Annotated in this window: 66 protein-coding genes and 1 pseudogene (1 of these 67 cut by a window edge); 24 read left to right on the top strand and 43 right to left on the bottom strand. The window is 42.7% G+C overall.

What is annotated here, in order from left to right:
* From rpsM to ACU0NF_RS01995, 25 genes and pseudogenes are all read right to left on the bottom strand, one after another.
* Window positions 1-233, bottom strand: the 5' portion of a protein-coding gene (rpsM, locus tag ACU0NF_RS02115; protein ID WP_053579520.1) for a 30S ribosomal protein S13. The gene continues 124 nt to the left of window position 1, outside the view; only the first 233 of its 357 coding nucleotides appear in the window; it begins with the start codon at window positions 231-233; the stop codon falls past the left edge of the window.
* A 106-nt stretch (window positions 234-339) separates the two neighbouring features.
* Window positions 340-456, bottom strand: coding sequence for a 50S ribosomal protein L36 (rpmJ, locus tag ACU0NF_RS02110; protein WP_000867907.1), 117 nt, complete (start codon window positions 454-456; stop codon window positions 340-342).
* 19 nt (window positions 457-475) lie between these two features.
* On the bottom strand, window positions 476-1795 hold the full coding sequence (secY, locus tag ACU0NF_RS02105; RefSeq protein ID WP_370982945.1) for a preprotein translocase subunit SecY: 1320 nt from the start codon (window positions 1793-1795) through the stop codon (window positions 476-478).
* A 45-nt stretch (window positions 1796-1840) separates the two neighbouring features.
* Window positions 1841-2281 (bottom strand): 50S ribosomal protein L15, encoded by a 441-nt coding sequence (gene rplO / locus ACU0NF_RS02100; RefSeq protein WP_067726631.1) that lies wholly within the window; start codon window positions 2279-2281, stop codon window positions 1841-1843.
* Window positions 2282-2284: 3 nt separating this feature from the next.
* Window positions 2285-2461, bottom strand: coding sequence for a 50S ribosomal protein L30 (gene rpmD, locus ACU0NF_RS02095; RefSeq protein ID WP_067726633.1), 177 nt, complete (start codon window positions 2459-2461; stop codon window positions 2285-2287).
* Window positions 2462-2467: 6 nt separating this feature from the next.
* A complete protein-coding gene (gene rpsE / locus ACU0NF_RS02090) occupies window positions 2468-2965 on the bottom strand; it encodes a 30S ribosomal protein S5 (RefSeq protein WP_067726635.1) in 498 nt (165 codons plus the stop codon).
* Window positions 2966-2967: 2 nt separating this feature from the next.
* The gene (rplR, locus tag ACU0NF_RS02085; RefSeq protein ID WP_004281497.1) at window positions 2968-3318 is read right to left on the bottom strand and encodes a 50S ribosomal protein L18; all 351 of its coding nucleotides are present in this window, start codon (window positions 3316-3318) and stop codon (window positions 2968-2970) included.
* A gap of 14 nt (window positions 3319-3332) precedes the next feature.
* Window positions 3333-3866 carry a 50S ribosomal protein L6 gene (gene rplF / locus ACU0NF_RS02080; RefSeq protein WP_067868556.1) on the bottom strand — a complete coding sequence of 178 codons (534 nt, stop codon included), beginning with the start codon at window positions 3864-3866 and terminating at the stop codon, window positions 3333-3335.
* A 13-nt stretch (window positions 3867-3879) separates the two neighbouring features.
* Window positions 3880-4275 carry a 30S ribosomal protein S8 gene (gene rpsH / locus ACU0NF_RS02075; RefSeq protein ID WP_131319108.1) on the bottom strand — a complete coding sequence of 132 codons (396 nt, stop codon included), beginning with the start codon at window positions 4273-4275 and terminating at the stop codon, window positions 3880-3882.
* 12 nt (window positions 4276-4287) lie between these two features.
* Window positions 4288-4593, bottom strand: coding sequence for a 30S ribosomal protein S14 (gene rpsN / locus ACU0NF_RS02070; RefSeq protein WP_131269172.1), 306 nt, complete (start codon window positions 4591-4593; stop codon window positions 4288-4290).
* 9 nt (window positions 4594-4602) lie between these two features.
* Entirely contained in the window at window positions 4603-5139 is a 537-nt protein-coding gene (rplE, locus tag ACU0NF_RS02065) for a 50S ribosomal protein L5 (RefSeq protein WP_067726643.1), read from the bottom strand.
* A gap of 16 nt (window positions 5140-5155) precedes the next feature.
* Window positions 5156-5476: a 50S ribosomal protein L24 gene (gene rplX / locus ACU0NF_RS02060; protein WP_131383307.1), complete on the bottom strand. Its 321-nt coding sequence runs from the start codon at window positions 5474-5476 to the stop codon at window positions 5156-5158.
* Between the two features lie 9 nt (window positions 5477-5485).
* A complete protein-coding gene (gene rplN / locus ACU0NF_RS02055) occupies window positions 5486-5854 on the bottom strand; it encodes a 50S ribosomal protein L14 (protein WP_004650480.1) in 369 nt (122 codons plus the stop codon).
* Between the two features lie 92 nt (window positions 5855-5946).
* Window positions 5947-6204, bottom strand: coding sequence for a 30S ribosomal protein S17 (gene rpsQ, locus ACU0NF_RS02050; RefSeq protein WP_131269173.1), 258 nt, complete (start codon window positions 6202-6204; stop codon window positions 5947-5949).
* A complete protein-coding gene (gene rpmC / locus ACU0NF_RS02045) occupies window positions 6201-6398 on the bottom strand; it encodes a 50S ribosomal protein L29 (protein ID WP_005012982.1) in 198 nt (65 codons plus the stop codon). Before rpmC ends, rpsQ begins: the two co-directional genes overlap by 4 nt.
* Entirely contained in the window at window positions 6398-6811 is a 414-nt protein-coding gene (gene rplP, locus ACU0NF_RS02040; RefSeq protein WP_067726649.1) for a 50S ribosomal protein L16, read from the bottom strand. Before rplP ends, rpmC begins: the two co-directional genes overlap by 1 nt.
* Window positions 6751-7567: pseudogene (gene rpsC, locus ACU0NF_RS02035) on the bottom strand (30S ribosomal protein S3). The gene rplP and the pseudogene rpsC overlap by 61 nt, the downstream one beginning before the upstream one ends.
* Window position 7568: 1 nt before the next feature.
* Window positions 7569-7898: a 50S ribosomal protein L22 gene (rplV, locus tag ACU0NF_RS02030; protein WP_131383309.1), complete on the bottom strand. Its 330-nt coding sequence runs from the start codon at window positions 7896-7898 to the stop codon at window positions 7569-7571.
* Between the two features lie 9 nt (window positions 7899-7907).
* A complete protein-coding gene (gene rpsS, locus ACU0NF_RS02025; RefSeq protein WP_004281508.1) occupies window positions 7908-8183 on the bottom strand; it encodes a 30S ribosomal protein S19 in 276 nt (91 codons plus the stop codon).
* A gap of 19 nt (window positions 8184-8202) precedes the next feature.
* Complete coding sequence (gene rplB / locus ACU0NF_RS02020) at window positions 8203-9027, bottom strand: 50S ribosomal protein L2 (RefSeq protein ID WP_131291429.1); 825 nt, start codon at window positions 9025-9027, stop codon at window positions 8203-8205.
* Window positions 9028-9038: 11 nt separating this feature from the next.
* The gene (gene rplW / locus ACU0NF_RS02015) at window positions 9039-9359 is read right to left on the bottom strand and encodes a 50S ribosomal protein L23 (protein ID WP_131383310.1); all 321 of its coding nucleotides are present in this window, start codon (window positions 9357-9359) and stop codon (window positions 9039-9041) included.
* Complete coding sequence (rplD, locus tag ACU0NF_RS02010; protein WP_131291433.1) at window positions 9356-9958, bottom strand: 50S ribosomal protein L4; 603 nt, start codon at window positions 9956-9958, stop codon at window positions 9356-9358. Before rplD ends, rplW begins: the two co-directional genes overlap by 4 nt.
* A gap of 11 nt (window positions 9959-9969) precedes the next feature.
* Window positions 9970-10608 (bottom strand): 50S ribosomal protein L3, encoded by a 639-nt coding sequence (rplC, locus tag ACU0NF_RS02005; protein ID WP_131383311.1) that lies wholly within the window; start codon window positions 10606-10608, stop codon window positions 9970-9972.
* 60 nt (window positions 10609-10668) lie between these two features.
* A complete protein-coding gene (rpsJ, locus tag ACU0NF_RS02000; protein ID WP_000070912.1) occupies window positions 10669-10980 on the bottom strand; it encodes a 30S ribosomal protein S10 in 312 nt (103 codons plus the stop codon).
* Window positions 10981-11239: 259 nt separating this feature from the next.
* Complete coding sequence (locus tag ACU0NF_RS01995) at window positions 11240-11977, bottom strand: type 1 glutamine amidotransferase (protein ID WP_445659974.1); 738 nt, start codon at window positions 11975-11977, stop codon at window positions 11240-11242.
* 158 nt (window positions 11978-12135) lie between these two features.
* On the opposite strand from ACU0NF_RS01995, the gene ACU0NF_RS01990 reads away from it, so the two are divergent.
* The 7 genes from ACU0NF_RS01990 to ACU0NF_RS01960 all read left to right on the top strand — a co-directional run bounded on the left by ACU0NF_RS01990 (window position 12136) and on the right by ACU0NF_RS01960 (window position 19005).
* The gene (locus ACU0NF_RS01990) at window positions 12136-13338 is read left to right on the top strand and encodes a PLP-dependent transferase (RefSeq protein WP_445659973.1); all 1203 of its coding nucleotides are present in this window, start codon (window positions 12136-12138) and stop codon (window positions 13336-13338) included.
* A gap of 33 nt (window positions 13339-13371) precedes the next feature.
* A complete protein-coding gene (locus ACU0NF_RS01985; RefSeq protein ID WP_131383314.1) occupies window positions 13372-14955 on the top strand; it encodes a helicase HerA-like domain-containing protein in 1584 nt (527 codons plus the stop codon).
* Window positions 14956-15119: 164 nt separating this feature from the next.
* Window positions 15120-15884, top strand: coding sequence for a globin domain-containing protein (locus tag ACU0NF_RS01980; protein WP_445659972.1), 765 nt, complete (start codon window positions 15120-15122; stop codon window positions 15882-15884).
* 99 nt (window positions 15885-15983) lie between these two features.
* On the top strand, window positions 15984-16427 hold the full coding sequence (locus ACU0NF_RS01975) for an RrF2 family transcriptional regulator (protein ID WP_445659971.1): 444 nt from the start codon (window positions 15984-15986) through the stop codon (window positions 16425-16427).
* A gap of 101 nt (window positions 16428-16528) precedes the next feature.
* Window positions 16529-17392, top strand: a complete 864-nt coding sequence (yihA, locus tag ACU0NF_RS01970) for a ribosome biogenesis GTP-binding protein YihA/YsxC (RefSeq protein ID WP_445659970.1) — start codon at window positions 16529-16531, stop codon at window positions 17390-17392.
* Window positions 17393-17547: 155 nt separating this feature from the next.
* Window positions 17548-18492: a metal-dependent hydrolase gene (locus ACU0NF_RS01965; RefSeq protein WP_445659969.1), complete on the top strand. Its 945-nt coding sequence runs from the start codon at window positions 17548-17550 to the stop codon at window positions 18490-18492.
* Between the two features lie 93 nt (window positions 18493-18585).
* Entirely contained in the window at window positions 18586-19005 is a 420-nt protein-coding gene (locus ACU0NF_RS01960; RefSeq protein ID WP_370982897.1) for a VOC family protein, read from the top strand.
* Here ACU0NF_RS01960 and ACU0NF_RS01955 read toward each other — a convergent pair.
* Both ACU0NF_RS01955 and ACU0NF_RS01950 read right to left on the bottom strand, forming a co-directional pair.
* Window positions 19002-20240, bottom strand: a complete 1239-nt coding sequence (locus ACU0NF_RS01955) for a dicarboxylate/amino acid:cation symporter (protein ID WP_445659968.1) — start codon at window positions 20238-20240, stop codon at window positions 19002-19004. The genes ACU0NF_RS01960 and ACU0NF_RS01955 overlap by 4 nt on opposite strands.
* A 379-nt stretch (window positions 20241-20619) precedes the next feature.
* Window positions 20620-21492, bottom strand: a complete 873-nt coding sequence (locus tag ACU0NF_RS01950; RefSeq protein ID WP_131269184.1) for an acyl-CoA thioesterase — start codon at window positions 21490-21492, stop codon at window positions 20620-20622.
* Window positions 21493-21784: 292 nt separating this feature from the next.
* Here ACU0NF_RS01950 and plsB point away from each other — a divergent pair, with 292 nt between their 5' ends.
* Window positions 21785-24361, top strand: a complete 2577-nt coding sequence (gene plsB / locus ACU0NF_RS01945; protein ID WP_445659967.1) for a glycerol-3-phosphate 1-O-acyltransferase PlsB — start codon at window positions 21785-21787, stop codon at window positions 24359-24361.
* Between the two features lie 154 nt (window positions 24362-24515).
* Here plsB and ACU0NF_RS01940 read toward each other — a convergent pair whose 3' ends face one another.
* On the bottom strand, window positions 24516-25325 hold the full coding sequence (locus tag ACU0NF_RS01940) for an NAD-dependent epimerase/dehydratase family protein (RefSeq protein ID WP_445659966.1): 810 nt from the start codon (window positions 25323-25325) through the stop codon (window positions 24516-24518).
* Window positions 25326-25360: 35 nt separating this feature from the next.
* On the opposite strand from ACU0NF_RS01940, the gene recG reads away from it, so the two are divergent.
* Together recG and ACU0NF_RS01930 are read left to right on the top strand one after the other, a co-directional pair.
* A complete protein-coding gene (gene recG, locus ACU0NF_RS01935; protein ID WP_445659965.1) occupies window positions 25361-27406 on the top strand; it encodes an ATP-dependent DNA helicase RecG in 2046 nt (681 codons plus the stop codon).
* 151 nt (window positions 27407-27557) lie between these two features.
* Entirely contained in the window at window positions 27558-28190 is a 633-nt protein-coding gene (locus ACU0NF_RS01930) for a ComF family protein (RefSeq protein WP_445659964.1), read from the top strand.
* 78 nt (window positions 28191-28268) lie between these two features.
* On the opposite strand, the gene ACU0NF_RS01925 is transcribed toward ACU0NF_RS01930, so the two are convergent.
* Both ACU0NF_RS01925 and ACU0NF_RS01920 read right to left on the bottom strand, forming a co-directional pair.
* On the bottom strand, window positions 28269-28676 hold the full coding sequence (locus ACU0NF_RS01925) for an NUDIX hydrolase (RefSeq protein ID WP_370982890.1): 408 nt from the start codon (window positions 28674-28676) through the stop codon (window positions 28269-28271).
* Between the two features lie 2 nt (window positions 28677-28678).
* Window positions 28679-29272, bottom strand: coding sequence for an LOG family protein (locus tag ACU0NF_RS01920; RefSeq protein WP_445659963.1), 594 nt, complete (start codon window positions 29270-29272; stop codon window positions 28679-28681).
* A gap of 149 nt (window positions 29273-29421) precedes the next feature.
* Here ACU0NF_RS01920 and ACU0NF_RS01915 point away from each other — a divergent pair, with 149 nt between their 5' ends.
* Entirely contained in the window at window positions 29422-30435 is a 1014-nt protein-coding gene (locus ACU0NF_RS01915; RefSeq protein WP_445659962.1) for a CorA family divalent cation transporter, read from the top strand.
* A gap of 114 nt (window positions 30436-30549) precedes the next feature.
* On the opposite strand, the gene ACU0NF_RS01910 is transcribed toward ACU0NF_RS01915, so the two are convergent.
* The 8 genes from ACU0NF_RS01910 to dxs all read right to left on the bottom strand — a co-directional run bounded on the left by ACU0NF_RS01910 (window position 30550) and on the right by dxs (window position 39427).
* Window positions 30550-30840 carry an STAS domain-containing protein gene (locus ACU0NF_RS01910; protein WP_445659961.1) on the bottom strand — a complete coding sequence of 97 codons (291 nt, stop codon included), beginning with the start codon at window positions 30838-30840 and terminating at the stop codon, window positions 30550-30552.
* Between the two features lie 15 nt (window positions 30841-30855).
* Entirely contained in the window at window positions 30856-31488 is a 633-nt protein-coding gene (locus ACU0NF_RS01905) for an MlaC/ttg2D family ABC transporter substrate-binding protein (RefSeq protein ID WP_445659960.1), read from the bottom strand.
* A gap of 17 nt (window positions 31489-31505) precedes the next feature.
* Window positions 31506-32174, bottom strand: coding sequence for an outer membrane lipid asymmetry maintenance protein MlaD (gene mlaD / locus ACU0NF_RS01900; protein WP_445659959.1), 669 nt, complete (start codon window positions 32172-32174; stop codon window positions 31506-31508).
* Window positions 32171-32950 (bottom strand): lipid asymmetry maintenance ABC transporter permease subunit MlaE, encoded by a 780-nt coding sequence (mlaE, locus tag ACU0NF_RS01895; protein WP_171537079.1) that lies wholly within the window; start codon window positions 32948-32950, stop codon window positions 32171-32173. Before mlaE ends, mlaD begins: the two co-directional genes overlap by 4 nt.
* Complete coding sequence (locus tag ACU0NF_RS01890) at window positions 32947-33765, bottom strand: ABC transporter ATP-binding protein (RefSeq protein WP_445659958.1); 819 nt, start codon at window positions 33763-33765, stop codon at window positions 32947-32949. The genes mlaE and ACU0NF_RS01890 overlap by 4 nt, the downstream gene beginning before the upstream one ends.
* 402 nt (window positions 33766-34167) lie before the next feature.
* The gene (locus ACU0NF_RS01885) at window positions 34168-36024 is read right to left on the bottom strand and encodes a DEAD/DEAH box helicase (protein ID WP_445659957.1); all 1857 of its coding nucleotides are present in this window, start codon (window positions 36022-36024) and stop codon (window positions 34168-34170) included.
* Between the two features lie 549 nt (window positions 36025-36573).
* Window positions 36574-37404: an inositol monophosphatase family protein gene (locus ACU0NF_RS01880; RefSeq protein WP_131268274.1), complete on the bottom strand. Its 831-nt coding sequence runs from the start codon at window positions 37402-37404 to the stop codon at window positions 36574-36576.
* A gap of 112 nt (window positions 37405-37516) precedes the next feature.
* Window positions 37517-39427: a 1-deoxy-D-xylulose-5-phosphate synthase gene (gene dxs, locus ACU0NF_RS01875; RefSeq protein ID WP_445659956.1), complete on the bottom strand. Its 1911-nt coding sequence runs from the start codon at window positions 39425-39427 to the stop codon at window positions 37517-37519.
* A gap of 312 nt (window positions 39428-39739) precedes the next feature.
* Between dxs and ribA the strand changes: the two genes are divergently transcribed.
* From ribA to ACU0NF_RS01840, 7 genes are all read left to right on the top strand, one after another.
* Entirely contained in the window at window positions 39740-40342 is a 603-nt protein-coding gene (ribA, locus tag ACU0NF_RS01870; protein ID WP_445659955.1) for a GTP cyclohydrolase II, read from the top strand.
* A 131-nt stretch (window positions 40343-40473) separates the two neighbouring features.
* Window positions 40474-41415, top strand: coding sequence for an oxygen-dependent coproporphyrinogen oxidase (gene hemF, locus ACU0NF_RS01865; protein ID WP_445659954.1), 942 nt, complete (start codon window positions 40474-40476; stop codon window positions 41413-41415).
* Between the two features lie 305 nt (window positions 41416-41720).
* Entirely contained in the window at window positions 41721-41927 is a 207-nt protein-coding gene (locus ACU0NF_RS01860; RefSeq protein WP_445659953.1) for a hypothetical protein, read from the top strand.
* A 184-nt stretch (window positions 41928-42111) separates the two neighbouring features.
* Window positions 42112-42900 (top strand): shikimate dehydrogenase, encoded by a 789-nt coding sequence (gene aroE, locus ACU0NF_RS01855; RefSeq protein WP_445659952.1) that lies wholly within the window; start codon window positions 42112-42114, stop codon window positions 42898-42900.
* Between the two features lie 389 nt (window positions 42901-43289).
* The gene (locus ACU0NF_RS01850; RefSeq protein WP_445659951.1) at window positions 43290-45113 is read left to right on the top strand and encodes an acyl-CoA dehydrogenase C-terminal domain-containing protein; all 1824 of its coding nucleotides are present in this window, start codon (window positions 43290-43292) and stop codon (window positions 45111-45113) included.
* 124 nt (window positions 45114-45237) lie between these two features.
* Window positions 45238-46197 (top strand): phage baseplate protein, encoded by a 960-nt coding sequence (locus tag ACU0NF_RS01845; protein WP_445659950.1) that lies wholly within the window; start codon window positions 45238-45240, stop codon window positions 46195-46197.
* Between the two features lie 385 nt (window positions 46198-46582).
* Window positions 46583-46855 carry a hypothetical protein gene (locus ACU0NF_RS01840; RefSeq protein ID WP_131383343.1) on the top strand — a complete coding sequence of 91 codons (273 nt, stop codon included), beginning with the start codon at window positions 46583-46585 and terminating at the stop codon, window positions 46853-46855.
* A 249-nt stretch (window positions 46856-47104) separates the two neighbouring features.
* On the opposite strand, the gene hemW is transcribed toward ACU0NF_RS01840, so the two are convergent.
* A complete protein-coding gene (gene hemW, locus ACU0NF_RS01835; RefSeq protein ID WP_445659949.1) occupies window positions 47105-48259 on the bottom strand; it encodes a radical SAM family heme chaperone HemW in 1155 nt (384 codons plus the stop codon).
* A 123-nt stretch (window positions 48260-48382) separates the two neighbouring features.
* Between hemW and ACU0NF_RS01830 the strand changes: the two genes are divergently transcribed.
* The 4 genes from ACU0NF_RS01830 to ACU0NF_RS01815 all read left to right on the top strand — a co-directional run bounded on the left by ACU0NF_RS01830 (window position 48383) and on the right by ACU0NF_RS01815 (window position 52128).
* The gene (locus ACU0NF_RS01830) at window positions 48383-48844 is read left to right on the top strand and encodes a DMT family transporter (RefSeq protein WP_445659948.1); all 462 of its coding nucleotides are present in this window, start codon (window positions 48383-48385) and stop codon (window positions 48842-48844) included.
* 38 nt (window positions 48845-48882) lie between these two features.
* Entirely contained in the window at window positions 48883-50241 is a 1359-nt protein-coding gene (locus ACU0NF_RS01825; protein WP_445659947.1) for an MATE family efflux transporter, read from the top strand.
* 223 nt (window positions 50242-50464) lie between these two features.
* Entirely contained in the window at window positions 50465-51763 is a 1299-nt protein-coding gene (locus ACU0NF_RS01820) for an ABC1 kinase family protein (RefSeq protein ID WP_445659946.1), read from the top strand.
* Between the two features lie 116 nt (window positions 51764-51879).
* Complete coding sequence (locus ACU0NF_RS01815) at window positions 51880-52128, top strand: type B 50S ribosomal protein L31 (protein WP_131320131.1); 249 nt, start codon at window positions 51880-51882, stop codon at window positions 52126-52128.
* Between the two features lie 126 nt (window positions 52129-52254).
* Here ACU0NF_RS01815 and crcB read toward each other — a convergent pair whose 3' ends face one another.
* The gene (gene crcB / locus ACU0NF_RS01810; RefSeq protein WP_445659945.1) at window positions 52255-52635 is read right to left on the bottom strand and encodes a fluoride efflux transporter CrcB; all 381 of its coding nucleotides are present in this window, start codon (window positions 52633-52635) and stop codon (window positions 52255-52257) included.
* A 176-nt stretch (window positions 52636-52811) separates the two neighbouring features.
* Between crcB and ACU0NF_RS01805 the strand changes: the two genes are divergently transcribed.
* A complete protein-coding gene (locus ACU0NF_RS01805) occupies window positions 52812-53144 on the top strand; it encodes a HopJ type III effector protein (protein ID WP_445659944.1) in 333 nt (110 codons plus the stop codon).
* Between the two features lie 115 nt (window positions 53145-53259).
* On the opposite strand, the gene ACU0NF_RS01800 is transcribed toward ACU0NF_RS01805, so the two are convergent.
* Together ACU0NF_RS01800 and ACU0NF_RS01795 are read right to left on the bottom strand one after the other, a co-directional pair.
* Window positions 53260-53667: a protease inhibitor I42 family protein gene (locus ACU0NF_RS01800; protein WP_284067351.1), complete on the bottom strand. Its 408-nt coding sequence runs from the start codon at window positions 53665-53667 to the stop codon at window positions 53260-53262.
* 29 nt (window positions 53668-53696) lie between these two features.
* The gene (locus tag ACU0NF_RS01795) at window positions 53697-54257 is read right to left on the bottom strand and encodes a hypothetical protein (protein WP_284067352.1); all 561 of its coding nucleotides are present in this window, start codon (window positions 54255-54257) and stop codon (window positions 53697-53699) included.
* Between the two features lie 172 nt (window positions 54258-54429).
* On the opposite strand from ACU0NF_RS01795, the gene ACU0NF_RS01790 reads away from it, so the two are divergent.
* The gene (locus tag ACU0NF_RS01790) at window positions 54430-55053 is read left to right on the top strand and encodes a class I SAM-dependent methyltransferase (RefSeq protein ID WP_445659943.1); all 624 of its coding nucleotides are present in this window, start codon (window positions 54430-54432) and stop codon (window positions 55051-55053) included.
* 102 nt (window positions 55054-55155) lie between these two features.
* On the opposite strand, the gene ACU0NF_RS01785 is transcribed toward ACU0NF_RS01790, so the two are convergent.
* Complete coding sequence (locus ACU0NF_RS01785; RefSeq protein WP_445659942.1) at window positions 55156-55623, bottom strand: Holliday junction resolvase-like protein; 468 nt, start codon at window positions 55621-55623, stop codon at window positions 55156-55158.
* Window positions 55624-55662: the final 39 nt, after the last annotated feature.

Here is a 55662-nt window from a genome sequence, read left to right as displayed (position 1 = left end):
TTAATGTTCATGGAAATTTCGCGACGTAAATCACCTTCGGTCGGAACCTTAGTAATTTCTGCACGAATCGCATCAAGCTGAGCATCATCCAATTCACGGATCTTAGTAGTAGTTGGAATACCTACAGCAGCTAAGATGTTCTTAGCAGTGTGGCGACCGATACCAAAGATATACGTGAGGGAGATAACAGCATGCTTGTTATCCGGAATGTTTACACCGGCAATACGAGCCATTCACTTTCTCCAAAAAGGCAGTAGAGATAATCAACCGCCCGACAAAAACCTTGAGGGGCGGATATTAACCCAATTCGCCTACTGAAATCAACAGGTCTTGATTAGATTAACCTTGACGCTGTTTATGACGAGGTTCTGCGCTACAAATTACGCGGATAACCCCATTACGACGGATAACTTTACAGCTACCACAAATTTTTTTAACAGAAGCTTGTACTTTCATGATGAAACCTCAAGTGCGCTTATCCCTTAGGATGAGCAGTCGTTTTTCTCATTAACGTTTGATTATCGTATTGATGCGAGGTGAGATGTGCTTGTAGCTGAGCCATAAAGTCCATCACGACTACCACAACGATCAGCAAAGAGGTACCACCCAAAGAGAATGGAATACCAAATGAGCTCTGTAATACCATCGGCATTAAACAAATCACTGTGATATAAATCGCGCCAATAAAGGTCAAACGATTGAGAATATGATCTAAGTAACGAGCAGTTTGCTCACCTGGACGAATACCAGGCACATAAGCTCCGCTGCGTTTCAAGTTCTCTGACACTTCTTTAGGGCTAAATACTAGCGCAGTGTAGAAGTAACAGAAAAAGATAATTAACGCACCAAAGAGCACCAAATACAACGGCTGTCCAGGCGACAACACGAGCGCCAAATCTTGCAAGCTGCGTTTGATAATTCCTGCACTCGGATCAGCACTCCCCACCCATTGACCTAAGCTCGCAGGGAACAAAAGCAATGAACTGGCGAAAATTGCCGGAATCACACCCGCCATATTAATTTTTAATGGCAAATGTGTCTGCTGTGCAGTAAATACACGACGACCTTGTTGTTTTTGAGCATAATTGACTGGTATACGACGTTGTGCTTTTTCAATAAACACAATCGCTGCTAACACACCAATCGATAACAAGCCAAAAATGACCAAGCCAATAAGACTTGTTTGACCATTATCTACTGATGATAAAGATTGCATAATTAAATTTGGCAATCCCGCAACAATACCCGCAAAGATGATCATGGATATACCATTCCCTACTCCGCGTTCAGTAATTTGCTCACCTAACCACATCAAGAACATGGTACCCGCAACCAGTGAAGTCACAGCAGGAATGTAGAAAGCTAGGCCTCCAGTCAAAGTAATCCCTTGACTAATAAGTCCTGCACACATCCCGATAGACTGCACAAGTGCAAGCAACAATGTACCTTGTCGCGTGTATTGATTTATCTTACGCTTACCTTGTTCGCCTTCTTTCTTTAAAGCTTCCAGCGAAGGAACAACCGTAGACATTAACTGCACAATAATTGAAGCAGAAATGTACGGCATGATCCCTAAAGCAAGAATTGACATCCGCTCTAATGCACCACCTGAAAACATGTTAAACAAACCAAGAATCGTACCCTGGTTTGCATTAAAAAGATTTTCAAGTGCAGCATTATTAATGCCTGGTACTGGAATATGTGCTCCTAGTCGAAAGACCATTAATGCACCAATAAGGAACATCATTCGGCGAATAATTTCACGATATTTCACATGAAACGGCTGCCCTTTCATCATGTTAACATGACCTGAAGAACTAGGAGACATAGACACTAGCGATTACTCCTCGACTTTGCCGCCAGCAGCTTCAACAGCAGCTTTAGCGCCTTTAGTCAATGCAACACCTTGAATAGTGAATGCACGAGTAATATCACCAGAAAGTACGATACGAGCACGAGTCATATCTCTACGTACAACATTCGCTGCTTTCAAAGTTTCAAGTGAAACAATATCACCCTCAACTTTAGCAAGCTCTGATAAACGTACTTCAGCAGTTTTTAAAGCGAGCTGGCTAGTAAAACCGAATTTAGGCAAACGACGATATAACGCAGTTTGACCACCTTCAAATCCTGGACGAGTACCACCGCTCTTACGTGAGTTCTGACCTTTGACACCACGGCCACCAGTCTTACCAACGCCAGAACCGATACCACGGCCTAGACGAAGGTTGTCACGTTTAGCACCTTCTGCAGGTGCAATAGTATTTAAACGCAGAGTCATGGCTTATTCCTCTACACTAACCATATAGTAGACTTGGTTGATCATACCGCGGTTAGAAGGAGTATCAACAACTTCTACTGTATGACCAATACGACGCAGACCTAAACCTTGAAGGCTAAGCTTGTGATTTTTCAAGCGATGCGATGAAGATTTAGTCTGGGTAACTTTAATCGTTTTCATGATTGATTACCCTTGAATTTGTGCTACTGAAAGACCACGTTTCGCAGCGACTTTCTCAGGAGAAGTCATATCACGCAAACCTTTGAAAGTTGCGTTAACTACGTTAGCAGCATTTGTAGAACCATAGCATTTTGTCAATACGTTATGTACGCCAACAGCTTCTAGAACTGCACGCATAGCACCACCAGCAATTACACCAGTACCTTCAGAAGCAGGTTGCATGTAAACGCGGCTTGCACCGTGACGAGCATTAATAGGGTGTTGTACAGTACCATTAACAAGATCAACAGTAATCATGTTACGACGTGCAGCTTCAAGTGCTTTAGAAATAGCAGCTGGAACTTCACGTGCTTTACCACGACCAAAACCTACGCGACCATTACCATCACCCACAACAGTTAATGCTGTGAAAGAGAAGATACGACCACCCTTAACAACTTTGGCTACACGATCAACGGCAACCAGCTTTTCAACAAGACCTTCGTTTTGTTCAACTTTAGCCATGATTAGAACTCCAAGCCGTTTTCACGAGCAGCATCAGCCAAGGCTTTGATACGACCATGATATTTAAAACCAGAACGGTCAAATGCAACTTTTGTTACACCAGCTGCTTTAGCACGTTCTGCGATTAAAGCACCTACTTTTTGAGCTGCTTCAACGTTACCAGTTGTGCCAGCACGTAAAGTAGCATCTAAAGTTGAAGCTTGCGCTAAAACTTTGCCACCATCTGCTGAAATAACTTGAGCATAGATGTGACGCGGAGTGCGGTTTACACACAAGCGAGTCGCACCCAATGCACGGATGTGCAAGCGTGTGCTTTTCGCACGACGCAAACGGGATTGTTTCTTTTCGTTCATAAGAACCTCGCGCCCTATTTCTTCTTAGCTTCTTTACGAAGAACAACTTCATCCGAATAACGAACACCTTTACCTTTATAAGGCTCTGGTTCACGATATGAACGGATATCTGCAGCTACTTGACCCAACATATGTTTGCTTGCTGATTTCAAAACGATTTCAGTAGCAGTTGGAGTTTCAGCAGTTACACCTTCAGGAAGTTTATAATCGATAGGGTGTGAAAAACCTAGGTTAAGATGAACAACATCACCTTTAACCGCAGCTTTATAACCAACACCGATTAGTTGTAACTTACGTTCGAAGCCTTCGTTAACACCTTTAACAAGGTTGTTAAGAACAGCGCGAGCAGTACCAGCTTGCATCCAAGAATCTTTAGATTCTTTAACTGGAGCAATATGAAGCTGACCTTCTTCCTGTTTTAGCTCGACCAGCGCATGCAGGTTGAAAGACAATGTACCTTTATTGCCTTTCACTTCGACCTGCCGGCCGTTCTGAGTAACTGTAACACCGTTAGGCACAGTTACTGGGGCTTTAGCCACACGAGACATGAGGATTCACCTATTAAGAAACAAAAGCAATAACTTCACCACCGATACCAGCAGAACGTGCTGCGCGATCAGTCATGATGCCTTTGCTTGTAGAAACAATTGCAATACCTAAACCTTGCTTAACGCTTGGAAGTGCATCTTTACCGCGATACTGACGTAGACCTGGACGGCTTACGCGTTTCACAGTTTCGATAACTGGTTTGCCTTCAAAATATTTTAACGTAATCGTTAAAGTTGCTTTGCCTTCAGCATCAGCAACTTCTACGTCAGAAATGTAACCCTCTTGTTGAAGAACGTTAGCAATAGCAACCTTCAACTTAGAGTTAGGCATAGAAACAGTTTGTTTCTTCGCCATTTGTGCGTTACGAACACGGGTTAACATGTCGGCAACGGTATCTTGCATACTCATTATAGTCGCTCCTTACCAGCTTGCCTTAACCATGCCCGGTACATCACCTTGCATGACAGTTTCACGTAATTTGTTACGGCTTAAGCCGAACTTACGGAAGTAACCATGAGGACGACCAGTTAAACCACAACGGTTACGAAGACGTACTGGAGACGCATTACGTGGTAATGCCTGAAATTTCATCATCGCTTCGAAACGTTCTTCGTCTGTTGCATTTACATTTGCAATAACAGCTTTTAATTCAGCACGTTTTGCAGCGTATTTAGCAACAGTTTTTTCGCGTTTCAATTCGCGATTAATCATACCTTTCTTAGCCATATCGACCTCTTATTTAAACGGGAAGCCGAATGCACGCAATAGCGCACGGCCTTCGTCATCGGTGCGAGCAGTCGTAGTAACGGTAATATCCATACCACGAATACGATCAATCTTATCAAAATCGATTTCAGGGAACATGATCTGTTCCTTCAAACCCATTGAGTAGTTCCCACGACCGTCAAATGATTTCGCAGAAAAACCACGGAAGTCACGGATACGAGGGATCGCAATAGAGATCAAACGGTCTAAGAATTCGTACATACGTTCGCCGCGTAAAGTAACTTTACAACCGATCGGCCAACCATCACGGATTTTGAAACCAGCGATAGATTTGCGAGCTAAAGTAAGTACTGGTTTTTGACCAGCAATTGCTTGCATATCAGAAAGAGCGCCATCTAACAATTTCTTGTCAGCTGATGCAGCACCAACACCCATGTTGATGGTAATTTTTGTAATGCGTGGAATTTCCATCACATTCTTAACGCCCAATGTTTCTAACAATTGAGCTTTAAGTTCTTCGTTGTAACGTGTTTTAAGTCTGGCCATGGCCTATATCAACCTATTACTTCGCTACCGCCACTGATTCACCATTTGATTTGAATACACGAATTTTCGCGCCTTCAGCATCAAATTGGTAACCAACACGGTCAGCCTTTTGGGTTGTAGCATTAAAAACTGCCACGTTTGAGATATGAAGCGTAGCTTCCTGAGTTACGATGCTGCCTTCAGCGCCAGTAGCTCGGTTCGGCTTTTGATGCTTCTTAACCAAGTTAAGGCCTTCAACCTTAACACGGTCATTTGAAACAGACAGAACAGTTCCCTGTTTGCCTTTTTCTTTACCTGCGATCACAATAATTTGATCGCCTTTTTTAATCTTAGCCATGAGTGCCTCTTATAGAACTTCAGGAGCCAATGAAATGATTTTCATGAACTGTTCAGTACGAAGTTCACGAGTCACTGGTCCGAAAATACGAGTTGCAATCGGCGCTTTGTTGTTGTTCAAAATCACAGCAGCATTGTCATCAAAACGGATGATAGAACCATCCGGACGACGTACACCGAATTTCGTACGTACAACTACAGCATTCATCACGTCGCCTTTTTTAACACGACCGCGAGGAATAGCTTCTTTTACAGTAACTTTAATAATATCGCCAACAGAAGCATAACGACGGTGTGAACCACCTAGTACTTTAATACATTGTACGCGGCGAGCACCACTGTTGTCTGCTACGTCGAGCATACTTTCGGTTTGAATCATTGCCCTACTCCAAAACCGAGCATCACCGGTTACAATTTCGAAAGGCTCAAAGAGTACTCGAAATTAACCGATGATGCAACAAGAACGTCTAATTACTCAGCAGCTGCTTCAATAACTTCCACTAAAGCCCAAGCTTTAGTTTTAGAAATTGGGCGGCTTTCTTTAATGGTTACCAAGTCGCCGGTTTTAGCAACATTGTTCTCATCATGAGCGTGTAATTTAGTTGAACGGCGGATTAATTTGCCATACAACGGGTGTTGAACGCGGCGTTCAATAAGCACAACAATAGACTTGTCCATTTTGTCGCTTACGACCTTGCCGGTTAACGTGCGAACTGTTTGTTCACTCATTGTCCGTTCCCCTGTTTTTCGGTAAGGAGTGTCTTAATACGAGCAATAGTCTTACGAGTAAGCGCAACTTCATGCGATTTACCCAATTGACCAGTTGCTTTAGCCATACGAAGACGGAATTGGTTAAGCTGTTGCTCATCAAGCAAAGCTGTCAACTCTTCTACCGATTTTTCACGTAGATCATTAGTTTTCATTACATCACCGTCTTAGTAACGATAGTGGTTTTAAACGGAAGCTTAGCAGCTGCAAGCGTAAACGCTTCACGTGCCAATTCTTCGCTAACACCATCCATTTCGTACAAGATCTTACCTGGTTTGATTTGGCAAACCCAGTATTCCACAGAACCTTTACCTTTACCCATACGAACTTCTAATGGTTTTTCAGTAATTGGTTTGTCTGGGAAAACACGGATAAAGATCTTACCACCACGTTTTACACGACGGCTAATTGTACGACGCGCAGCTTCAATTTGACGAGCAGTCATTTGACCACGCTCGAGAGATTTAAGTGCGATAGTACCGAAAGATACAGTGCTACCACGATGCGCTAGACCAGTGTTACGGCCTTTTTGTACCTTACGGAACTTAGTACGTTTAGGTTGCAACATGGATTATTCTCCTTTTTCAGCAGAACGATCATTGCGACGACCACGACGCTCTTGACCTTCACCACGACCGCGACCGCGTTTAGCTGGACGTTCTTCAGCAGGAGCAGGGTTCATGACTTGTTTCATGCCACCTAAGATCTCGCCACGGAATACCCAAACTTTAACACCAATCGTACCGTAAGTAGTTTCAGCACGTACAGATGAGTAGTCGATGTCAGCACGAAGTGTATGCAAAGGTACACGACCTTCACGATACCATTCAGTACGGGCAATCTCTGCACCACCTAAACGACCAGAAACCTCAACTTTGATACCTTTAGCACCAGCACGCATAGAGTTCTGAACCGCACGCTTCATAGCACGACGGAACATTACACGTTTTTCTAATTGTGAAGCAATTGCTTCAGCAACTAAACGAGCGTCTAAATCTGGGCGATCGATTTCGTTGATGCTTACTTGCGCAGGAACACCCATAATAGATGTTAATTCGCGTTGTAATTTCTCAATATCTTCGCCTTTTTTACCGATTACGATACCTGGACGAGCAGTGCTAATAGTAATTTTAGCAGCGCCTGTAGGACGTTCGATAAGAATTTTGCTAACCATCGCGTTTTTAAGTTTTTTAGTTAAAAACTCACGAACTTGAAGATCTTTAAGCAAATATTCAGCGTATTGTTTCGGACTCGCATACCAGTTAGCGTTATGACGTTTCACAACACCTAGGCGGATACCGATTGGATGAACCTTCTGACCCATATCAAACCCCTACCTTAACGGTGATGTGACAAGTACGCTTAGTGATACGATCTGCACGGCCTTTAGCACGTGGCATAATACGTTTAAGGCTTACACCTTCATCAACGTAAATCGTAGCAACTTTAAGGTCGTCTACATCTAAACTGTTATTATGTTCAGCGTTTGCAATTGCAGATTCCAACGCTTTTTTCACTAAAACTGCAGCTTTTTTATTGCTGAAGTTCAAGATGTTTAAAGCGTGAGCAATAGATTTGCCACGAATCAAATCTGCAACCAAACGTGCTTTTTGTGCCGAGATAGCGGCACCGCGTAATTTAGCAGTAACTTCCATCATAGCACCTTAACGTTTAGATTTCTTGTCAACACCGTGACCACGATAGGTACGAGTTGGCGCGAATTCACCGAGTTTATGACCAACCATATGTTCAGATACGATTACCGGAACATGGTTACGACCATTATGAACAGAAATTGTTAAACCAACAAAATCTGGGAGTATCATCGAACGACGCGACCAAGTTTTGATCGGCTTACGGTTATTAGCCGCGATAGCCGCTTCAACCTTAGCGAACAAGTGCGCATCGACGAATGGGCCTTTTTTCAGAGAACGAGGCATTGTCAGATTCCTTTACTTGTTACTTAACGCGACGGTCGCGAATGATCATCTTAGTCGTACGCTTGTTGGTACGTGTTTTGTACCCTTTAGCTTTTTGACCCCATGGGCTTACAGGTTGAATACCTTTATTACGCCCTTCACCACCACCATGTGGGTGATCAACTGGGTTCATAGCCATACCACGTACGGTAGGACGAACGCCACGCCAGCGTGAAGCACCCGCTTTACCGAGTGAACGAAGGTTGCTTTCTTGGTTAGAAACTTCACCAAGAACTGCACGGCATTCAACGTGAATTTTACGCATTTCGCCAGAACGTAGACGAACAATTGCGTAAGAACCGTCACGACCCAACAACTGAACAGAAGTACCAGCTGAACGAGCTAATTGCGCGCCTTTACCGATTTTAAGTTCGATGTTGTGAAGAGTAGAACCGATAGGCATGTTACGAAGTGGTAAGCAGTTACCTGGACGGATTGGAGCATCGTTACCAGATTGTACTTTATCACCAGCACGCAAACCTTTAGGAGCGATGATATAACGACGTTCACCATCAGCATACAAAACTAAAGCAATGTGTGCAGTACGGTTAGGATCGTATTCGATACGCTCTACAGTAGCAGGGATACCATCTTTGTTACGTTTGAAGTCAACTAAACGGTAGTGCTGTTTATGACCGCCACCAACGTGACGAGTCGTAATGTGACCGTTATTGTTACGACCACCAGTACGTTTTTTAGCTTCAACCAACGGAGCATAAGGCGCGCCTTTGTGAAGATGGTCGTGAACGACTTTCTCTACAAAGCGACGTCCTGGTGACGTTGGCTTACATTTTTGAATAGGCATAATTCTCGTCCTTATTCCGCTGCGCTTTCAGCGGTATCGCCCAAGTCAGCCATTTCAACATCTTGGCCAGCTTTCAGGGTGACGTATGCTTTTTTAACATCAGAACGACGTCCTAATGTTTTACCAAAGCGTTTAGTCTTACCTTTAGTGATCGTTGTGTTAACTTTAACAACTTGAACACCAAAGAGTTGTTCCACTGCTTTTTTGATTTCAAGTTTAGTTGCGTTAATAGCAACTTTAAAAACTTGAACACCAGCAGCTTCACCTAGAACTTGTGCTTTTTCTGAGAATACAGGTCCTTGTAGGACTTGATAGATACGTTCGTTGTTCATCCGAGTTCTACCTCAATTTTCTTAGCAGCAGCTACAGACATAACAACTTTGTCGAACGCGATCAAGCTAACAGGATCAATTGCAGCAGCATCAACCACATCTACATGCGGAAGGTTACGTGCAGCAAGATATAGATTCTCATCTACAGCATCCGTAACGATTAATGCGCGAACAGCATTTAAGTCGTTAAGTTTAGCAAGCAATTCTTTAGTTTTAGGAGCAGCAACAGCAAACTCTTCAACCAATACCAAGCGATCTTGACGAACAAGTTCAGCTAAGATGCATTGCATAGCACCGCGGTACATTTTACGGTTAACTTTTTGAGACCAATCTTGTGGACGAGCAGCAAAAGTTTTACCACCACCAACCCAGATCGGGCTACGAATAGAACCAGCACGCGCTCGGCCAGTACCTTTTTGACGGAATGGTTTTTTACCACCGCCAGATACATCGCCACGCGACTTTTGAGCTTTAGAACCTTGACGACCACCAGCTAAATAAGCTGTAACAACTTGGTGTACAAGAGCTTCGTTAAACTCACGTCCGAAAGCAACTTCAGACAATTCAACAGCAGAGCCGGAAACAGTATTTAAATTCACAATATTTCCCCTCAGGCCTTGATCGTTGGACGAACGATAACGTCGCCACCAGTTGAACCAGGGATTGCACCTTTAACAACAAGAATTGAACGTTCCATGTCGATAGATACAACTTCAAGACCCTGAACTGTTACGCGATCATCACCTAAGTGACCAGGCATTTTTTTGCCTTTGAACACGCGACCAGGAGTCTGGTTTTGACCTGTAGAACCTACAGCACGGTGAGACAGTGAGTTACCATGTGTAGCGTCTTGAGTACGGAAGTTCCAACGCTTAACACCACCTTGGAAACCTTTACCTTTAGACTGACCAGTTACGTCAATTACTTGACCAACTGTAAACAAGTCAACACCGATAGTACCGCCAACTTCACGACCTTCAAGATCAGCTTCTGTAACGCGGAATTCTTTAACTAGACGACCAGCAGCAACACCCGCTTTAGCGAAGTGGCCTTTCTGAGCGTTAGTTACGCGAGATTCGCGACGTTCACCAGTAGTGATTTGAATTGCTTGATAACCATCAGTTTCAAGCGTTTTGATTTGAGTGATGCGGTTAGGATCAACCTCAATCACCGTAACAGGTACAGAAACACCAGCATCTGTAAAGATACGTGTCATACCGCACTTGCGACCGACTAAACCAATAGCCATGTGCATAAACCTCTAAAAAAGCGGCTTAATTAACTTAGAGTGTTAATTAACCCGAAAGCCTTAACCCAATGCGATCTGAACATCAACACCAGCTGCAAGATCCAATTTCATCAATGCATCAACAGTTTTGTCTGTTGGTTGAACGATATCGATCAAACGCTTGTAAGTGCGGATTTCATACTGGTCACGCGCGTCTTTATTAACGTGCGGTGAAGTTAGAACGTTAAAACGTTCGATGCGTGTAGGCATCGGAATTGGACCACAAACTTGTGCGCCAGTACGTTTTGCTGTTTCTACGATCTCTTGAGCAGATTGATCAATCAGACGATGATCAAAAGACTTCAAACGGATACGGATTCTCTGGTTAGACATACCAGTAAACTCCAAGCCAAAAATATAAAGAATCACCTCTGACGCATCTCACCCTATTGGTAAGTGTCAAAGGCAGTGAAAATCACTAAGGTCATGATCGATGCCACGACTGTCACGATATTAACTACTTTATTCGTAGTTAACCCCTTTTATTAAAGGGCCGCTCATTATAGCTATTGTTTAACGCTTAAGCAAATCTCTTTTCAACTTTTTAGTATCTTTCTTACCGCAGAAATTTGTAACATTGTTTAAAAATAAATCAACGTGCGGTTTTTTGCAAAACGTACTCTATTGCTTGGTTTAATATTTGATTTCCTTGAATAAAATTAGTTTTTGGCGACTTTTTCAATTGTTGTTCAGATTGTACGTACTCTCCTGAAAAATTTATCAGCTCTTCATCATTTTCTAAAAACAGCTTCAATGTTTCTGGGGTGATTTCCGGATGGAACTGGAATCCCAAGACATTTTTTCCAATTTGGTACATCTGATTGCGGCAAACATCATTTTCCGCCAAATGAATCGCGCCTTTGGGAATTTCAAAGGTTTCACTATGCCATTGCATCACATTAAATTGTGCCGGCAATTCAAAGCACGCTTCAGGCACATGATTCACTTTGCGTACCCCCGTCCAGCCCAGTTCCTGTTCTTCATTACGGCGAACTGCTGCACCCAGTGCATTTGCGATAAGCTGACCGCCTAAACACAAACCGATTGCGGGTTTGCCCATCGATAAATAACGTCGCAACCAGCGTTTTTCGACTTTTAACCAAGGATAATTCGCTTCATCGTTCACACTCATCGTCCCACCCATAATAATGAGCAAATCTACATCTTCCACATGCGGTAAAGCTTCAATATCTAAAGGACGGTCTACGGGTAATGCGAAAAACTCCGTCGCACTAATTTTAGCATGGTGCTGTTTTAAAAATTGATAACAACTGCCGAACCCTTCACCAGCAATATGCTGAAAATAATGTACTTTTAAATGCGACTTCATTCGCTCCCACCTATTGTTGTGTTCTGATATAGGTTTAGCAAAAATGAAGCCAACTTTATGTGCAGATTAACGTTTCTATACATTTGGGCATTTATATAGCCTAATCTGCGCGTTTCTCTTAAGCTAAGGCTAATTTTGATACGACTTAGAGCAAAGCCTTGAAAAAAAATCCACAAACAGAACTGATTCATGCACCACGAAAAGCCCCACAATATATTTCTACGGTTCAACCTCCCCTGTTTCGTGCATCGACCATTATTTTTGAGAACACCGATGCACTGTTTAATCGCCATTGGACAGATGACTATGATTATAGTTATGGCACTCACGGCACTCCCACTACTTTCACCTTAGGCGACAGCATTGCCCAGATTGAAGGCGGTGAATATTGCCTGCTGGCACCGAGCGGTCTGTCTGCCATCAACCTGGTGAATTCCTGCTTTTTAGCGCATGGAGATGAAGTTTGGGTTGCAGACAATATCTATGGTCCAAACATGGAACATTTGCGCAATCTGGAAACACGTTACGGCATTAGCGTTAAGGTTTATAACGCAATAGATGTAGACAGTTTCCAGCCCACCGACAAAGCCAAACTGATCTGGTTAGAGGCTGCAGGTTCGGTCACTTTGGAATTTCCCAACTTGGTGGGTCTGGTAAATAAAGCCAAACAGGCCAATGTCTTGACTGCACTGGATAATACCTGGGGTGCAGGCCTTGCCTTTAATGCCTTTGATTTTTCTGAGCAGCATCTAAGTGTCGATCTCACCGTACATGCGCTGACCAAATATCCAAGCGGTGGCGGCGATATCCTGATGGGTTCGGTGGTGACCCGTGATAAAACTCTATATCACAAACTGTTCCGTATGCATGCCATTCAAGGCATCTCCATTTCTGGTGATGATGCTGCACAGGTTCAACGTAGCCTTGCTTCAATGCAAGTACGTTATCAACATCAGTCACAAAGCACTTTAAAACTGCTGGACTGGCTAAAACAGCAAAAGGAATTTATTCAGGTGCTGCATCCTGCCGATGAATCATCTGCTGGTCATGACTATTGGAAAGAGATTTGCACGACCGGTCAAAGTGCCGGCCTGGTCAGTGTGATTTTTAAACCTGAATATACGCTTGCAGACATTCGCAAATTCTGTGATGCCTTAGAGCTGTTTAAGCTGGGTTTTAGCTGGGGTGGTCCTGTCAGCCTGGTCATGCTATACAATTTAAAAGATATGCGCATCCTTGAGCACACTCATTTACAACCCGGATTGTTGGTTCGTTTTTGTATAGGACTAGAACATCCAAACGATTTGATACAAGATATAGAAAACGCGTTAAAACAATTAAATACACCACAACTCGAATAATTTAAGACACAAGAACATAAAACAGGAATAAATATGGGCACACCAATCGTTATTGCCAAGAAGACCTCAAATACACAACAAGAGATTGTTTTACATTCACAGTTTGCCAACCGTCATGGCTTAATTGCAGGCGCAACCGGAACCGGTAAAACAGTCACATTAAAAGTGCTTGCAGAAAACTTTTCCCGAATTGGTGTGCCGGTATTTTTAGCCGATGCCAAAGGCGATGTTTCCAGTCTAGCCAAAGCAGGCTCAAGCAATGCTAAATTTGATGAACGTCTGAAGGTCTTAAATATTGATGCTATTCCTTTTGCTGCATCACCGGTGGTGTTCTGGGATTTATTTGGCCAGCAAGGTCATCCGATCCGGACCACGGTTTCAGAAATAGGACCGCTATTGCTGTCGCAAATGCTTAATCTGAATGACACGCAGGAAGGGGTTCTTTCAGCGGTTTTCCGGATTGCCGATGATCAAGGCTTACTCTTGATTGATTTTAAGGATTTAAAATCAATTATTAGCTATGTGTCTGAACATGCCGCGGAATTTCAGGCTGAATATGGCAATCTTTCTCCGGCGAGTTTAGGCGCCATTCAACGTAATTTATTGGCGCTTGCAGACCAAGGTGGCGATCAGTTTTTTGGTGAACCGAGTTTAAATATTCTAGATTTTATTCAAACGGATAGCCAAGGACGTGGCTACATCAACATATTGGCAGCCGATAAGTTAATGAATACCCCTAAACTGTACGCCACTTTCCTGCTCTGGATGTTATCGGAACTGTTTGAACAATTGCCAGAAGTAGGAGATATGGATCAACCCAAACTGGTGTTCTTCTTTGATGAAGCGCATTTACTGTTTGATAATGCCAGCGCAGCGCTACAGGAAAAAATTGAACAAGTGGTGCGTTTGATTCGCTCTAAAGGGGTTGGAATTTATTTCGTGACTCAAAATCCACTTGACCTGCCTGAAAGTGTACTCGGTCAACTCGGTAACCGCGTCCAGCATGCCTTACGTGCCTTTACACCCAAGGATCAAAAAGCGGTCAAAACGGCAGCAGATACCTTCCGTGCCAACTCTGAATTTAAAGTCGATCAAGCCATTACCGAACTGGGTGTCGGTGAAGCTTTAATTAGCTGTCTGGATGAACAAGGAATTCCACAAATTGTAGAACGTGGCTGGGTGATGCCGCCCTACTCTTCATTTAGTCCGATTAGCCCAGATGAAAGAAAAACACTCATCAATCAAAGTATTGTGGCCGGGGTGTATGAGCAAGCTGTTGACCGTGAAAGCGCTTATGAAATGTTGCAGCAAAAAGTCGCACAGCGTCAGCAACAGGCAGTTGCCGAGGAAACAGCGAAACAGCAAGCTAAACAACAACAAGCCTTAGCCAAACAACAAACCAAAGAGCAAGAAGCATTTGCAAAGCAGCAAGCCCGCGAACAAGAGCGTATTGCTCGTGAACAACAGAAAGAAGCTGAACGCGCATCGAAACAACGTGAAAAAATGACCCAAGACATTGTCGGGACATTTGCGAAAAGTGCGGCACGCAGTTTAGGTGGCAGTACCGGACAGAAAATTGTCCGTGGCTTACTCGGCTCTCTTTTCGGCAGAAAATAGCACTTTAAAAAATAGTACTTTTTAGCCTATCAAGATTTTTAAAATTATGGGATATTCAGATATCCCATAATTATTTTAGGGTTTTTCTAAAAGATGTATTTACAACCGATTCTATAAGATGTATTTTAAATACATCTTATAGCCACAACGCAGATGTTCTAGCCATGACTCCACAACATATTGAACTTGTTAAATCAACTGTCCCTGTCCTTCGTGAAAATGGTGTTGCGCTTACCAGCTATTTTTACAACCGCATGCTGAATAACAATCCAGAATTAAAAAATGTCTTTAACCTAGATCACCAAACTAGCGGTCGTCAGCCGCGTGCCTTGGCTGCTGCAGTATTGGCTTATGCAGAACATATTGAAAACCCGAGTGTACTGGCTAAAGCAATTGAGCACATTACAACCAAACATGTGAGTCTGGATATCCAGCCTGATCATTATGCCATTGTGGGTGACAACCTGTTGCATTCAATTAGCGAAGTGTTAAATGTACCGTTTGAATCTGACCTGATTGCTGCCTGGAAAGAAGCTTATATGCAATTGGCAGGTATCTTGGCTGGGGTAGAAAAACAGAAATATGAAAATCTGGCTGCACAAAATGGTGGTTGGGCTGGATGGCGTGCCTTTGAAGTTGCCGCAGTTGAAGCAACTGACAGCGGTAAACGTTTTGCTTTAAAAGCACAAGATGGTCAGCCAGTGGTTGGTGCTGAAGCAGGAAGCTATATTTCTGTAAAAGTTCAAGTACCTGGACATGATATTCAACAGCCACAACAATTTACTTTTGCTGACGCCCAATCTACAGATCAATTTATTTTTGATGTAAAACCTGAAGTAAATCATACAGAATATTCTGTTGCCAACATCTTGCTTGAAAACTACAAAGCAGGTGATGTGGTTCAGGTTTCTGCACCAGTTAAAGGCTAAACGATTAATAATTAAGTAATTACTTGCTATTGAAAGTTCCTTTCGGGGGACTTTCAAGCTACGCTATCTATATATCTTTCCCTACCTTTTAAAGACTCCATGCAACTCAATAAATTTACTGATTATGCCTTGCGTCTATTGATGTACATCTCCAGACCCAGAGACGCCCCTTACACCATTGCAGAAATTGCACGGGATTTGCATGTCTCTCAAAATCATCTGGTTAAAATTGTCCATTTCATGGGAAAACAGGACTGGATCATTACCACGCGTGGAAAAGGCGGTGGGATTCGCTTAAATGCAGAAACTTTAAATTTAAATCTGGGTCAGATTGTGCGTATCCTGCAAGGCAATAACCAGATTGTGGAATGCAATACTCCACCCTGCGTACTGCGTAGTAACTGTGGCCTTAAAGGCATTTTAGATCAAGCACTTGAACAATTTTATCAATCCTTAGATCACTATCGTTTAGGTGATGTACTCAATCCAGGCAGCTCAAGTAAAGTTGCTACCTCTTCCTCCATTGCGCTGATTAATCTTTAAATCGCCAGCCGAAGTTTTACAGCTTTCAAAATGCAAAGGTCGCTTGCCTAGACGACTTCCTTTATAATGTTTCTTTGTAGATCATTTATTGAAGTTGAGTTATGCACCACAGCAGAGGAAAATCCAAAAACAGTAAGACAGCCAATGCGCCTAAGCAAAAGATCAGCTATGAGAAAAAAGTTGATTCTGCCATTACTGAATATTCCGTGCGTTCACTCAACTGGTTACGCCAAGCCGAATTCTTGATGAGTGCGCCAAAGCTTAATCTGTGTGTAGAAGATACAGGTTATGAAATTGCTTTTGCCGGTCGTTCAAATGCCGGTAAATCCAGTGCCATCAATGCCTTAACCAATCAAAAACAGTTGGCGCGCGCATCGAAAAAGCCGGGTCGTACCCAAATGATCAACTTTTTCAGCTTGGGCAATCCGGATCAGCGTCTGGTCGATTTACCGGGTTATGGTTATGCAGCCGTACCTGAAGCAATGAAACTGGTTTGGCAAAAAGAACTTGAAAATTATTTGATTCATCGCCAAAGCCTGCAAGGTTTGGTTTTGCTGATGGATATTCGCCATCCCCTACAACACTTTGATGTGATGATGCTGGAATGGGCATATTCACGTCATTTATTTGTCCATGTCCTGTTAACTAAATCAGATAAACTCAACCGCGGTCCCGCTTCTAAAGTACTTCAGGAAGTTAAAGCGGCATTGAAAAAAATGAAACTGGACTTCTCCATTCAATTGTTCTCATCAATGAACAAACAAGGTTTGGAAGAACTTGCCAGTGTCATGGGTGGGCGTCTAAATTTCACCTTGGACCAATCAACCAAATTCGATTTGGACAGTATTCCTGAAGCCAGTGCAAGTGATCTGGATGAACCACTCGAATCTTTAGAAGCCGTAGAGGATGAGTGCGAGACCGAAATTGCTGAAGATGCCACCGATGAAAGTAGACAAGCTGACTAATACCGATTGTCTGACAAAAATCATCATCTATTGATATTTGAATGTCCTCTATTGCTAACCACAATTGAGGGCATTTTTTTATACTGATTCTTAAGTCAATGTGGTCTTAATCATAGACAAAATAACCTGATCACAGACAACATAAGGACAGGATGATGAAGCTTTTATCATTATTGAAAAAGTCTAAAATCGGCTCTTCAATTCAGTACCAAATCAAGCCGCGTAAAGTCAAATTTGAATGGCAGCAGACCCCTGTCGACTGGATTCCAAATCAGCCCTTTGTCAGCTATTTTGTCAATGAAATTAATATGATTTTACCCGCCGGCGAATTCTGGTTCTGCCGTCTGTATAACAAAGTCTTGCCACAAATTAGCGATGAAAAACTGAAACAGGATGTCAAAGCCTTTATCCGTCAGGAAGCCATGCATGCACAGGCACATGCTTCAGCCAATAAAGAATATCTCTCGGTGCGCAATATCGATGTAGCCCGCAATCTTAAACTGATGGATTTTCTGTTCGGCAAGTTACTGGCAGACCAGCCGCTCGGTTTAAGCGTACCCAAACCGCTCGAACATCAGTGGGACTTATTTCGTCTCGGCATTATTGCCACAGTTGAGCATATGACCTGCGTGCTGGGAAAATATGTGTTGTATAACCAATATTGGCAACAGCTTGGCGCCGATCCAGCCATGCTCGATCTGGTCAAATGGCACGGTGCAGAAGAAATAGAACACCGTACCGTGGCATTTGATTTATATCGACATCTCGGCGGCGGCTATATTGCGCGTTACTATTTAAGCGTGGTGGTGATTGCAGGTGTACTGGGCTTATGGGTCGATGGCGCAGCACACATTATGAGGCAGGATGAACGCTTTAAATCGGTTCGCCCAAGCGTATTTAAACCGTGGATTTGGCGTGAATGGTATCGCAATTCACAACAGGATAACCGCTTGATGCCCAGTCCACTCTGGCTGGTTTCCCAACAGCTGGGTTATTTAATGCCGTGGTACGATCCGGTGCATGAAGCCAAAACAGAAGATGCACTTGCCTATTTAAATCACTCCCCTGCAGCAAAACGGGCAGTACTAAAAGTCGCTTAAAGCAATCAAACAAATACCCAACAGTAGGGCTTTATGCCCTACTTTTATTTGCACTACAATAAATCCAGATAAGAAAAAAGATAAGGATAAAAGATGAAACCTTATATTTCGGTCATCACGCTTGCCGTCAATGATCTAGAGCAGTCCCTGAAATTTTATTGTGAAGGTTTAGGCTTGCATAGCCGAGGTATTCTGGGTCAAGACTTTGAATTTGGCGCAGTCGCTTTTATAGAGTTGCAATCCGATTTAAAACTTGCCTTATGGCCGCAACAAAGTATTCAGCATGATACAGGTCTGGAAATCAGTCCAATGTGCCCCACTCAAATCACCCTTGGACATAACGTCTATAGCCCACTAGAAGTAGATCAAGTCATGGCTCAAGCAGCGCGTGCAGGAGCTGAAATTATCAAACCTGCACAAGCCACGTTTTACGGTGGATATGCAGGCTATTTTCAAGATCCCAATGGCCATTTATGGGAAGTGGTATGGAATCCGTGCTGGGAAAATGATTAGGTGGTAATTTCATCATCACGGGTATGACGGTCCACCACCACACTAATCATCATGTCGCCTTGCACATTCACCACAGTCCGTACCGTATCCAGTAAACGGTCAATCGGCAATAAAATGGCAATGGCTTCGGCTGGCAGGCCTACCGATTGCAACACCATAATCATGGTCACCATGCCTGCACTTGGAATACCCGGTGCACCAAGCGATGCAATCATTGCGGTCATGCAAACAATCAGCTGCTGGCCAATCGTTAAATCCAGGCCCATCAGGTTGGCAATAAATAAAGCCGCAGCAGCCTCATAGAGCGCCGTTCCATCCATGTTCAGTTGAGTCCCCAATGGAATGACAAAACCTGCTGCAGCCGGACGTACACCCAAATTCTCCTGAGCACATTTCATCGACATTGGCATGGTTGCAGAACTGGAACTGGTGGCAAACGCTGTAATCAGTGCGCTACGCGCCCCTTTAAAAAAGGTGATCGGATCCATCTTGCCGAAAATCCACAGCAATAGTGGTAAAACCACAGCACCGTGAAAAATGGTGGTTCCTGTCACCACAGCAGCAAATTCAACCAGACGACCGAGTACAGAAATATCTTCAGTTGAAATCAGTTTCGCGAGTAAGGCAAAAATACCAATCGGTGCCAGTCGCATCACCCAAATGATCATGAACATCATCATGTCAAAAAACTGCTGGCTGAGCTGACGTACGGTTTTAAACCGCTCGCCGCCATGCACCAAAGCCACACCGAAGAATAAAGCAAACAGCACGACAGCAAGGACATTGCCTTCAGAAAATGCTTTAAAGGGATTAATTAAGGTGTTTTGAATAAAATTGGTAAAAAATGAGCTGGGCGTTAAGGTATCCGGGGTTTGATGGGTATTCATCGCATCCTGGAACATGGCAATGTCCACGCCCTTGCCGACATCAAACAGATGCGCACAGCTAAGGCCTAAAATTAAAGCCAAGGTAGTGGTGGTCACGCAGCAGGCTAGGGTAATTTTCCAGACTTTACCTAACTGCCCACCCGATTGTAAATTGGATATACCAACCACAATTGAACTAAAAATAAGCGGAATTAACAGCATCTTCAACAAGCCAATAAAAATACTGCTGGCAATACCCAAGCCATATAAACTGGCATCAAAAAATGCAGTGTTGGGATAAAGATTCAGAATAAAACCAAAAGCCACGCCTAGAATCGCAGCAATTAAAATTTGTGTATTTAAGCTCATCTCTACATGCTTTTATTGTTCAGTCTTGCAGGCACTATGCCATGCCCTACTTTTAGAATCGAGGAATTTTTTGTCATAAGTCCAGCATCAATATGCAAAAGCATGACTTAGACTTCGTCTGAATTAGCAAGGACTTGTTGAAGATATGGCATAAAATCTGCTTTTGAATTACAAGAAATCCACCAATAATTAAAAGAGCCTAAATATGAAAAAAATAATCCTCATCAGCGCACTATTTTTTAGCATTAAGCAGACTTTTGCCCATTCAAGTCATGGCTGCCATAAAGATATGTCCAAATATATTCCCCACCACTACTAAAATATCATCCTAAAAAAACCGGACGCTATGTCCGGTTTTTTAAAAGCGAAATATAAGCTGTTATTGGGTTTCAATTTCGCGAATGCGGATTAAACCTTCTTGGGTGGTACTACAGACCAGCTCACCGTTTTGCCACATGCGACCGAAATTCAGACCACGCGAACTTGCACTTACTGTGGCATCCATGTCGTATAGCATCCAGTCATCGACACGGAACGGCTTATGGAAATACATGGCATGGTCAATACTGGCACATTGCAAACTTGGCGACAAATAACTTAAACCATGCGGACGAAGCGCCGTGGTCATTAAGGTATAGTCTGAATAAAATGCAGCAATGGCTTGATGTAAAGAAATCTCATCCACCTCTGCTGCAATTCGGTCATGCGTGCGTAAATAGTGCGCATAAGATGGCGCTTCAGGCTGCGGTTGAAATGGATTGCTGGGTTCAATCGGACGGATATCAATGTGACGATCGCGCATAAAGCTGGCACGCACATTTTCCGGCACAAATTCCACGAACATTTTCTTTAATTCAGCTTCTGATTTTACTTCTTCTGGAGCAGGATATTCAGGTTCACTAATCTGGTAATTTAAACCTTCTTCCGGATGGGCAAAAGAAATCATCGCGGTAAAAATGGTGCGGCCATGCTGAATGGCACGAACCTGGCGACTGACAAAACTTTTCCCGTCACGCAAACGGTCAACTTGATATAAAATAGGGGCATTAACATCTCCACCATACAAAAAATAAGCATGTAATGAATGTGCAGGACGATCGGTGGTATAAGATGCCGCGCGCAATGCCTGCCCTAACACCTGGCCACCGAAAACACGTTTTCCGACCAAGTTTCGGCTTATGCCTCGGTAGACATTTTCTTCAATTTTCTCAAGGCTAAGTAATTCAACCAATTCTTGGGTTAGCGCATTCATAAATGACCTATTTGCTGGGGGATACCTGAAATGTAGGCGAAAAATTTAGATCGATCAGATAAACTATTGCAGCTATTTTGCCATAAATCCAGACGAAAACCCTAGCGTTAGGCTGACTGGCCTGTCAGATTTTTTTTGGTGCAGGTTGGCTAAAAATACGATTTTTAACGATAAAATTTAACACTGGATATGCATTTTGTCAGAAAATGACATACTGTTTTAAATTACAATGATGCAAAACAATTTCCCCCTCAGAAAATCTGTGGTTTCGGTCATTTAAGTAGGAGTGTATATGTCCAAGAGTGGCTTTGGTCAAATGTATCGTCAGCTTTCAAGTAAGCTGCTTGACCTCGTGGTAACCCCACATGTTCTTGGTGAGGTTCCTACTGAACCGACAACTACAGAAGCAAATGTAGCAACAGAGCAACCGATTAAGCAAAAAATCATCTGTTATGTTTTACAGAATTACTCACGCAGCAATGCGCTGATTGTCGATGGGGAAACACGACGTCTCAAACTTCCACCTGCCTTGGATCCTCTAGTGGTCGGGAATCAGAGAGAGAAAGCATCAGTACTGTTCTTGCAGCATCATAATGAAAATAATTTACTTAATCCTCCGCCACATGCTTTTCCGCCACGTTTACTTCGTTTAATCGATATTTTGGAAAATCATCCTGAAGTCGATATCGAGCTGATTCCGGTGACTGTGCTGTGGGGACGCTCGCCAGATAAAGAAGATTCCTGGTTTAAACTGCTGTTTACGGATACTTGGGCAACACCAGGTACAGTTAAACAATTGGTGAATATCGGCTTGCATGGCCGTCAGTCTTATTTGGAGTTCCATCAAGGGCAGTCCTTGCGTACGCTGGTCGATTTTGCCAAAAAGACACATCCCAACTTGTCCCCTGCGACGTATATTCTCAATACTTTAAATAACTACCTGGATGGTCAACGTGAAGTTGTACTCGGTCCTGACCTGTCAGACCGTCGTAATGTGATGCATTCATTGATCAAATCTACGGATGTGCAAGAAGCGATTCGCCGTGAAAGCATCCGCAGCAAAGTCAGCATGATTGAATCTGAACGTCGTGCAATTGGTTATTTAAACGAAATTGTCTCTGATTATTCACATTCTGCGGTGCATTTTGCCGATATGGCGCTGACCCGTTTATGGACCCAGCTTTATGACGGCGTAGAAGTGCATAACTTCAGCACCGTTCGTGAACTTGCCAAAGACTACGAAATTATCTATACCCCATGTCACCGCAGTCACATTGACTACTTATTGCTGTCTTATGTGATTTACAAGCGTGGCATGATGGTGCCGTACATTGCTGCGGGTGATAACCTGAATATGCCGTTTGTGGGTCAATTACTCCGTGGTGGCGGTGCATTCTTCATTCGTCGTACCTTCCGTGGCAATGGCTTATATACCACGGTATTTAAAGAATATCTGTACAGCATTTTGTCGCGTAACACCCCTCTTGAATACTTTATTGAAGGTGGCCGTTCACGTACAGGTCGTTTGCTGCCACCGAAAACCGGCATGCTTGCGATGACGGTACACAGTCATTTACGTGGTCGATCAAAACCCATCGTGTTTTTACCAACTTATATCGGTTATGAACGCCTGATGGAAGGTTCAACCTATGTCGGCGAAATGCAGGGTAAACCGAAAGAGTCGGAATCGATTGTCGGCATTTTAAAAACCTTGCGTAAAATCGAGCGTATTTTCGGTAAAGTGCATGTGAACTTTGGCGAACCGGTGTTTTTAGATGACATGCTGAAAAAACACGGCGCAGATAAAATCAAGATTGAAAAAAATGATGATCCTGTTCCGCAAGAAGTGTCGGATGCAGTCAACGGCTCTGCCCATGCGATTCTAGAAAACATTAACCGTGCTGTGGTGATCAATCCTGTTTCATTACTTTCCCTGATTCTACTGGCCACACCAAAACATACCCTAGATGAAGAGATCTGCATCAAACAACTCGATGCATATCGTAATCTGGTCACAGCCTTACCTTACGATGCACGTACACAGGTCACCCCGCTTTCAGGCAAAGAAATTATTGCCTACGGTCTAAAACTGAAACTGATTAAACGCATCAAACATGTGCTGGGCGATATTATTGCCATTGAAGACAATCAAGCGGTTTTACTGACTTACTTCCGCAATAACATTCTACATGCCTTTGTATTGCCATCTTTAATTGCAGCTTTGGTAGAACATAACGGTTCGATCCGTCGTGGCGATTTGATTAATGTCATCCGCACGCTCTATCCATTCTTAAAAGCTGAATTGTTCTTGAAATGGCAAGATGATGAGCTGAAAGATCAGATCTGTGCCTATGTTGAAGCATTAATCAAAGCGAAATTGATTTCTGAAGATGGTGAGGGCAACCTGGTTTCGCCTGCACCCAATTCGGAAGATCATAACCAGCTGGTAGTTCTGGCAGCTCCTGTAATGCAAAGTCTTGAGCGTTATTACATGACGCTAGCGCTGATCACCCAGCGTGGTTCAGGCAACATTTCGACCCGTCAGGTGGAAGAGCTGAGTCATCTGGTCGGTCAACGTTTGTCGGTACTTTATGAGTTCAATTCACCTGAATTCTTCGATAAAGCCCTGTTCCAAAGCTTTATTAAGGTACTGACTCAACAGGGCTATATTCGCAACAACGAAGATAACGCCATTGTGTTTGATGAGAACTTCCAGAATGTAGCGCAGTACGCCAACCTTGTTCTGGATGATGTGACCTTACAAATGCTTCAGCACATTACCACCTTCAGCGATGAAGAGTTAAAAGAAGCTTTGGACGCGGTTGCGGCCCAACAGGCGAAGCGTCGTTTGAAGCGTAAGAAGAAATAATTTTATTTTAGCCCCTTCTCCCTCTGGGAGAAGGTTGGGATGAGGGTGAAATTAAAATTTAATATTTGATTATTTAAAAACACCTCTCCCTAACCCTCACTTGCGCTGGATCTAAAGCAGTGCCTTATATCCAGCTCAGGAGAGGGAACTTTTATTATCCCATTTGGGCTAATAGCTTTTTATAATCCCCCAAACAATCTTCATGTTCCAACTTAAATCCTGTTTTCTCCATTCGAGTCGCATAAATCCTTTTTCCCGACAGTGCTTCACTCTCTAAAAGCAGTTCAGGCAAATTCAGCTGCCGTTGAAACCACTGAATGGTTTCATGTAAAGGGATCGGTTGATTATTGCTGACAATATAAGAATTTTCTGGATGTTCCACGTGAATCAATTGCACTAGGAATCGGGCTAAATCATCAATATGAATCCGGTTGCTATAGTGAATTTGAGGATAGCTTTTAGTGATTTCAGCCAGCTTGATCATTCGGGAAACTGAAGTACCATAAATCCCCGTTGGGCGAATGATGATGCATTGTTTCGGAAAAGCCTGCTGATAAAGTTGTTCCATCTTCAGTAATAATCTGCCCTGCTCATCAATAGGTTGAATACATGACTCATCATCAATACACTCACCCTTATTTTCACCATAGACTCGAGTAGAGGAAACCACCACAATCTTTTGAATCGGATGCTGTTTTAACGCGGCTACAATGGGAGCAACAGAATCGACATAAGTCTGTTGATAGGCTTCTATATTACTTTGCGAAGGTGATAACAAAACATACACCCAATCAATCGCAGGAACAGGGGCTAAATCCAGTTGATGTACATCCTGAATCAGATGCGTCGCAAATTCATCCGTTTTCGGACTTTGGCTAATTGTGGTAATTTGGTGGCCTTGCTCAAATAACTGTTTAGCAACGCGCCGAGATGTTTTACCATAACCAATAAATAATATATGCATTAAACACCTGATTACATAACCGAAGTTGAGGGTAAATGGCTGCAGTCCATCAATTGCAAGGGGTAGGAAATGCCTCTGCTGCTTTACTGGAAAAACTGAATATTTTCACCACAGATGATCTGCTGTTTCATCTGCCGCGTGATTATGAAGATCGTAGCACGATCATCCCCATGAACCAATTGACCGTGGGGCGCAGCTATTTGCTAGAAGGTGTGGTCAAAGGTGTAGATTTTCCACCGGGCAAGCGTAAATCCATGGCGGTGCTCTTAGAAGATGATTTTGGCAAAGTTACCTTGCGTTTTTACCATGTCTATAAGGCCCTGACTGATCGAGCTAAACAGGGTAATCAACTACGCATATTTGGTGAAGTCCGCGTTGGTGCACGTGGTCTGGAAATGTATCATCCTGAAATCCAGCTCATCACTCAACACACGCCCTTACCTAAAACTGAACTGACTGCGATTTATCCTGCTACCGAAGGCTTAACCCAAGCCAAACTGCGCGAATATGTCAAACAGTCACTGAAACAGCATAGTGATGACCTGCCTGAATTATTGCCAGAAAAATTTACCAATGGCTATGCGCTGAAACAGGCACTGGAATACATCCATGAGCCACCATTGAATGCCAATATGTTGCAACTGGCACAAGGCTCACACCCTGCCCAGCAGCGCTTAATCTTTGAAGAATTGGTCGCACATCAGATTAGTTTGCTTTCACGTCGTGCCTATATTCAGCAAATTGAAGCCCCTTCTTTTTCACCGAGTAAAAATTTTGCCAAACAATTATTAGGCAGTTTACCCTTTAGCCTGACCGGTGCGCAAAAACGGGTCTCCAAAGAAATTGTGCAGGATTTAAAACAAAACAAACCTATGCTGCGTTTAGTTCAGGGCGATGTCGGTGCAGGTAAAACCTTGGTTGCAGGAGTTGCAGCATGTCATGCCTTAGAGGAAGGTTGGCAAGTGGCATTGATGGCACCGACTGAAATTCTGGCTGAACAACATTATTTAAATTTTAAGAAATGGTTTGAACCCTTGGGTTTAACCGTATCCTGGCTTTCAGGCAAACAAAAAGGTAAAGCGCGCGCAGCGGCAGAACAAGGTATTAAACAAGGCACTGCCAATTTAGTGGTCGGTACCCATGCCCTGTTTCAGGAAAATGTTGAATTCGCCAAACTGGGGTTGGTGATTATTGATGAACAGCATCGCTTTGGGGTCGATCAGCGTTTGGCTTTACGCAACAAAGGCTTAAATGGCATGACACCACATCAACTGGTCATGACCGCTACCCCGATTCCACGCACACTGGCGATGTCTGCTTATGGCGATCTGGATACTTCGGTGATTGATGAACTTCCTCCCGGTCGTACCCCGATTCAAACCGTGACCATCCCTTTAGACCGTCGTGAAGAAGTTTTAAGTCGGATTGCCAGCAACTGTGCTGAAGGAAAGCAAGCCTATTGGGTCTGTACCTTGGTAGAACAATCAGAAACCCTAGATGCGCAAGCGGCTGAAGCGACTTATCTGGAAATTAAGGAACGCTTTCCACATATCAATATTGGACTGGTACACGGCAAAATGAAAGCCGATGAAAAACAGTCGGTAATGCAGCAATTTAAAGACAATCAGCTGCAACTGCTGATTGCCACAACAGTAATTGAAGTGGGTGTGGATGTTCCTAATGCCTCGATTATGGTGATTGAAAATGCTGAACGCTTAGGACTTTCTCAATTACATCAATTGCGTGGACGGGTTGGACGGGGAGCAACAGCCAGTTTCTGTGCCCTGCTCTATAAAAGCCCGCTGTCGCAAAATGGTCAGGAACGCTTACGCATTTTACGTGAAAGTAATGATGGTTTTGTAATTGCAGAAAAGGACCTGGAAATTCGTGGTCCGGGTGAACTGCTTGGCACCAAGCAAACCGGTGATATGGGTTTTCGAGTCGCCAAGTTAGAACGAGACGACCACCTACTGAATCAGGCACATTATGTGGCACAGCAAATTCTCAAAGATTATCCAGAGAATGCCAAAGCTTTACTCAAACGCTGGCTGCCTGAAGCACCACGATACGCTTATGTGTAGAGAATCATTTCAAAAATATATTTGATAACCAGTACAAAATAACACGCTTAGTCAGATAGTTATGATTGCGTGGGCGGTATGGATGCTGCCATTATTGAAACTAAATACAAACTGTGCAAAATGAACGCCAAATAAAAAGAAGAATAAAAATATGCTGCAATTTATTCACCCATTACTGCATAAAGCGATCCAGAGCATTTCACCTTGTGTACTTTGTGGAGTTGACCGGCAACACCAGCATTCAATCTGTAAAGATTGCTGGCAACAAATGCCGTGGTCTAAAAGTACGGTTCAGCGCCAGGAAATGGATATTCAGGTCGCTTGTCATTATGGCTACCCGATTGATCGTATTATTCAAAAATTCAAATACGAGCAGCAACTGCATTTCCAGAACTTGCTTGCAGGTGCATTACTCGAACTTCGGCTACCAAAAATCCAAGCCATTATCCCGATGCCGATCTCAACAGAACGATTGCTAGAACGCGGTTATAACCAGTCATTGGTTTTGGCTAAAATCATGGCCCAACAACTAAACATTCCAATATGGCAACCTATTGCCCGCTTACAACAGCATTCACAAAAAGGCTTAAGCCGATTAGAAAGGCTGGATCATATTGAACAACAATTTCAAATTAGCACTACATCCAAACTTCGTTATCGACGTGTACTGATTCTCGATGATGTGGTGACCACAGGCAGTTCTATCCATGCTTTAAAACTGAAACTTGAGGAATTAGGTTGTCAAAAAATTTATGCAGCCTGCATCGCGAGTGCGGAGTCTTAATCATTCCTCTATTTTTTAAAAGATCAGCAATATTTCATGAGAGCTCAGTCGAAATTTAAACCCTCATACCGAACATACTTAAGAGATAGAACTTTCTATCAAAAATTGCTTCACCCATGGCATCACAATTTCTGTGGTCAATGGTGCAAGTTTGGTTTGCTGATCATCTAAATCGACCCATTTCATCTCTGCAATTTCTGCATCAATTTTTGGCGCATGATCCAAAGTCACTACATAAACATAGCTCACCAATAAATGATCTGGCTCATTGGCTGTAGCTGTCTCAAAGCGCCCCACAAATTGTTCAATCGATGCCTGACAACCAATTTCTTCCTGAATCTCACGCAGCATAGTATGTTCAGGGGGTTCATTCGGTTCAAGCTTGCCACCCACCTGCATAAAACAGGAGGTATTCTGCTTACGAACCACTAAAAGCTTTTGTTGGTCATTTAAAATAATGGCGGCAGCAACGGTAATTACTTTCATTTTTATTTCACTAATGCTTGCTGATCGACCATGCCCCATTTCGGTTGTGGCGCCTGGAAAGCATCAAATTGCTGCAAAATCTCTTCGATTGAATCCGATGCAATAATGCTGTCCGTGAAACGGGCATGGGTAAAACCCTTTACTGTAGTCAACTGGATAAATTTCAACAGATCATCATAAAAACCTGTCACATTTAAAAATGCACACGGCTTTAAATGAATACCCAATTGTGCCCAAGTCCACTGCTCAAAAATTTCTTCCAACGTTCCAGCCCCACCCGGTAAAGCAATAAAAGCATCGGACAGTTCTGACATCTTGGTTTTGCGCTCATGCATATTCGCAACCACATGCAATTCAGTTAAATGGGGATGTGCAAGCTCACGGTCAACCAACGCACTCGGAATCACGCCAATGACTTTCCCACCTGCCTGCAAGGCACTATCCGCAACAATACCCATCAAACCGGAACGACCACCACCATAGACCAGCGTTTTGCCTTGCTGAGCAATGGTTTGACCCATTTTCTGTGCAGTGTCCAAGAAAATGCGATCTGTCCCCACAGCTGAACCACAAAAAATTGCGATTGATTTCGTCATTTTTTCACCATGTTTTGAAGATGTCATACTAATAAAGTAAATATTCAGGAGATTTTTTCATAAAAAAGCGATTCAATCAGTGTTTTTATTCAATTCCTTGTCTAAAATACACCCATTGATTAACCTATACTGCGCAGGGAAAAGACAGCATGCTTGAAGCCTTTTACGCCACAGAGCGCGGTAGTTTGGAAGATGCCACTATTAATGGAGATTTCGATCTTCATCAAGATTTAGTGTGGATTGATTTAATTGCACCCTCCCAAGAAGAACAACAATGGATATTAGACGCTTATGAACAGAATTTACCCACGCTAAAATCATTGGAAGACATTTCCTCATCAGCACGATTTTACCGTGATGATGACGGTATTTTACATATCAGCACCTACTTTTTAACGAAAAATAAAAACTTTCAGGTCGATGGTGAAACGGATGACGATTCGAGTATTTTAGCCACCGTACAAACCGTTGCTTTCATTCTGCACAAACAACACCTGTTTACTTTACGGGGTGAAAAGCTGGTTGCATTCCGTGCCTTTCGTGCCCGTGCACGTCGTAATGATTACGAAATTGACTATAAGGACCCCACCTGGGTGTTACTGGGTTTGCTCGAAGCCAAACTGGATGAGCTGGCGGATATTCTGGAAGATGTACATAAAGATTTAGAAAAATATTCAACTGAAGTGTTGAATAACCGTCATCGTGAGCAAATTCTCGATTTGGATGACATGATTACCCGTCTGGCACAGCTAGAAGACATGCTTGGAAAAGCACAATTGTGTCTGATCGATTTACGCCGTGTACTGACATTCTTATCCCGTCCACGTGCTTTGGGCAGTCATATTTATGATGCCGATATTCGAGAGCTCAGTGAAGACGTGCGTTCCTTAGTAGAACATGATGCGTTCTTGTTCCAAAAGGTTCGATTCTTGCTCGATACCACCTCTGGATTCATTAACACGGAACAGAACGATACGATTCGTCGATTCTCGATCTTGCCAAGTATGCTCGCGCCACCCATGCTGGTTGCCAGTGTGTATGGGATGAATACCGATGTACTGCCTTTTGCCAGAGGAACCACCAGCTTCATTATGGTCGGTATTATTTTGCTGGCTTTCTTTATAGGGCCATTAATTTATTTCCGCTGGAAAAAATGGATTTGAGCAAGCTTTGAAGCACTGCTTCAAAGCGAAGCGCAAGAAACGCTCCCGATTTGATAAATACCTATTTGCAGACAATAAAAAAGCACCCTAAGGTGCTTTTTTATATTTCAGTGTTCAGGCAATCAATTGCAGATCATTTTGCAAATGACAGGCTTGAATAATTTTCATCATCTTTTCAGGCACAGCTTTAAACTGGATCCCTTGTGCTTTCGGAGTCTGGCGCAACCAGCGCACCAATACGGCCAAAGCCAAGGTACTACCCTGCTCCAACTGTGCCAAATTTACCACCACAGGAAACTGGTTTTGAGATTGAATCAGTTTCAAACCCTGCTGGTAATAGCTTTCAGCATTTAGATAATCTATTTTTCCAGAAACCTGCAATTCCTGATTAATGACTTCAATCACCGAACACCTACTCAATTATTTTTTATTAACCGCTGCTTCTGCATCTGGCTGGAAGTTTGCAATTGCTTTATCAAGACTACCCCCATTACGTTTTACAGTTGCAGCAAACTGATTGCGGAACTGTAAACCTAAATCAATGCCCGAAACATTAATGTTGCGGATTTTCCATTGATTCCCTTTATCTACCAATTGGAAAGATACAGGAATTTTTTCACCTTTGTTATTAAAGTCCATGGTCACCACAGGGTTTTTACTGTTGTTTTCTTTGTATGGACGAAGGCTATAAGACTGATTTGAGAACTTCGCAAATGCACTACCGTAGTTTTCAATTAAAGTTTCACGGAAGTTACGTTCAAACTGTGCACGCTGAGCAGCCGTACTATATTGATTGGTCGCATAGGTACCCATCACAATACGGGTAAATGATTGTGAATCAATATATGGGTCAAGATTTTGACGTACGATCGTTTTCACTGCAGCTGGATTATTCTGTAATTTCGCATGATCCGCTTTTAAGCGTGAAATCAGGCCATCTGCAACTTTTTTAACAAAAACAGGCGGTGTTTCTGCTGGTGCTGCAAATGCAGTAGTCGCCATCATTGTTGATAAAACACTAGCTGTAAGTGTATGTTTAACTAAAGTATTCACTAAAATTCCTCTCCAAATTATTCAACAAATGATGCTTCTGCATCTGCCGATTCATCTGATGTTTTTGCATCTGCCGTTTTTTCTGATGATTTACCTGCACCACCAGTAATAAATTTACTAATCAAATCTTCAAGATCCATCGTACCTTGAGTATTGGCAATACTTTCCCCACGCTTCACGTAGTTCAAACCACCGCCCGGTACCACTTTCAAGTATTTTTCACCCAATAAACCATTGGTTGCTACCATAATATAAGCATCTTCATCAATACTGGTGATGGAGCTCATGTTATCTACAAGTTGTTTTTCCATTTCTTTTTGTTGTGCAGGCGCCGCTTCAGTATATTCTGTGCTATAGCGCAGTTCTTCTAAGGCATTGGATTTCACTGTTTGAAGCTGTTCTTTGTTAAATGAGGTCAGCTTACCATCCAGTTCAAAATGAACAGTGGCTAAACGCGATACTGGATCAAGGGTAATATCAGTCACACGACCAATCGTTACACCACTCATGGTGACTTTAGCACGCGGTTTTAAACCATTCACATTGTCAAATTGTGCAGTCATATCATAAGCATCACGTAAATTGGTGCCCGATAACCCACTTACTTTCATGGCTAAGAAAAATAACGCTACACCGAAGATAATGACAAAAATACCTACGGTCAGCTCACTTGTACGTGATTTCATTGAACCCCTCCAAACATGACCGCAGTCAACACGAAATCAAAACCTAATACACACAATGACGAATAAACCACTGTACGTGTTGTGGATGTTGCAATCCCTTCAGATGTCGGCTCACAGGCATAACCTTGATACACCGCAATCCAAGTACAAATCAGGGCAAAAACAATACTTTTGATAATGCCATTTACCACATCATGCCCAAACTGAACTGAACTTTGCATGCCGCTCCAGTAAGAACCTTCGTCAACACCTAAAAAATCTACACCGACCATTTTACCGCCCAAGATACCAATGGCAGCAAAAATCACTGTCAGCATCGGCAAGCTTACAATGCCTGCCCACAAACGTGGCGACACAATGCGTTTTAGCGGATCGACACCAATCATTTCCATACTGGACAGCTGTTCAGTGGCTTTCATTAAGCCAATTTCAGCAGTCAGTGCTGAACCGGCACGCCCTGCAAATAACAAGGCTGCAACTACAGGTGCGAGTTCACGCAATAAAGTCAGTGATACCATGGTTCCGAGCATTGCTTCAGAACCAACATTCACCAAAATGGAGTAGCCTTGCAGACCCAGCACCAGACCAATAAACAAACCAGACACACCAATGATCAATAAAGACATGACCCCAATACGGTGCATTTGATAAATAAACAGGGAAACGCCCAGTTTAGTCGGCATGGAAAATAAAATTTGCAGCAACATCACCGTTGCCACACCTATACCACGTACACGTTCAATAACGCGTCTACCTAATAAGGCAATGGCATTCATGAACGTACCTCATCACTTAAATAAGCTTGATGACTAAATTGATAATCAACCGGACCTTCTATTGATCCAGTCAGAAACTGACGAACAAAAGGTGAAGCATGTTCTCTGAGTTCAGCAGGCGTCCCCTCCCCCTGAATCTTCCCTTCTGCCACGATATAAATATAATCGGCAATCGATAAGGTTTCTGCCACATCATGCGAGACAATAATCGTGGTTAAATCCAGAGCTTCACGTAGCGAGCGGATTAAACGGCTCAAAACCCCCATCACAATTGGATCTTGGCCTGCAAATGGCTCATCGTACATAATCAGTTCTGGATCAAGTGCAATCGCACGTGCCAATGCGACACGACGGTTCATACCACCCGACAGTTCGGACGGCATCAATTGTTCTGCCCCGCGCAAACCCACAGACTCTAATTTTAATGCCACAATTTCAGCGATTAGATGTTCAGGTAACTTGGTATGGGCCCGAAGTGGAAATGCCACGTTTTCATAGGTAGTCATATCGGTAAACAGTGCCCCACTCTGGAAAAGCATCCCCATACGCGCCCGTGCAGCAAACAGGTCAGAGCGCGACATTGTCGCAATATCTTTTCCATCTAATAGCACTTGTCCTTGGTCTGGAACGAGCTGCCCACCAATCAGACGAAGCAAGGTGGTTTTACCTGTACCTGAAGGCCCCATAATGGCAGTGATCTGACCACGACGAATCGTTAGGCTGACATTGTCATAAATGATACGTTCCCCTCGTTTAAAGCTCAGATTTTTAATCTCAATCAAAGACTGAGATTGAGAGGGTATTTGATTATTCATAGCTGAGCGTTTTCCTACATTTTTTCAGCATGCATACTATAAAGGATTAGAGTTTAAAATGTTACTTTTAGATAAAAGGCAACGAATCCAGCGAATTTTCTAATGAATTTAATTGTAATTCTATTTTTTATAAATAACAGGTATAAAAACAGGACACTGTGTTACAGAAAAGAGTTATAGATAAAGTACACAATATTGCATAACAATAAGGCCAAACCAATATAAGGCATAATCACCTCTGGATTAAAATTCCGAATATAATGAGCAGATTCATTGTTCATATTTAACGATTTTAAAACAAAACATGATTGAGTATACATTTTTATCTTATAAGTTCAAAGATTAATCCATAAAAAAACCGGTGTTTCCACCGGTTTTTTCTATCTAAATTTAACGATTAAATTAGTCGTTAAATTTACGACGTGGACGGTCTTCGCCACCAAAAGCTGGACGTTCGCCACGTGGTTTATCATCAAAGCTACGACGTGGACGATCTTCACCACCGAAAGTACGCTTAGGACGATCATCGCTGAAAGAACGTTGTGGACGATCACCGAAACCGCCTTCACGACGTGGAGCTGGACGATCACCGTAGTCACGACGTGGAGCTGAACGATCACCTTCACGAGCTGGTTTGTAATCTACACGATTACCACGGTTGTCATCAGCCGAACGTGGTTTGTCACCAAACGAACGTTGTGGACGATCACCGAAACCGCCTTCGCGACGTGGAGCTGGACGATCACCAAAATCACGTTTTGGACGATCATCGAAAGAACGTTGTGGACGATCACCAAAACCGCCTTCACGACGTGGAGCTGGACGATCACCGAAATCACGTTTTGGACGATCATCGAAAGAACGTTGTGGACGATCACCGAAACCGCCTTCACGACGTGGAGCTGGACGATCATCGAAAGAACGTTGTGGACGATCGCCACGTGGTTTGTCATCGAAAGAACGTTGTGGACGATCACCGCCACGACCGCCACCGAAACTACGACCGCCATCACGACCACGACCACCGCCGAAACCGCCACGACCGCCATCACGACCGCGACCAGCGCCATCACGAGCACCACGTGCAGGAGGTGGAGATGGCTCAAGACCTTCAATTTCAGACACGTTTAAACGTGCATCTAGGAAGTCTTCAAGCGCACGGATTTTACCGCGTTCACGGTAAGTCGCCAAAGTAATTGCATTACCTGTACGACCGGCACGACCCGTACGACCGATACGGTGTACATAGTCTTCGTTTTTCATCGGTAAACCGAAGTTGATTACGTGTGAAATTGTTGGTACGTCAAGACCACGAGCCGCTACGTCTGTAGCAACTAGGATTTTTGCACGACCTTCACGAATGCTGCGTAAACGACGGTTACGAACAGTCTGTGGCATAGCACCATGAAGTGCTACAACTGATAGACCTGCTTCAGCAAGTTCTTCAGCCAACATGTCGGTATCTTCTTGAGTGCTTGCAAACACAACTGCTTGATCTACTGATTCATCAGATAACCAGTGAGTAAGCAATTTTTTCTTGTGTTCAAAGCCATCAGTCCAATGCAATGTTTGAGTGATGTCTGTATTTGTAGAGTGACCAGTTTCGATCGCAATACGCATAGGATCATTCATCATGCGTTCAGCAAGCGTGATAATACGCGGTGCAAAAGTTGCAGAGAACATTAATGTTTGTTTACGGTTAGCAGCCAATTCGCCAATTGCTTCTAGGTCTTCAGAGAAGCCCAAGTCAAGCATACGGTCAGCTTCGTCGACGATTAACGCATCAACCATGTCAAGTTTAAGTTGACGACGGTTTACAAGATCAAGTAAACGACCTGGAGTCGCAACTACAACCTGTGCACCTTTTAATTGTTGAATTTGTTTACCGAAAGGCATACCACCCATGATCGCAGCAACACGAACACCTTTCATATGACGAACCAATGCAATCGCATCTTGACATACTTGTTGTGCTAATTCACGAGTAGGAGAAATCACAAGAATATTCGGTTGAGTCACCGCTTTCATGCGATCTTTGAATGATACAAGCGTATCTTGATTCGCTAAACCATTTAAAGTAGGTAACAAGAATGCAGCAGTTTTACCAGAACCTGTTTGGCTTGATACTAAAAGGTCTTTACCTTCTAGTGCAGCTGGAATTGCTTGTTCTTGTACAGGAGTTGGCGTAGTAAAGCCTAAACCTTCGATCGCTAGTGTTAAAGACTCATCGAGGGAAAAATCAGCAAAAGTTTTGCTCATAGAGAGTGTTCACCCTGAAGGGGGTGCTCCATTTAATAAATTACAATATGGACATCGGCAAAAAGCGGCACAGCAAATAGAGCTGAAAAATAAGGATTCAGCAGCGATCCGAATAACGACGATGTGGATATAACGCACGTATATGATTACGGCCGCAAACCTGAAGGGAATCGCTTAAGCGATTGGGGCGCGAAGGATATGTCCTCTCTATGGACAGAACGCGCATACAATGATTAGAAGATAATGTTCAGGTAAAGAACGGAAAATTAAGTGCGTGGCGGCATAATAACAGAATAATTTTAAAAAGTAATCATTTTTTTCGATTGAATTAGGAATTGATACTATTTTTTTCAGTAACAGTCTATTTTGCAAATTAATTTTGTTTATTTTTTAAGCGTATGTTTTTTGAATTAACCCTCACCCTTCTCAATCAATTTTTGCTGAAAGCCATTAAAACCAGCGTTAAAGATGAATATCAATTCCCTGAGCAATAAAAAAGCCCTCACATGGAGAGCTTTTTCTTTGTCATATCACTCGATTAAATCGGTATTACTTTGCGGCTTCACCCCAAGCTGGAACGACAGCTTGCATTAGAGGTTTAAGCATTTTCATAGAGCAAGCAATGACTTGACCATTATCCATAGAATCGGCACCACCACGTGCATCCACTACAGTACCACCAGCTTCTTTTACCAGTAACTCGCCTGCAGCGATATCCCAAGGTTTCAAGCCAAGTTCGAAGTAACCATCAAGACGACCGGCAGCAACATACGCCAAGTCTAACGCAGCAGAACCTGAACGACGGAATTGTGCACCCGCTTCAGTCACGTTTAATAATGAATCAAAATGGTTTTTCGCATAAGAAACCACTTCACCGTTACGTTTATTACGGTAAGCATGGCCTACACCCACGAACGTATTGTCCAGGCTGTCTTTAATATTTACGCGAATACGACGTTGATTCATCATGGCACCGCGGCCACGACTTGCAGAGAAAAGCTCATCTTTCACAGGGTCATAAATAACACCGTGTTGAGTTACGCCTTTATGTTGAACTGCAATTGAGATACAGAAATGTGGAAAACCGTTAATGAAGTTTAAAGTACCGTCCAAAGGATCGATCACCCAACACCAGTCGGCGTCGTGACCATTACCTTCTTGCATACCAAACTCTTCACCAAGGAAGCTGTGGTTTTTATAGCTTTTACGTAGAGTATCGATAGTCAACTGTTCCAAATAACGATCTACACGCGTTACCGGACCATCAATCCCTTTTTCTTCGACTTGTAGATCGAGTTTATGACGATTTTGATGCGCTTTTAAAAGCTCTTGACCAACTAATTGAGCCGCACGCGCAGCCATAACCACCATAGGTTCCATTGAACACCCACTACAAATTTAAGAAACTGATAAAGAATAATGCATAAAAGCCCTGACATTTTAGCAAATATGAGGGCTTTTAGGGGAAAAAATGTTGCTAAAATTTAATTGATCATGATGAAACGGTTTGCACAAGCTTTAGCCAAGCCATTTCAATCGATTTTTCAATACCTTTGGCATCAAGCCCAGCCTGCTGCAACATTTGTGCATGTGAAGCCTGGTGCATAAAAATATCGGGTAAACCCAAATTTAAAGTCGCTTTAACAATTTGTGCTTGAGCCAGATATTCGTTTACCGCACTACCCGCACCTGCCATAACCGCATGTTCTTCAACCGTCACAAATAAGCTGGTGGTGCTCGCAAGTGCTGCAATCATCTGTTCATCTAGAGGCTTCACAAAGCGCATGTTGACGACACGAACGCCCACATCATGTGCTTGTGCCAATGCTTGTGCTGCTTCAATTGCCACAGTGACACGGCTACCAAATGCCAGAATACTAATGTGTTCATCCTGCTGTTCATTAAAACTGGCCACAATTTCAGCTTTACCAATCTCTAATACATTCAATTGTTGTTGAATTTCCACACCGACGCCATTGCCACGCGGATAACGTACAGCCGCAGGACCATTGTATTGATAAGCCGTATGTAACATCTGGCGACATTCATTTTCGTCTTTAGGCGCCATAATCACCATATTCGGTACAGTGCGCATAAAGGCATAGTCATAGGCACCGGCATGGGTTGGGCCATCTTCACCGACCAAACCGGCACGATCGATGCCAAAAGTCACATCCAGATTTTGCAAGGCAACGTCATGAATCAGCTGGTCATAACCACGCTGCAAGAAGGTTGAGTAAATGGCAACAACCGGTTTTAAACCTTCACATGCCATACCGGCAGCCAAGGTGACTGCATGCTGTTCAGCAATCGCGACATCAAAAAAGCGCTCCGGGAACTGCTTGGCGAACTGCACCATGCCCGAACCTTCACACATTGCCGGTGTAATGGCGAGTAAGCGGTCATCTTGTACTGCTTCATCACATAACCACTGACCAAAGACATCTGAATATTTTGGCGCAGTATTGACTGCAGGTATTGAATTTATTTTACTAATCGCGTGATACTTAATTTGATCTGCTTCTGCAGGCACAAATCCCTTGCCTTTTTTGGTATAGACATGAATTAAACGCGGGCCTTTACGCTTTTTCAGTGCATTAAAGACTTGTACCAGCTGATTGACATCATGTCCGTCGAAAGGACCAAAGTAGTCAAAACCAATGGCTTTAAATAAGTTATCTGCGGCATCTGTTGCTGCACTGTGCAAACGCGAGTTATATAACCATTCAGGATGCGGCTGAATAAAAGCCTCCCCTGTTTCTGAAATATTAACCGATTGCCCTCTTTCCCAGATGGCGGCCAAGTGCTTGGCAAAACCGCCGGTACTGCATGAAATCGACATGTCATTGTCATTCAGTACCACGATTAAATCAGCATTATGCGCCACTGCATCGTTCATGGCTTCAAAAGCCATCCCCGCAGTCATCGCACCATCACCAATAATGGAAACCACTTCACACGGATCTTTTTGATAACGGCGTGCCAGCGCCATACCCAAACCGGCAGAAATCGCTGTGGAGGAATGACCGACACCAAAAGTATCAAATACTGATTCTTCACGGGATGGGAAAGCCGCCAAGCCATCTTTGGCACGAATGCTGGTCAATTGCTCACGGCGACCGGTTAAGGCTTTATGCGGATAAGCCTGGTGACCCACATCCCAGATTAAACGGTCATGCGGCGTATTGAAACAATAGTGCAAAGCCACGGTCAGTTCGATCACGCCAAGATTGGCACCAAAATGTCCGCCACTTTGTCCTGCTGCATACAAAATGTACTGACGTAACTCATCCGCCACTTTTTCTAATTGGCTGCGCTCGAGCAATCGTAATTGTTGCGGATGATCAATCGCATCCAGCAACGGTGTTACAGGGCGATGAGTCGGTATTTCTGTATACAACATAAATGGCAAAGCCTTCTAAAGCCTGGCAAATCCTAAGCTAGGTAAATGGGTTATTCGAGACAAGCAAGTATCGAATTGTATCACCTTTAAATCAGCCACATTTCTAGCGATGCAGTTTAGAGGCAGTTCTCTACACTGGGTGTTTGTTCATGAGCGAGATTATCCTGAATAATCTTACTATTTATCAACTATTATCGTTCGCTTTATACAAAAAAGAAAATCTTCTGCATAATTTCATCATAGCAATTCTACCAATGTCCAAGCATTACGCTATACTTTAGCCAATTAATGAACTATTTGACGGGTTAAGCAGTGCCTATAGAATTTGTCGCAACTTCAAGATTACCAACCGCTTTTGGTGAATTTAAAATCACTGTATTTCAAGATCCTCAAACCGGTGAAGAACATGTCGCACTTTCTAAAGGACTCGATATTCCACCTACCGGACCAGTTCTGGTTCGTATTCACTCTGAATGTTTAACCGGTGATGCCTTTGCCTCACTGAAATGTGATTGTGGACCACAGCTCCAGGCAACACTCAAGTTGATTAACGATATCGGTCAAGGTGTGATTCTATACTTGCGCCAAGAAGGTCGCGGTATAGGCCTGACCAATAAAATTCGCGCCTATGCCCTGCAAGATCAGGGACATGATACCGTGGATGCCAACCTGATGTTGAATTTGCCTGCAGATGCGCGACGTTATGACATGTGCACCATAATGCTGGATCATTTAAAGATCAAACAGGTTAAACTGGTGACCAACAATCCTTCAAAAATTGCCGCACTCAAAGACCTCGGGATTGATGTGATCGATCGTGTTCCCCTCACTGTCGGCTTAAATCCCTTCAATGCAGAATATCTAAAAACTAAACATGAACGCATGGCGCATATGTATAAAAAAGGCGACTTCTAAGTCACCTTACAAAGCTTTATAAATCACAGTATTCAGGGATTTTTTACAAGATGTTAAAAAATCCCTTACTTTTTTTATGACTTTATGTTTTGATGTATTCAGTCCTTAAAATCATGCGATAGAGGTCATCTATGCAGAACCCAACTTCAGCTGATATTCAACGCGTTCGCGAATTTCTCCTCGACCTGCAAGCGCGTATTTGTGCAGGCTTAGAACAACGAGAATTAGAGAGCGGCGGCACTGCTCATTTTGAGATTGATGATTGGGAACGCCCTGAAGGCGGTGGCGGCCGTTCACGCGTTTTGCAAAATGGCACCGTGATTGAAAAAGGCGGAGTGATGTTTTCTCACATCAACATTTCCAAACTGCCTGCCTCTGCAACTGAACGTCATCCACAAATTGCCGGTGCAAAAGCACAAGCCTTGGGTGTGTCTTTGGTGATTCATCCGAAAAATCCCAATGTTCCGACCTCACATGCCAACGTGCGTTTGTTTGTGGCAGAGCCTGAAGGACAAGATCCGGTGTGGTGGTTTGGTGGCGGTTTTGACTTAACCCCCTTCTATCCAGATGATCAAGACGTGTTGGCCTGGCATCAAAAAGCCCATGATCTTTGCGCGCCATTTGGTGACACGGTTTATGCAGAACACAAAACCTGGTGTGACGACTATTTCTATTTAAAACATCGTGATGAACAACGTGGTGTGGGTGGATTGTTCTTTGATGATTTAAATCAGTGGGATTTCGAAACCTGCTTTAAATATATTCAAGCCGTCGGTAATGGTTACTTAGAAGCGATCTTGCCCATTTTCCAGCGCCATCAAAATCAGCCCTATACCAAAGCGCAACGCGATTTCCAACTGTACCGTCGTGGTCGTTATGTGGAATATAATCTGGTGTATGACCGTGGTACCCTGTTTGGTCTGCAAACCGGTGGGCGGATTGAATCGATTTTAGTCAGTATGCCGCCGCTTGCCGCTTGGTCGTATCGTCCGGAATGGAATGAAGATTCGACTGAAAAACGCTTGACTGACTATTATTTAAAACCGCAAGAGTGGTTGACTGAACTTCAATAATTACAAACACCTTTAAAATGTTTAATCCCTTTTTCCATTTTTGGATAAAGGGATTTTTTTATATTAATCCATTTCCTTGAATTTAAAATCAACCAATCCAGAGCAATAAAAACCATCAAATCAATATTTTATATTAAAAAAAAATTATCCTATTTCGTTCATCTGTACGCTACAGACATATTTCCTTACAGCACAACACTCTGTAGATTTTATAAAATCGTTTAAACTGATAAATTCAAGTTACTATTCACATATATTTAAAAAGCACCTATCAATTAAAAAAATCGTGCTTCAGGAAGTCAACAATGTTAGATAAAATTTTAAATCATAAGGTGATTCTGTTTTGGTCCATTTTCATCATGATCCTGTGTTCCATCATTATCACCCTATCATCTGAAAATACCCTGTCCGATAGCTTATCGATTACGTTTACTGTATTTGCAGGATTTGCCCTGTTTTTTACCGCAGCAATGTGGCTAGAAGATATGGTTCACGAAATCTGTAATCCTTAATTTTATTTCAGTTATTTCAGCCCGCTTTAATTTTTTTAAATTTAACCCATTACTTTTATAGCTTGTTCACTTTTATTTTATCCCTTCTTCCGACTTTAGCCCGTATTTTATCCCTTCTTCCGACTTTAGCCCGGGTTAAAAATCACGTATATTGAATGCCATTTCCGCACATGGGCCTTGTGAAATGAGCAAACAATTCGCGGTGGTTGGTCATCCAATCGAACAGTCACGTTCGCCAGAACTTCATCATGCTTTTGCACAAAAGACAGGTATTGACCTGAATTACAGCAAGCGCCTGGCTCCCCTAGATGGTTTTGAGGCCAACATTAAGACATTCTTTGCCGAGGGTGGCATAGGCCTGAACGTGACTGTGCCTTTTAAGGAACAAGCCTTTGCACAATGCCAAGTCCTGACTGAACGGGCCAAAATTGCCAAAGCGGTGAATACCCTGTGGATGCAAGATGGCCAACTGCATGGTGATAATACTGATGGTCAAGGTCTTGTCGATGCGATTAAGGCTCTGGATTGGAACCTGGAAAATGCTGACCTTTTAATTATTGGTGCAGGCGGTGCAACACGTGGCGTGGTCTACCCTTTGGTTCAGGCAGGCGTGAAAAAAATCGTGATTGCCAATCGCACCCTTGCCCGTGCCGAGCAACTGGTTGCCGATTTAAAAGATGCAGTTCCCCAAGCCACACTTGCTGCAATTTCTTTAAATGATTTGGCCGGTGAGTTTGATCTTGTCATTAATGCCACATCTGCCAGTCTAAGTGGCGATGCCCTGGTTTTGCCTGAATCTTTACAGTTTAAACAGGCCTATGAAATGGCCTATGGCAAACCGTCCAGCTTTTTAGACCAAGCCAAGGCTCGCGGTATTCCAACCTCAGAAGGTTATGGCATGCTGGTGGGGCAAGCAATTGAATCTTTCTCGATCTGGAATGGGATAAAGCCTGCCTTGAAAGATTTTCTATAACAATTTGAAATAAAGTGATTGAAAAGAAGTAAATACTTGCTTCTTTTCAACATTACCCAGAAAAGTGTCTTTGAATTGGATTTAATGACATCAAAATTCATTCACTGAAACTCATGGAAATTATTGAAATATTCACCTATCCAAAATTCGATATATCTACTAACACTCTAATTTAATTATTATTTAACAGATCTATTTTCATCAAACGTATTAAAAAAGTGAATCAAACCGTATAATCAGTTACATTAATAACTAAATTTATCTACTTATAATTCGCCTTTCTGACATTTTTCCCAGGCTACACCATCAATGTATTTTGATGAACAATGTGAATAATCAAACTATCGATTCGGATAATCCAAAACTATTTCTAAATTAGGATTAACACTATGCCAACTTATAAAGCTCCTTTACACGACATTCGCTTTTTAATGAATGAAGTTTTTGATTACCCAGAACATTATAAAACTTTATCGAATGGCGAAGCTGCCGACCCTGACACTGTAGATATGATTCTTGAAGGTGCAGCAGATTTTTGTGAAAACGTACTCTCTCCTTTAAACCAGTCTGGTGATGAAGAAGGCTGTCATTTTGAAAATGGCGAAGTTAAAACGCCAAAAGGCTTTAAAGAAGCTTATGACCAATTCGTGCAAGGTGGCTGGCAAGGTCTGTCTTATCCTGAAGAGTTTGGCGGTCAAGGCTTGCCAATGTCGCTTAACCTGATCAAATCTGAAATGATGGGCACAGCGAACTGGTCATTCACCATGTATCCAGGTTTGAGCATGGGCTGTATGAATACCATCATGCAGTTCGGGACTGAAGAACAAAAAAATACCTATATGCCGCATTTAACTGCGGGAACTTGGTCAGGCACCATGTGCTTGACTGAGCCGCAATGTGGTACAGACTTGGGACAGGTCAAAACCAAAGCTGAACCACAAGCGGATGGCACTTATAAAATTACCGGGACCAAAATTTTCATCTCGGCAGGTGAACATGACCTGACTGAAAATATTGTCCATATTGTGCTTGCCCGCCTTCCAGATGCGCCAGCGGGAACCAAAGGTATCTCTTTATTTATCGTACCTAAATTTACCCCGAATGCTGAGGGTGGCATAGGTGAACGCAACCCTGTGACTTGTGGTTCAATTGAACACAAAATGGGAATCCGGGCTTCAGCGACTGCTGTTTTGAATTTCGATGCTGCGACAGGTTACCTGATTGGTGAACCACACAAAGGTTTGCATGCCATGTTTACCTTTATGAACACTGCACGTATTGGTACAGCAGTTCAAGGTATTGCTCATGCAGAGTTGTCTTTCCAGGGTGCATTGCCGTATGCCAAAGAACGTATGTCTATGCGCGCTTTATCAGGCAAGAAAGACCCTGAGCAAGTGGCAGATGCAATCATTCATCATGCTGACGTGCGCCGTATGCTGCTGACTCAAAAATCCATTGCTGAAGGTGGTCGTGCCATGATTTATCATGCTGCACAGCTTGCTGACAAAATGACCGATGCGCTGACTCAAGGCGACCAGGCGAAGTTTGAAGAATATGATGACAAACTGGGTTTTTATACACCAATTCTAAAAGGCTTCTTGACTGAATTGGGCCTTGAAGCTGCTAACCACGGTATGCAAGTGTTCGGTGGTCATGGCTATATTAAAGAACATGGCATGGAACAGATTGCACGTGATGCACGTATTGCGACCTTGTATGAAGGTACAACAGGCGTTCAGGCACTTGACCTGATTGGCCGTAAAGTTCTGCTTTCATCTAAAGGTAAAGTGGTTCGTGACTATACTGCTGAAATCTTGCGTTTCTGCGGTCGTCATGCACGTAACAAATACATGCGCCGTTTTGCATGGGACTTAACCAAGATTTGTGCACAATGGAACGCTTTAACTGTACGCATCATGCTTGCAGCACGTAAAGACCGCGACATCGTCTCTTCAGCTTCTGTAGATTTCTTGATGTTCTCGGGCTATGCGATGATGGCTTACTATTGGGCGCAACAAGCTGCAGTCGCTTCTGAGAAATTGGAAGCGGGCAACGGCGCAGAAGCGCCTGAATTCTATAAAGCAAAAATCAAAGTTGCCGATTTCTACTTCGAGCGTATATTGCCGCGTACCCAAGGTCATGCTGAAGCCATGGTTAATCCATCAAAAACCATGATTTCTCTAGCACCTGAACATTTCAGCTTTGACTATTAATCTTTAAAGTCTGAACCAAAAAAAGAGCACTGCGGTGCTCTTTTTTATGCGCTACAATAATCTCAATGCAAGATCAATTTCCAAAGGCATAGAATAATAAAAAACCAATCTGCTAGCCTTGAAGATGAAAAAATTATTTTCGTTTCTGAGTCGCTTTTATCAGAGATATAGTGCATCTATTCCTCTCAATAGCCATCATCTTGAACAAGATTTTGATTCTACTGATCCCGCCAACTTGGGTGATGCTAACCAGCCCATTACATTAATCAGAACAGGACGGGGAAATGATCATATCCTTCAGGGATTGGCGCTTGATCACCGACACAAGTTTTTGTACACCACGCACGTTGAGGGCCTTCCTGAACAAGGCGTGATTAATAGATTTAAGCTAAACAGCTCCAATTTATGGTCTGCACAAGATGCGCAAAAACCCTCTGCGCTTATTGGTCATCAAGGCATTGTCGTCGATCCACAGAGTGACTTTATTTTTGCTTCTGCAGGAGCCGGAATTGCCAATAAAGGCTGGTATATTCTCAAGTTTCAATATATGCCCAATGCTGCGCCCAGTCATACCCAAGTCATTCAGGTATTTGATAAAACATACAATAAAATTACCAACACCATGCCTTCGATTACACCGGATGGAAAATATCTGCTGGTGCGAGGCAATAATCATAAAATCAATGTCATCCGTATTTTTAAATTAAATCTCATCACCGAAAAAAACTTAACGGATATTCGTTTCTTGTACGAAGATGAATGGCCGATTGATTCAGCTTTCACGCATGACAACTCTGCATTTCAAGGTCTGAGCACCGATGGAACTTATGTATATTTATTAGGTGGAAATAAAAATAAAGGCCCTAAACGAATTTATGTTTATGACTTAACAGGCAAGCTGGTTCAAAAAATGGATCATGTAACACTCGGTCATTTTGATAGTTTGTCTAATCATGCCATTCAATATTGGGAGCCAGAAGGCTTAACCGTAGATAGCCAAAACCATCAGCTCTACATTTTATATAGCATAGGAAATACCGGGCAGTTCCTGGGCCGTATCTATCGAATGGCAATTAACCTCTAATAACAACCCCCTAAAGAATAAATTTAATAAAAGCTGAATATTCTTAATAAATTGGGAATTTAAAAAAGAGTAAAGTCGCTTAATATTTTCATCTTAAGTTATTTAGCTACACTTTATCTCTAATCATGAAAATTCATTCCATTTCCACCTAAGATATATTGATTAGATATTTATGGTACTTTGTAAAAATTATGAAAGATTTATGAACAAATAGAATGAATAAACAATCATTTAACCTTTAAATCTAGTTTAAAACAATTCTAAAAGAATGACAAATATCACATTAATATAATTTGACACTTTTACAAAAGCCCTATAGGTAAGTCCACGGAATCTACACAAACTCCCCCTATGATGACCTCATTGAAAAATTAAGGGCATCGCCATGAAAAAAATGATTTCTACACTGATGATCGGTCTTATTGCTGCAACAGCGACTATGTCTGCAATGGCAGCTCCATCATTTGATCATAAGCATTCATCCGCTCCACATCATTTTAATAAAAAACCAATACCACCTAAATATGGCTTGCACCATGGGCCTCAGCATAAAGTGCCAGCGCATCACTTTAAAAAAGTAAGCCATAAAGCACCGTTCCATCATGACATGAAACATAACGTAGGTCCGCATCACAAAATGCCACCTAAACATCGTTAAAAAAAAGAGCGCTTCGGCGCTCTTTTTTATTAAACTCAGGATTTCGGTTTCACACTGCATAAGTGATCGAAATTCTGATTTTTATTTCCTATCTTTTATTTTATAAAATTGATACACATCAATGCCATTCATAACCTATGCTAAATTTGAAACTCATGTTTTTGCCAGCTAATCATGCAATTGATGAAATAGAACAGCTTTGGTGAATGATTAAAGTTCTTAGTTCTTTTTAAAGCCTTACCTGCATTATTAAAGAAACTCTTCCAATACCGAATTTAAAAACACATGTCCCTGTTCTGTACAAGACAAACGGTTTTGATCTTCAACCATCAATTGACGTGAACGTAAAGAATTTAAAAGTTCATCTAAATCAGCCAAGTTTAAACCTGTACGCTCATGATAAAGTTTTGCTTCCACACCATTATTTAAACGTAAGCCATTCATCATAAATTCAAACGGCATATCTTCATCTTCAATGCGCTTCAATTGTAAATGCTCTGCCGGCACTTTGGCTAAATAGTCTTTCGGTAAACGGGTTTTCTGAAAACGATAGACACCATCAGGCCGTGTCACTTTACCGTGGGCCCCTGCACCAATTGCCAGATAATCGCCAAACTGCCAGTAATTTAAATTATGTGCAGAGGGTTTTTCCTTACGCCAAGCCGACACTTCATAATTCACAAAACCATTGGCCTTTAAATAAGCCTCGCCCTGTTCCTGAATATCTTCCAAAACCTCTTCAACAGGTAAAACGGGTTGAGTACGGAAAAACACCGTATTCGGCTCAATAGTCAACTGATACCACGACACATGGGTTACGCCATTTTCCACAGCCAATTTTAAATCCAGTAACGCTTGCTCTAAGCTCTGTTCTGGCAAGCCATGCATTAAATCGACATTGATGCGTTCAAAGCCGGCATCGCGGGCTAAATGAATGGCATTGATTGCATCATCGTTACTGTGAATACGACCTAATTTTTTCAAGTGATCCGTATTAAAACTTTGCACACCAATGGAGAGGCGGTTAATTCCTGCCTCTAAATATCCTGCAAAAGGATCATGTTCCACTGTTCCCGGATTGGCTTCCAAGGTAATTTCACAGCCATCTTCAAAGGCAATAATGCTTTTTAGTTGATTGAACAACCACACATAACCTTTGGCAGAAATCAGTGACGGCGTACCGCCACCAATAAAGACACTATGAATCTGGCGACCTTGGGCAAAATCGAGCTGGGTTTTAAAGTCTGCAACCAAAGCCTGCAAATATTTCTGCTCTAAATCTAGAGACAGTTTCCCATCGGGTACAGCGTGCGAATTAAAGTCGCAATACGGACACTTCCGCACACACCACGGCATATGAATATATAAAGACAATGGAACAAGCGCAGGATTTAATTCAGCCAAGGAATAAGCTCAAAGCAGCAAAAAACAGGAAATATATTTTAACATGACTGCATCAAGACGCTAAGGAATACTGGCAGTGATTGTTTTAGACTGAGAAAAACTCAACAAGAATACATACTTAATATGATGAAAATATCCAGTCAAATGCTCTTGCTGTTACCACTTGCGATGGGAATCGGTATTGCGATGAGCCTGCAAAATGCCTTAAATAACCAATTACGCGAATATTTACATTCTCCATTGCAAGCTGCCCTTTTATCTTTTTTGGTTGGTACAATAGTGCTTGCCATACTGGTTTTTTTTCAATCCGCAGAAAAACCTAATTTTGCAACTTTAATCCAGATTCCCTGGTTTCTCTGGTTAGGCGGTTTTTTAGGTGTGTATGCCATCAGTTTGAGTATTTATGCCGTACCTAAACTGGGTTTTCTTATCCTGACCGGACTGGTTATTTTCGGGCAAATCGCCATGTCGATGTTACTGGATCATTTTGGCTGGTTTGGCGCTGAAAAAACCCCGATTAACTGGCAACGTCTTTTAGGAAGCTTGGTCATTTTCATTGGTGTAATGCTCACTTTGCAACGCTAAAGATCATGATCTTTATTAATAAATAATGAGTATTTTTTGTGTCTAATGTCACTGCTTTAACGACAACAACCCGCTTTGAATTAAAGCAACTCTTTCATTTGATGATTCCCATTTTAATCACACAATTTGCCCAGGCAGGTCTGGGGCTGATTGATACCATTATGGCGGGACATCTCTCCCCAACAGACCTTGCTGCCATTGCAGTCGGGGTCGGTTTATGGATTCCGGTGATGCTGTTATTCAGTGGCATCATGATTGCAACCACGCCTCTGGTTGCCGAAGCCAACGGGGCGCGTACTCCTGAAAAAATTGCCACCATTGCACGGCAGTCACTTTGGGTGGCGTTTATTTTAGGTATTATTGCTGCACTGATTTTACAGGTTATGCCGTTCTTATTGCCTGTTTTGGGCGTACCTGAAGCCTTGCTGCCTAAAGCTAGCTTGTTCTTGCATGCTATTGGATTGGGTATGCCGGCAGTGACGATGTATGCAGCGCTACGTGGCTACTCGGAAGCACTTGGCTATCCACGCCCGGTTACTGTCATTAGTCTGGTTGCACTGGTCGCACTGATTCCCCTGAACTTTATTTTTATGTATGGCTTAGGCCCGATTCCTGAACTGGGCAGCGCAGGCTGCGGGTTTGCTACGGCTATTTTGCAATGGCTGATGTTTATTGCTCTGGCAACTTATGTGTTTAAAGGTACGGCTTACCGCAAGACCCAAGTCTTTGCCGCATGGGAAAAAATTGATCCGTATTGGGTAAAACGAATTTTGCAGCTCGGTTTCCCGATTGGCTTAGCGATCTTTTTTGAAGTCAGTATTTTTAGTACCGCAGCAATTGTTTTAAGTCCTTTGGGCGAGACCTTGGTGGCAGCACATCAGATCGCCATTTCTGTCACCTCTCAATTATTTATGATTCCGATGTCACTTGCGATCGCACTCACCATTCGTATTGGCACTTATTATGGTGAAAAAAACTGGCTGGCAATGCGTAAAGTCCAGTTTCTGGGATTACTGACCGGCACGATTTTAGCAATTGCCACCATGGCATTGATCTGGTTCTTCCGGCCTGAAATTATTTCGATTTACACTTCTGATTATGACGTGGCACAAGTGGCGATGTATCTGTTGTTATTTGCAATTGCCTACCAGTTGATGGATGCATGGCAAGTCAGTGCTGCAGGTTGCCTGCGTGGCATGCAAGACACTAAAGGTCCAATGTGGATCACCATGATTGCCTACTGGGTCATTGCCTTCCCTGTTGGACTTTACTTGGCACGCTTTACCGAAATGAAAGCCGCTGGCGTTTGGGTCGGCTTGATTGTGGGTTTAACGGTTGCCTGTGTGCTGTTACTGACCCGTTTATTTATGATTAACAATCGGATCAAAACTGCTTAAATAGCTCGATCTCATTCCTTTTCTCATGAAAAAGGGATGAGATAAATAACAAAATGAATAAAAAATAATCACAATCACTTCATCCATTTAAGCTTTAAAAAATGTTTTTAATGCTTAAAATCGAACAGTAAAAACGCAGCTTTTAACAATTTAAAGTAGGCAATATGGAGTTTAGCGCCTATGATCATTGAAACCCATCTTTGATGATCTTGAGGAATATCGCATGGCAAAAACGGCTAGCACACCCGGTCGTCGCTTTATGAAACTTGCCAGTATGACGGCGAGCATTGCAACTAAAACCGTCTCAAATTCGATCAAAAATTTTAATGCCGATGAAGAACAAAAAAATGCTTCGCGCAGTAAACTTTTTCAGGATATAGGTCTGCAAATTGCGGATACCCTGGGCGAAATGAAAGGTGCGGTCATGAAAGTGGGGCAAATTGCGTCACAATATAAAGATATCTTTCCGCCAGAAGTGGCTCGTGCCATTAGCAAGTTACAGCGCCAAGCCCCTGCGATGCCTTTTGCTGAAATTAAAGCTCAAGTCGAAAAAGAACTGGGTAAACCGCTCAATCAAATCTTCAAGCACTTCGATGAACAGCCTTTTGCTGCCGCGTCTATTGGACAGGTGCATAAAGCTTTTCTGCCCAATGGCCAGCAAGTGGTGGTCAAGGTGCAATATCCGGGGGTTGATGAAGCCTGCGAAAGTGATCTGAAACAAGTGCGTTTGGCTTTACGCTTAATGGGTGTGCTGAAAGTTGACCGCAAACTGCAAGATCGACTGTTCAAGGAAATTCAGGAAAGTTTGGACAATGAATTGAATTATGAAATTGAAGCGCAAAACCTGGACGTTGCGCGTACATTTCATGAAACGCTAGACAGTAAAATTATTATTCCCCAAGTGTATAAAGACTATTCATCGCGACATATTTTAACCTTGAGCCTAGAACAGGGTGAAAGTATTGAAACTGCCAGCAGCTGGTCTCAAGACACCCGCAATGAACTGGGTCGCCGTTTGTTCCGCGCCATTGGACAAGAGATTTTCTATTTAAAACGTTTCCATTGTGACCCGCATCCGGGCAACTTTGCCTTCCGTGAAGATGGCACGGTAATTATTTACGATTACGGCGGTGTAAAAACATTATCCGGTGAAACTGTGCAGCACTTTAAGCATTTGGTGCAGTCTGCCCGTGAAGGCAATATTGCCGAGATGGAGCAACATTTGGATGCCCTGCATGCCATTTCAGAACAGGGGAAATTCCCGGCTGAACTTTATAATCAATGGTTGGAAGTGCTGATGCGTCCCCTCACCACGATGTATGATTTTGAAGAAAACTCGGCACATCATGATGGTATGGAACTGCTTAAGCCTTCGCTCAAATACTGGGATGTATTTAAACCTTCGCCAGAGACATTGATGGTGAATCGTACAGTTTCAGGTCATTACTGGAACATGATTCATTTAAAAATGCATGACAATCTGAATGACCTGTTTGATGAACTGGTGCCACCGCGTCATTAAACTCTGCATAAAACCCAAATACGGCTCCTGATTTGGGTTTTATTTGCCAAAGTAATAGTTATGTTATAACATAATATTATTAACAGCCACTATTAACAATAATTTTGGAGTCCATCATGCGCGCCAACATCCATCCAGAATATCGTGAAGTTTTATTCCATGACACCAATGCAGATGTCTATTTCATTATTGGCAGTACCTTACAAAGCCAGCAAACTAAAAGCTATCAAGGTCAGGACTACCCTTATGTGACTTTAGATGTCTCAAGTGCGTCTCATCCGTTTTATACCGGTGAACAACGTCAAGCCAGCAATGAAGGTCGTGTGGCAAGTTTCAATAAACGTTTTGCGCGTTTCAAACGCTAACATGAACTTCATATTGTTTTAAGATTTAAGCGTTAGTCTTAAAACTTGAAAAGCCCAAGTCTATTCCTCCAGCTTGGGCTTCTTTTTATATTTTAATTTATCTTTATATTTTAAAACTATTCAGATTTATTTAGTCTGTAACAGGCATTGGAACAGATAAAAACCCAATGCCAAAAATATTACGCCTACAAGTACACTGGAAATCACATAGCCCAAAGCAAGTGTGGTTTGACCATGTTTTAAGAGTTGAAAGGTTTCCAGACCAAAACTTGAAAATGTGGTGAAGCCTCCCAAAATACCAACCATCAAAAACAGCCGCGCTTCATTTTGCAAGCTCGGAAATTTTTGGCTATAGGCAAAGAAAATACCGGCCAGCAAGCAGCCAAAGATATTTACCCACCAGGTCGTCCACGGAAACATGCTTGTCGGTTTAAGCAAAAATACCCCTGCGCCATAACGCAAACTTGCGCCAATTGCACCGCCCATCGCCACCAGTAACCAGCTCATTTATTTTGTCCAATATCGGGTGTATATAACATGTCTTATCTACACTACCCTGTTTTCGTTGAACAATACTTTTGCATGAATCTGTATTTTTTACAAAGAAATAATGCTGAATAAAGCACATAAAAATTGTTATAGTCTTGCGGTTAAATTCACTATTTCTATGGATTGAGAAAATTATGGCTCAAGATTTATTGGCACAGCTTCAAGCAGGCGAAGCGAAATTTGCAGATGTAATTGCATATATTGAAGCCGGTTATAGCCACACGCCAACCGCATTTAAAAATGGACAACAAGCCAATGCTGCCACTGAGAATCAGGGCAGTGTCAAAGTATTTTCTTTTGCTCAATTAAATGGTTTAGATCAGGCACAAACTTTAAGTTTATTCGCTGAACATTATGCTGCTGTATTAGCGACCCCTGATGCAACCGATCACCAGAATATTCGCCAGTTTATGCAAAATGGCTGGGATGGCATTCAGTTCGAAGGTCAGGCTTTAACTGCAAAATAACTTTATATCTAAGTCTTGGCATATAAAAAAGCCCGCTTTATTAAAGTGGGCTTTTTTTTGTCTCTCCCTGGCAAAAAAGAGAACTAAAAAAAGAGGACTTAAAAAACAGATTAAATCAGGAAACCCTGACCCGACACGACCATTCATCAATGGCCTTCTGCTCCCACTGGCGAGCATGTTTCACGTGAATCCATTCTTCACCAGGTTGGAGTGCAGTAAAACGAAACAATTTTTCGCCTGCTACACCGACCATCGCTTGCTGACTTTTAAGCACATCTTGCCGATAGATTTCTTCGACTTTCAAGATATTCTGCGGCTTAGCCACTTGCCAAAGATAAGCTGTCGTCGGGTTCTCTGGCAGGGTTAATTCCAGCGTTTGTCCTACATCCATTTCCAGTAAAGTCGGACATTTGTGTGTGAGTGAATAGACATGGGTTTTTCCATCCACTGTTGGACTCATGCTGCTACACCCGACAATCGACAACCCCAATATTGCAGCAAAAACTATCGCTAAACCTTTCATCCTAAACTCTTATAAATTTTTGAAAGAAATTAACTTTTTACTTTTTCAATCCACTGAATTGAACTGACGCGGAATAATTCGCATGCGCCATCGCCGGTGTCTGTTGGGGTTAATGATGAGGTCCAGACCAAATCTTTATCTTTAATTTCAACCAACTCGCCTTTTAAACGCACCAGATCACCCCGTTTTACGTTTTTAATTTGTTTGGCAATTTGTGGGTTTGCAGGAATGATGTGCATATTCGAGACCATCTGCATGGCTTGCTCTTTCGGCACAGGCAGGCGATCAATTTTCCAGTTTAAATAGCGGTCATATTGATTCACGGAAATGTGTCGTGCAATTTCAGGTTCAGCAAATAGGCCCCAGCTCACCGCATAATCAATCGGTGAAAACTTGGCCTGCTGATCATGCGCATAAATTTTCGAGCCTAAAATCCGAAAATCACCCTTAAAAGTTTGCAGCTTTTTAATGGATTGATCTTTAGAAAGCGGTGCCAAACCTTTCGCAATATTATAATCGACAGATGCGCTGGCACTCACTTGTAACATACTGCTTGCAAGTAAAGCACTGAATAATAATTGTCTAGTCATCTGTGTACCTCAAAACGAATTTCTTTATTTTCAACTTTTATCTTAAGTCATGAAACTTAAATCACCATATGGACTTGGTAACAATATAGATATATTCAGTCACTTTTTTGTCTTATTAATTGACTGAAATATCTATTAAACTAACCACCTATAAAGAAAAATTAAGCAAACAATGATTTATAAATTTTATCAGCAACATATTTTCCCGCATTTGCTCAATCAGGTGATGCAAACACCCAGCCTGATGGATCAGCGCCGCGAATTACTACTCCCGATTTCAGGTCAAGTTTTGGAAATTGGTTTTGGTACAGGCGTAAACCTGCCTTTTTATCAAAATGTCGATACGCTATATGCCCTCGAACCGAATCCGGATATTTATCAACTTGCTATCCAGCGCGTGCATGAAAGTGCGATCCATGTCCAGCATGTTCAGGCCAGTGCAGAAAAGCTGCCTTTTGCCGATAACAGTATCGAGCACATTGTCAGTACCTGGACGTTATGCAGTATTGAAAATTTACCGCAGGCTTTGACTGAATTGCACCGTGTGCTGAAACCGAGCGGTACTTTGCATCTGGTTGAGCATGTTCAGTATCAGGACAACAAAACCCTTCAACATTTGCAGAATTTACTGACCCCAATTCAAAAGCGTTTGGCGGATGGCTGTCACCTAAACCGTAATATTGAACAAGCGCTGTTGGATGCAAATTTCAGCTTTAAAGAGCAACATTATTTTGATGCGGCGGGTATTCCCAAAATTGGCAGTCTGATGTTGTTTGCCCGTGCTGAAAAAGCATAAGGGTTGAATTGACTTAAACTCAATCCTCTGCTCGAAAATCTGTTACCCAAATTAAGTGTGAAAGTGTATGAATTAAAATTCATTAATTATCATTAAAGTCCATTAATCATCAAAGTTGATGCGAACGGTTTCAAAACGCACACGACCTTGGGCAATGGCCTGAGCAATTGCTTGCTGTCCTTTGGTGAGTCGTGCCCCGCCACTTTTAATATCAATCAATACCACTTCAATATCTTCAGCTCGACCTTCACCGTCGCGTAAGTCGGTATAACCGTCAAATACCACGTAATCGACCGGATCACCCAAGAATTTGGCATCACTGGGCAAGTATTGAAATTCGGGCATAATTGGAGCCAGCTGCTCTGCCATTTTACCTTTTAACACCGCCCGACTGGTATTCACACTACGCTTTTGCGCACTGGTTAAAGCCTGCTGATGCTCCAGCTCTAGCTCGGCAATATACCGTTCATACTCTGCCTTGACCCGCCCATTACGAGTATTGCTTAAAATCAGGGTGGTTAACACGACCCCTATACACGCACCAATTAACATTGCCATCCAGATGGACATTATTTTTTCCTAATCCAAAAAAGTACCGCCACATGGGTC

The sequence above is a fragment of the Acinetobacter sp. F16 genome (assembly GCF_052712855.1).
This window is presented reverse-complemented; position numbering and strand designations above follow the sequence as displayed.

Excerpts from the sequence above, each read along its gene's own strand:
- ACU0NF_RS01815 (WP_131320131.1), top strand. The coding sequence starts at position 51,880 with ATGCGCGCCAACATCCATCCAGAATATCGTGAAGTTTTATTCCATGAC.
- ACU0NF_RS01925 (WP_370982890.1), bottom strand. The coding sequence starts at position 28,676 with ATGAAAGTAATTACCGTTGCTGCCGCCATTATTTTAAATGACCAACAA.
- ACU0NF_RS01960 (WP_370982897.1), top strand. The coding sequence starts at position 18,586 with ATGAAACCTTATATTTCGGTCATCACGCTTGCCGTCAATGATCTAGAG.
- ACU0NF_RS01795 (WP_284067352.1), bottom strand. The coding sequence starts at position 54,257 with ATGACTAGACAATTATTATTCAGTGCTTTACTTGCAAGCAGTATGTTA.
- rpmD (WP_067726633.1), bottom strand. The coding sequence starts at position 2,461 with ATGAAAACGATTAAAGTTACCCAGACTAAATCTTCATCGCATCGCTTG.
- ACU0NF_RS01790 (WP_445659943.1), top strand. The coding sequence starts at position 54,430 with ATGATTTATAAATTTTATCAGCAACATATTTTCCCGCATTTGCTCAAT.
- rplF (WP_067868556.1), bottom strand. The coding sequence starts at position 3,866 with ATGTCTCGTGTGGCTAAAGCCCCAGTAACTGTGCCTAACGGTGTTACA.
- ACU0NF_RS01820 (WP_445659946.1), top strand. The coding sequence starts at position 50,465 with ATGGCAAAAACGGCTAGCACACCCGGTCGTCGCTTTATGAAACTTGCC.
- ACU0NF_RS01890 (WP_445659958.1), bottom strand. The coding sequence starts at position 33,765 with ATGAATAATCAAATACCCTCTCAATCTCAGTCTTTGATTGAGATTAAA.
- rpsJ (WP_000070912.1), bottom strand. The coding sequence starts at position 10,980 with ATGTCTAACCAGAGAATCCGTATCCGTTTGAAGTCTTTTGATCATCGT.
- ACU0NF_RS01985 (WP_131383314.1), top strand. The coding sequence starts at position 13,372 with ATGGGCACACCAATCGTTATTGCCAAGAAGACCTCAAATACACAACAA.
- ACU0NF_RS01860 (WP_445659953.1), top strand. The coding sequence starts at position 41,721 with ATGTTAGATAAAATTTTAAATCATAAGGTGATTCTGTTTTGGTCCATT.
- ACU0NF_RS01785 (WP_445659942.1), bottom strand. The coding sequence starts at position 55,623 with ATGTCCATCTGGATGGCAATGTTAATTGGTGCGTGTATAGGGGTCGTG.
- ACU0NF_RS01915 (WP_445659962.1), top strand. The coding sequence starts at position 29,422 with ATGCTTGAAGCCTTTTACGCCACAGAGCGCGGTAGTTTGGAAGATGCC.
- ACU0NF_RS01920 (WP_445659963.1), bottom strand. The coding sequence starts at position 29,272 with ATGACGAAATCAATCGCAATTTTTTGTGGTTCAGCTGTGGGGACAGAT.
- ACU0NF_RS01930 (WP_445659964.1), top strand. The coding sequence starts at position 27,558 with ATGCTGCAATTTATTCACCCATTACTGCATAAAGCGATCCAGAGCATT.
- rplX (WP_131383307.1), bottom strand. The coding sequence starts at position 5,476 with ATGGCTAAGATTAAAAAAGGCGATCAAATTATTGTGATCGCAGGTAAA.
- ACU0NF_RS01940 (WP_445659966.1), bottom strand. The coding sequence starts at position 25,325 with ATGCATATATTATTTATTGGTTATGGTAAAACATCTCGGCGCGTTGCT.
- mlaD (WP_445659959.1), bottom strand. The coding sequence starts at position 32,174 with ATGAAATCACGTACAAGTGAGCTGACCGTAGGTATTTTTGTCATTATC.
- ACU0NF_RS01885 (WP_445659957.1), bottom strand. The coding sequence starts at position 36,024 with ATGAGCAAAACTTTTGCTGATTTTTCCCTCGATGAGTCTTTAACACTA.
- rpsQ (WP_131269173.1), bottom strand. The coding sequence starts at position 6,204 with ATGAGTGAACAAACAGTTCGCACGTTAACCGGCAAGGTCGTAAGCGAC.
- secY (WP_370982945.1), bottom strand. The coding sequence starts at position 1,795 with ATGAAAGGGCAGCCGTTTCATGTGAAATATCGTGAAATTATTCGCCGA.
- crcB (WP_445659945.1), bottom strand. The coding sequence starts at position 52,635 with ATGAGCTGGTTACTGGTGGCGATGGGCGGTGCAATTGGCGCAAGTTTG.
- ACU0NF_RS01980 (WP_445659972.1), top strand. The coding sequence starts at position 15,120 with ATGACTCCACAACATATTGAACTTGTTAAATCAACTGTCCCTGTCCTT.
- dxs (WP_445659956.1), bottom strand. The coding sequence starts at position 39,427 with ATGTTGTATACAGAAATACCGACTCATCGCCCTGTAACACCGTTGCTG.
- rpmC (WP_005012982.1), bottom strand. The coding sequence starts at position 6,398 with ATGAAAACTAATGATCTACGTGAAAAATCGGTAGAAGAGTTGACAGCT.
- recG (WP_445659965.1), top strand. The coding sequence starts at position 25,361 with ATGGCTGCAGTCCATCAATTGCAAGGGGTAGGAAATGCCTCTGCTGCT.
- mlaE (WP_171537079.1), bottom strand. The coding sequence starts at position 32,950 with ATGAATGCCATTGCCTTATTAGGTAGACGCGTTATTGAACGTGTACGT.
- rpmJ (WP_000867907.1), bottom strand. The coding sequence starts at position 456 with ATGAAAGTACAAGCTTCTGTTAAAAAAATTTGTGGTAGCTGTAAAGTT.
- hemF (WP_445659954.1), top strand. The coding sequence starts at position 40,474 with ATGCAGAACCCAACTTCAGCTGATATTCAACGCGTTCGCGAATTTCTC.
- ACU0NF_RS01880 (WP_131268274.1), bottom strand. The coding sequence starts at position 37,404 with ATGGAACCTATGGTGGTTATGGCTGCGCGTGCGGCTCAATTAGTTGGT.
- aroE (WP_445659952.1), top strand. The coding sequence starts at position 42,112 with ATGAGCAAACAATTCGCGGTGGTTGGTCATCCAATCGAACAGTCACGT.
- rplB (WP_131291429.1), bottom strand. The coding sequence starts at position 9,027 with ATGCCTATTCAAAAATGTAAGCCAACGTCACCAGGACGTCGCTTTGTA.
- yihA (WP_445659970.1), top strand. The coding sequence starts at position 16,529 with ATGCACCACAGCAGAGGAAAATCCAAAAACAGTAAGACAGCCAATGCG.
- ACU0NF_RS01850 (WP_445659951.1), top strand. The coding sequence starts at position 43,290 with ATGCCAACTTATAAAGCTCCTTTACACGACATTCGCTTTTTAATGAAT.
- rplW (WP_131383310.1), bottom strand. The coding sequence starts at position 9,359 with ATGAACAACGAACGTATCTATCAAGTCCTACAAGGACCTGTATTCTCA.
- rplO (WP_067726631.1), bottom strand. The coding sequence starts at position 2,281 with ATGACTCTGCGTTTAAATACTATTGCACCTGCAGAAGGTGCTAAACGT.
- ACU0NF_RS01955 (WP_445659968.1), bottom strand. The coding sequence starts at position 20,240 with ATGAGCTTAAATACACAAATTTTAATTGCTGCGATTCTAGGCGTGGCT.
- ACU0NF_RS01975 (WP_445659971.1), top strand. The coding sequence starts at position 15,984 with ATGCAACTCAATAAATTTACTGATTATGCCTTGCGTCTATTGATGTAC.
- rplP (WP_067726649.1), bottom strand. The coding sequence starts at position 6,811 with ATGTTGCAACCTAAACGTACTAAGTTCCGTAAGGTACAAAAAGGCCGT.
- rplN (WP_004650480.1), bottom strand. The coding sequence starts at position 5,854 with ATGATTCAAACCGAAAGTATGCTCGACGTAGCAGACAACAGTGGTGCT.
- rpsN (WP_131269172.1), bottom strand. The coding sequence starts at position 4,593 with ATGGCTAAGAAAGGTATGATTAATCGCGAATTGAAACGCGAAAAAACT.
- ACU0NF_RS01805 (WP_445659944.1), top strand. The coding sequence starts at position 52,812 with ATGGCTCAAGATTTATTGGCACAGCTTCAAGCAGGCGAAGCGAAATTT.
- plsB (WP_445659967.1), top strand. The coding sequence starts at position 21,785 with ATGTCCAAGAGTGGCTTTGGTCAAATGTATCGTCAGCTTTCAAGTAAG.
- ACU0NF_RS01830 (WP_445659948.1), top strand. The coding sequence starts at position 48,383 with ATGATGAAAATATCCAGTCAAATGCTCTTGCTGTTACCACTTGCGATG.
- ACU0NF_RS01845 (WP_445659950.1), top strand. The coding sequence starts at position 45,238 with ATGAAAAAATTATTTTCGTTTCTGAGTCGCTTTTATCAGAGATATAGT.
- ACU0NF_RS01950 (WP_131269184.1), bottom strand. The coding sequence starts at position 21,492 with ATGAATGCGCTAACCCAAGAATTGGTTGAATTACTTAGCCTTGAGAAA.
- rpsS (WP_004281508.1), bottom strand. The coding sequence starts at position 8,183 with ATGCCTCGTTCTCTGAAAAAAGGCCCATTCGTCGATGCGCACTTGTTC.
- rpsH (WP_131319108.1), bottom strand. The coding sequence starts at position 4,275 with ATGAGTATGCAAGATACCGTTGCCGACATGTTAACCCGTGTTCGTAAC.
- rplE (WP_067726643.1), bottom strand. The coding sequence starts at position 5,139 with ATGGCCAGACTTAAAACACGTTACAACGAAGAACTTAAAGCTCAATTG.
- rplR (WP_004281497.1), bottom strand. The coding sequence starts at position 3,318 with ATGAACGAAAAGAAACAATCCCGTTTGCGTCGTGCGAAAAGCACACGC.
- rplC (WP_131383311.1), bottom strand. The coding sequence starts at position 10,608 with ATGGCTATTGGTTTAGTCGGTCGCAAGTGCGGTATGACACGTATCTTT.
- rplV (WP_131383309.1), bottom strand. The coding sequence starts at position 7,898 with ATGGAAGTTACTGCTAAATTACGCGGTGCCGCTATCTCGGCACAAAAA.
- ACU0NF_RS01995 (WP_445659974.1), bottom strand. The coding sequence starts at position 11,977 with ATGAAGTCGCATTTAAAAGTACATTATTTTCAGCATATTGCTGGTGAA.
- rpsE (WP_067726635.1), bottom strand. The coding sequence starts at position 2,965 with ATGGCTAAAGTTGAACAAAACGAAGGTCTTGTTGAAAAGCTGGTTGCC.
- ACU0NF_RS01800 (WP_284067351.1), bottom strand. The coding sequence starts at position 53,667 with ATGAAAGGTTTAGCGATAGTTTTTGCTGCAATATTGGGGTTGTCGATT.
- ACU0NF_RS01965 (WP_445659969.1), top strand. The coding sequence starts at position 17,548 with ATGAAGCTTTTATCATTATTGAAAAAGTCTAAAATCGGCTCTTCAATT.
- ACU0NF_RS01840 (WP_131383343.1), top strand. The coding sequence starts at position 46,583 with ATGAAAAAAATGATTTCTACACTGATGATCGGTCTTATTGCTGCAACA.